Origin of the sequence: Rhodoligotrophos appendicifer (assembly GCF_007474605.1) — a bacterium.
GTDB classification, from domain to species: Bacteria; Pseudomonadota; Alphaproteobacteria; order Rhizobiales; family Im1; genus Rhodoligotrophos; species Rhodoligotrophos appendicifer.
This window is the reverse complement of sequence record NZ_VHKL01000007.1, coordinates 229,096-286,215: the sequence shown is the minus strand read 5'-3', so window position 1 is coordinate 286,215 and position 57,120 is coordinate 229,096. Positions and strand designations below refer to the sequence as shown.

The following is a 57,120-nucleotide window of genomic DNA, read 5'->3' as shown; positions in this document are numbered from 1 at the left end:
CTCCCACAGACCGCCTGGGACCTCATTGTCTCTTCGAGCGGGGAGCGAGCTTAACTGAACAGCTCTACCCAGTCAGTCCAAGAACGCTGGGCCCAGCGTTGGATCGGAGTTGGCGCCGCCGCAACAGTCGCAGTCTTATTGATGGGTATCCAGTTTCAGCATCTGCGAAGGTCGAAATAGCGGAATTCGATAAGCTAAATTTCTCCGCCCTAATCTGGCACTGTGCACTGCCTTCATCGTCTTTGAAAATCGCTAAATTTGGAACGAACAGTCAATGCCCGGGTTCACTTTCCAATAGCAGAGAGTTCTGCGAAGGAGAGTTGGTTGTGAGTATGAAGGTTAGACATATAGCCTTTGGGGCTTTGTTTTCATTGATGTCAATCGCGTCGCTGGGATCCACGGCGTCGGCCGGATCTCTCAATCGGAACACCGCGACGACGACGAACAGCCCTTCGGCACCAGCGGTTCAGGTCCGGGACGAGCGTCGCGGCGGAGACTGGAACGAGGGACGCAACGGGCGGGATCGCGACTATAGGCGTGGCGGCGGCAAGGAGCGGTGGGATCGCGGCGATCGGCGTCGCTATTCGTCCTACAACCGCGGCCATCACGGCCCTCGTTATCGCGACAGGCGTCCCGGCTACGGCTACGCATATGGCGGATACTACTACGCGACGCCCTGGTGGCTGACCGGTCCCGGCTATGCTCCCGGGTATTATGGCGGTGGCCCTGCCATCGTGATCCGACCCTAATTCGCGACAGGCCCTCCTCATCCTTATGTGAGGAGGGCCTGCTCGCTGTCTCTCATTAGAGCGGGATGTTGTCGTGTTTTTTCCAGGGGTTGGTTAGAGCCTTGTGGCGCAGCATATTGAGGGCCCGTGTTATCCGCTTGCGGGTTGAGTGGGGCATGATCACCTCGTCGATATAGCCGCGCTCGGCTGCGACGAAGGGGTTCGCGAAGCGCGTTTCATATTCCTTGATTCTAGCGGCGATCTTGTCGGGATCTCCCAATTCGGAACGATAGAGAATTTCAACGGCGCCTTTTGGGCCCATCACAGCGATTTCCGCAGACGGCCAAGCATAATTCACGTCCCCGCGGATATGTTTTGATGACATGACATCATAAGCGCCGCCATACGCCTTCCGCGTGATGATTGTGATCTTGGGCACTGTCGCTTCGGCGAAAGCAAAGAGCAGTTTGGCGCCATGCTTGATGAGCCCCCCATATTCCTGAGCGGTTCCAGGAAGAAAGCCGGGGACATCGACAAATGTGACGATCGGGATCGAAAAACAATCGCAGAAGCGAACGAAGCGGGCTGCTTTCCTGGAAGCATCGGAATCGAGCACGCCCGCCAGAACCATGGGTTGATTGGCCACAATGCCTACAGTGCGGCCCTCCATGCGGCCGAAGCCGACCAGCATATTCTTGGCGTAAGCCTCTTGGATTTCAAAGAAATCCGCTTCATCCACAACCTTCGATATGAGCTCCCTCATGTCATAGGGCTGATTGGGATTGTCCGGGATCAGAGTGTCGAGAGACTGCTCCATACGATCGGGGTTGTCGAAGGTCGGAATTTCCGGAACCGCCTCCGTGTTCGACGATGGAAGAAAATCGATCAAACGCCGCATCTGTAGCAGAGCTTCGACATCATCGTCATAGGCACCGTCGGCGACCGACGACTTCGTGGTGTGAATCGAGGCCCCGCCCAGCTGCTCCGCGGTAACCGTCTCATTGGTGACCGTCTTCACGACGTCGGGACCTGTCACGAACATGTAGGATGTGTCGCGCACCATGAAGATGAAGTCGGTCATGGCGGGGGAATACACATCGCCGCCGGCGCAGGGGCCCATGATCACCGAGATCTGCGGAATGACACCGGAAGACAGCACGTTGCGAAGAAACACTTCGCCATAACCTCCCAATGCGGCCACGCCCTCCTGGATCCGTGCTCCGCCTGCGTCGAACAGACCGATGCAGGGAGCCCTGTTGGTCAACGCCATGTCCTGGATCTTGGTGATCTTGCGAGCATGGGTTTCGGACAGTGAGCCGCCGAAGACCGTGAAGTCCTTTGCGAAAACATAGACGGTCCGGCCGTTGATTGTCCCCCATCCTGTGACCACGCCGTCACCGGGAAACTTTTGTTCCCCCATGCCGAAATCCGTCGAGCGATGTTCGACGAACATGTCAAACTCCTCGAAGGAGCCGTCGTCCAAGAGAAGCTCGAGCCGCTCCCTTGCAGTGAGCTTGCCGCGCGCATGCTGAGCGGCAATGCGTTTTTCCCCACCACCTGCCCGCGCGACCTCTCTGCGCACCTGAAGTTCGCCCAAAACGTCGCCCATGCCTACTACTCCGGTGGAATTCACAGCGGTAGGCTACATAGCATCGAAGATCGTAAACGCAACGCCCTTGCGCATTTCACGACGCCATCGGGCTAAAACGCAGCAATAAAACGCAGCGCGAATCTCCGGGTGGATGCATCGCCGGCCATTGAAGAGGCTCGGTCGGCGGGTGTCTGGGTCTGCGAGCACGGATGCTGCTGACTCCCGGGGCTCTTCGCTGCAAAATGGCTCGAAGCTGCGGATCCGTCTTTTGCAGGTTCCTGGCGCTCTGATTGTCTTAGTTCCACTGGATCACCGTCAGAAAACCATAAGCAACTACTGCACAGGATGCATAAAGGATAATGTCGAAAATAACAGTCTTCTGGCGCCTTCCAAGCTCATAGATAGTTCGCGTCATTGAAGCACCTAGCTGAAATCATTCCCCGAAGTCGCATCTTTAAGTAAATTGGAATTGTGTCGCTATGGTGATCATGGGCTGGAAATCATAGGGATCGTAGTTAACAAATTGTAACCAAAAGTAACAGATTTTCAGACTGATATACTTCGTTACAATTGGTGATCGCCATCTTAGCTGAGCAGAGAAAGAATGACCCTTGCAGGCTGCTGGGGAAGGCTCGTCTGGCGCCTTGCCATTTTCCTCGTTCCCGGGAAAATGGATTCCATTGTGGCGAGGATCGGCGGGTATGGCAGCGAAGGCGGAATTCGCCAGGGAAGTTGCATGGATAGGCGCTTTTCTTTCCGCCCCGTTCACTCTCCAAAATTTGATTTTTTCCTTGAAGACATTTGCGGCTGCGATTTTGGCCCTGGTCTGCTCCTACTGGCTTGAGGTCAAGGAGCCACAATGGTCGATTATCACCGTCTATCTCCTTGCTCAGCCGCTCCTTGGTGCCGTTTGGGCCAAAGGTGCATACCGCCTCATCGGTACGGGATGTGGAGCAGCCTTTGCCATTTTGGCGCTCGGTCTATTTGCGCAGTCGGGTCCTTTATTTCTGGGCACAATGGCTGTGTGGCTCGCCGCTTGCGCGTATTTTGCCACTCTCGCCCGCAACTTCGCCTCGTACGGATTTGCTCTAGCGGCATATTCCGCGCTCTTGGTCGGCTTTGGCTCGGCGGCTCAGCCCGATCAGGCTTGGAATCTCGCCGTTGATCGCATCACCGAGGTGAGCCTGGGAATCGTTTGTGTAGGTCTTGTCAGCGCCTTGATATTTCCGCGCTATGCGAGTGATAGCCTGCGTGCCTCCATGCAAGTGCTGTTTTCCTCCCTCGCTCACTATGCCTCCATGACACTCAAGGCCGACACCCCCGCTGAGGCATTTGCCCAGACTCGACGGAAAATGGCTGCCGACGTCATCAAGTTTGATGCCTTGCGATCCTATGCCGTCTTTGAGACGCCAGAATTGCAAACATTGGAAGAGCCGCTCTCACGGATGATGAGGGCGTTTCTTGGTCTTCTGTCCGTCGCCCGCGGCCTGTTTGTCCGACTGGCCGATCTTCGTTGTCATGAAGATCGTAAAATGGCCTCTCACCTGGATCCAACGCTTGAGGAGATTTCCGCGCTTTTGGAGAGTATAGCCGGCGATCCAATGGGTCCGCACGGTGCAGGTGCTCAGGCAGCCCTCGATCGTTGTCGGTCGATAATCGCGGAGGCAAGATCGAACCTCGAATCTATGGCGGGTATTGCCCCACTTGATCCTTTGGCGGATGCGTTGCTTGTGATCGAACGTACGGGCGATATGGTTGAAAGCCTGGCGCGGGTGGTTGCTGCAGCGACGGGTGCGCCGACAGCGCAGGCATCGGTCCCCTTGATCGTGGCCGCCATAGAGCGCAACAAACGCGCCGCCCTTCTTCAGGCTGCCCGTGCGGCAGCCGCCCCAAGCCTAATCGGGGTGTTCTGGATTGCCACAGCTTGGACGGCTGGCGCTATGGCGATGACTGGCTTGGCAGTGATGATGGTCTTCTTTGTCACCGCAGAGAATCCAGGCAGACTTGCCTTGAGCTTTGTCGCTGCAGTCGCAGCCGCAGTAGTGCTTGCTTTTTTTGGCATGGCTTTCATTTTGCCAAGTCTTGATGACTTCGTGATGTTGGCCTCCCTTTTGGGGATTGTCCTGATCCCTGCCGGCCTGTTTATGTCAATTCCGCAATATGCGTTCGTCGCCGCAGTGTTCTCCGCTTTTTTTTCTTCGCAGCTGGGGCTCACCAATGTCCCAAGTTTCGATGTCTCCCAATACATCGACAATTCGACGGGTTTACTGCTCGGCATGAGCGGGGGTGTGCTCGCGATCAACCTCATTCTTCCCTACAATCCCCAAGTCAGCCGCAAGCGAGAATGGCAACGAGTAGTTGCCTCCCTGCCGGCTGCCGCCCGTGGCGAACGACCGGAGTATGGTGCTCGTTTGCCCATCTTCATCCCTTTGCTGGAGCTCATGCCGCGCCTTGACCTAACCAACCCAGCGGATGACGAAATCCTTGGGGCGAGTTTCGGGGCGGCGTCGATGAGTTTGGAGATGATCAGATTGAAGGCTAGGGCGGCGGACGTCACCCTGCCCTCTTCGGCCAGGGCAGCAGTGGAGAAATGTCTAGACAACCTCGCAGTCGGCTTCGAGGAACTGCTTCGAGCACAATCCACCGAAAGCCGAGAGTCGCTTGTCGATGACGCCTCGAGGTCAGTCACTTCCGCCTATGGCGAACTTGCGGCATCTCCCATGGACGTCGGGGCCCAGCAGACGATTTCACTCGCCCATGTGCTGGCGTCGATGCGTTTTATGTTGGATCGCCTGAACACCGATCGTCGTTTCCTGACGCAGACGCTTTCATGAGCAGCCTCAATGTCGAGAGTCTCCAGCCGCTCGATGTTTTCGGATTTTACCTGCCGACTTTGGCGTTGTGGATTCTGCTCACCTTCATCCCTTTCTTCGCCCTGCGCTGGGTCATGCGCCGATCGGGCCTGGACCGGTTTGTCTGGCACCGTCCATTGTTCGACGTCGCCCTGTTCATCGTCCTGCTGGGTGGCATGATTTTCTCAGGAGTCCCGCGGTGGCTGTAGGTAATCAGATGGTTCGCGTTGCCGTGACGCTCATCATGACCATGGGTGCCCTGGTGATTGCCTGGAAGTTGTGGGATTTCTATATGTATGAGCCTTGGACAAGGGACGCGCGTGTGCGCGCGACGATCCTCAATCTCGCCCCGGATGTCCCCGGCCTGATTTCCACTCTCAATGTCATCGATAATCAGCGGGTGCGGAAAGGTGACGTGGTCTTCGTCATCGAGCCCGATCGTTTCCAGGCGGCTCTCGCCGAAGCTCAGGCTCTGGTGGAGAACAAGAAGGCAAGCTTGCGTCTTGCCAGCGACAATGCGGCTCGCGACGAGCAGGTGGCAAAATCGGATGCCGGGGCGATCTCCCAGGTGCAGGTCGAAACCTCTCGTGCCACGGCTGCCGTTGCGGCGGCGGAGCTTGATCAAGCTCAGGCTGCCCTAAAAACCGCGCAGATCAATCTTGAGCGGAGTACGGTTCGATCTCCGGTGAACGGATTTATCACTAATCTGACGGCCAGTGTCGGCGATTACGCGACCACCGGCACACCGGTAATGGCGATTATCGATAGCGACAGCTACTATGTCTACGCCTATTTCATGGAAACCAAGCTCCCTGCTATCCGTGACGGTGCGGCAGCAGAAGTGCTCCTGATGGCAGGGGGTATCAAGCTTGCCGGCCGCGTGCAGGGCGTGAGTCGCGGCATCGCCGAGGCGGGCGTTGATCAGGTCGGTCTCCTTGCGAATGTCGATCCCAATTTCACATGGGTGCGCTTGGCCCAGAGAGTTCCGGTGCGCATTTCCCTGGAAAACCTCCCCCCTGATCTGCGCCTTGTGGCTGGTTTAACCGCGACGGTGACCGTGAAAAACGACTGATCATATTTTCACAGATTTGTGATCGCGCGGTTGGAACTCCGGAGATGGAGAGACGTTTTGACTGCATACGATCGTTCATCCCCTGCGATCGGAGAGGTCAGAACGGTTCCTCCCCCCGCGGAATCGACCTCACAAAAACCCCGGCGCATCCCCCGCCGGGGTTTTTCTCCATCCAGGCAGACAGTGCGCCTTGTCTAATGTGAGACACTCTGCAAGATGCACCGGATGTCGTGGGGATGGAGCTTCATATGAATATTACGTTAGAGCCACATTTGATTCAGCCGATCATCGCTCTGGTCGCCGGAGTGTTGATCCTGGTGATGCCCAGGCTGCTGAACTATGTGGTTGCGATTTATTTGATTGTGATCGGGATACTTGGCTTGGGTCTTTTTTGATCAGATGAGGGCGGGCCGGATGATTCCGGCCCGCCCTCATCATCTCTGATGCAGGATTAGCGGCAGAAGATCTTCCGACCCGAATAGGCTGTGAAATAGCCTGTACCCGGATTGAAGCTGCGGTAGCGCGAAGAACAGTAGCGGTACCACTCCGGGCTCCATGGCTCGAGTCCACCACCGCCACTGTAGGCCGGCGCATAACCATAATCATTATAACCATAGCCGCCGTAGTAGTATGGAGCTGCGAGAGCCGCCGCGCCTAGGCCAAGTCCGAAATAGGCGCCCGGGCCCCAATAGCCCCACCCACCACCTCCGCCGCCATACCATCCATGGCGGCGATTCCACCCGTTGCGTCTATTCCAACCGTGGCGCCGATTCCAGCCGTGTCGACCGTTCCAGCCGCCGCCATGGCGATACCGCTGGCCTCCACGGTAGCCGCCCCTGTTGTAGGCCCTCCGATTGTACCCTCGATGACCCCCCCGATAACCGCCGCCACCTCGATAGCGTCGGCTGGCCACCTCGTGGACCAGCGGATTAGATGCTGCGGCCCGCATCTGGTCGCTCAGGTTCAAGGCGCCAAGAGAGGCCGCGGAAGCTGGCGAATTCGTCATAAATCCGAGACCCAGGACCACAGCGCCTGCCGCACCCAAAAGCCAATTTCTCATGTTCAATCCTCCGGTGCCTCAGCACCTTACGAGCGATGGGACGGAAGCCCCTGTCCGCTGTCACAATTCTAACGCCACTGACGCGAAATGGCTCCGAGCTTCGCCATCACAATTCACTAACATTCAACGTCTGACTGCCCTGCCGCCTCTGGCGGCCATTCTCAGGCCGGCACAAACACGGCTGCGCAGTTTGTTTGACAGGACCTCGATGCACGCTGGCCCGAGGAGGATTTCATTCCTTTGTAAGAGTCTAGAAATTAGAACGGTTCTGTGAAATCAACTTGTTCACAGGCGTTCTAGGCACGATGCTGACGGCAGAGAGCGACAATGCGGGGCGAAACGATGACAGCGGTACGTGCAGGTTTACTGACCCTTCTCTTGTCCACCGCTTGTGTAGTGCCAGCTGTTGCGCAGGACACGGCGGATGCGACTCTCGTGGAACGAGGACGCTACATCGCTACGGCCGGGGACTGCATGCCGTGTCATACGGCCGTCGGTGGCCAGCCCTTCGCTGGCGGCTTACCTCTGAACACCCCCTTCGGGACCTTGTATTCAGTCAATATTACTTCAGATCGCGACAGCGGAATCGGTGACTGGACCTTTGAACAGTTCGAGAATGCGGTGCGGAACGGGATCCGCGCGGACGGCAAATATCTCTATCCCGGCATGCCATTTGATAGCTATACCAAGATCACCGACGACGACATGAAGGCCTTGTGGGCTTACGTGAAGACCATTCCGGCGGTGAGCCGGCCCGACATGCCCAATGGGCTCGAATTTCCGTTCAATGTTCGCATGGGCATGATGGTCTGGCGCGAGTTGAACTTTCGACCTGGTCGCTTTGAGCCCGATCCCTCTGAGGGTGCGGACTGGAATCGTGGCGCTTACCTCGTTGATGCCTTGGGTCACTGCGGCGACTGCCATACACCCCGCAATTTGATGGGAGCGACCGAATCGAGCAAGGCTCTCCAGGGAGCGAAGATCGATACGTGGTTTGCACCGAATATCTCGCCGCAGGGCCTGGGACGCGAGGGATGGACGAAACCCCAGCTCGTGCAATTTCTTAAAGACGGCGCATCAAAGGACTCGACGGTTTTGGGGCCGATGTATGAAGTCGTTCACGATAGTCTCGCTAAGCTGGAAGACGCCGACGTCGAAGCGGTGGCCACCTATCTCCTGGGCAAGACCGGGGCCCCCAAGAACGCGGACACTGTCCTTGTTGCCGAAGCGCCAGGAGCGGCCGAGCTCTACGTCGATAATTGCATGAGCTGTCACCAGGAGGGCGGCGTTGGCATGCCTGGCGCGGTGCCTCCCTTGAAGGATAACCCGGCGGTCACCGCGGCGGAGCCTTACAATGTGATTAGCGTCATCCTCCAAGGGATTGCAGCACATGATGGCTTAGTCGACATGCCGTCTTTCGCTGGGGAGTTCTCCGATCGGCAGATCGCTGATCTGACCAATTACGTCCGCACCATGTGGGGCAATGAGGGCCTGACAAATGCAAATCCGCGGATGGTGGCGACCTGGCGTACCACCATGTCGCTCCCAGTCTACGATGATCAGCAGGCGTCGAACTTTGATTGTCCTCAGGTAGGCGGTCAGTCCAACAGCGATGTCGATGCAGCCTTTGACGAGGTCGCCAGCGGCACTTTGCTGACGTCCAGCGTAGACATTCCACGACTGGTCGGCACCTATCGCTCGGACGAGCCTAATGCGAGCAACGCCCAGGTCGTCAATAACCTTGTAGCCGCCTACTGCCCTCGCGTGGCTGCGTCTGACGCGACGGATGCGGCCAAGGCCGCCGAGTTGAAGCGTTTCGCCGTCAACGTCTCGTCATATCTCTTCAATGATGAAGTTTCGCCCAGCACTGAAATGGGGATCGTTTGGGCCATCCCTCTCGGCCGATCACTAACCATCCGCCTACCCGCTCAGGAAGCCGTCAGCTTCTCATGTCCATCGGCGGCCGTGCAGGCTGTGCCGGCCGATCTGGTTGCGGCCGCAAAGACCGCTTTAGGCACTCCGACCAACCTGGAGCTCAGCGCAGCAAAAGTGATAACCTTGACGGACGATCTCTATGCTCAGCTCGGGCAGAAAAACGTAAAACCAGCAGACGTCGCAAATGCGCTCATCATTGGCTATTGCGAGGCAATTGCTGGCGAAGCGGCGGATGACGCGGTGAAGCAGGGATCGCTTTCACGCTTTGGCGAGCAGGTCATCTCGGCACTGCAAGTGAAGACGATGAACTATCCCGTCGCGCCAACAGCCGGACAAGCGGCGGCCAGATGAACGGCTTACCTGCAACGGGGGGACCTCGCGTTCGTTACGAGATCCCCACCGTTACGGCCGGCCGCTAACTTTTCGGAGTGTTCCCGTCAGAATTTTCTGGTTCGCGGGGCAAACAGCCGCACGCATGGTCTCTGTTCACGGAAGTCTTATCCTAACTCAGCTTACCGGAGCGAGGTGCGTTAGTGTTTGACAGCGTAAACATGCCCCTACCATTGCTTCTGGCAAATTCCGATCTTCGCATATTCTTGTCGTCACCGCAGGCCTGCTCCTGATGACCCCCGATGACCATGACAGTGGCACCGCGACTGATCGGTCGTAAACGCGCGATGCTTCGGGTTGGATATCTGTCGCTAAGCTGGGCGGAGTTTTGCTTCTTATCTGCCATCAAGATATCCCATCCTTCGTTACGGATCGACGGCCGTCCGCTCCCATTGTGCCGACTGCCAGCCTGCCATCACGAATATTCATGACGGAACGCGCAGCCTCGGACGTTTCGTCGGTGACAATCGTCACATTCCGAGCCTGGCACAGCGTCAGGGCCAGGTCTCTCAGCTGAGCAAACAGCCTCCGATTGTGGGACGCCATGATGACAAACCGATCAAGGATAGCCTCCCTGCCGCAGACTCGGAGTCGCAGACTGGCGACGGCCCTGGGGCCGACGAAGCCTACAAGATGCGTGGCCCCGAAATCGGACTCATCGATTTCAGTATCTTTCGTCGGTGGCGGATCTCCTGCAAGAGCAGCCGCGTTCCGCAGCGCGAAGACGCGCTCCAGATCTTCGAACGTCTCAACCACCCTCACAAGTGGTGTGAGTTCCGATTCCACCTTGTCTTTGCTACGGGTCCAGCAACCCGACGCACCAATCCCCCACTCGCCTTCCCGCCGCAGGGCAAGGCGAGACAACCGGCTGCTCTCCATTTGGCCTCCTCGAGCACAGCTGGCCTTAACGACGCCTTAACCTTACCCAATCGTTAAGAGAGTCGATAATGTTTGTTTATTATTTGGTTAATCTCGTCGGCTTTCGACTGAGCCGCTGTTCGGTGAGCAGTTGTCGACGCATGGGCGGCGGCTCGCCCTCGGTGAAGGGAAAGGAGACGCAACCATCTGTCGAACACCGGGCGGATATTTCTCCCTGACCATCGCGGCTCCAACTCAGCTTTTCCCCACATACGGGACAAGGAAGACTTCCGGAACTCCCGGGTCGGGGGTCAGCCTGGCTGAGGGTTCGGCGCACCGTCGCCGCCCGTTCGAGCGCCTCATGGAAGAACCGAGCTTGTTCTTCGAGCTCTTGGGTGCTCGGTTCCTGATAGAGGGTGCAGGTGAAGCAACCTCTCCCATGCGATTTGCAGGGGAGCGTATCGATCCCACCTCCAGCTGCTTGGCAGTGCTCAAGAACGGCCACCCCCTTCTGGCATGCCATGCCCAGCAAGACGGAATCGCGATAGTGGCGGCAGCTTCCCTTCTGGACGAACACCGAACTCACCTCTTCGTCGCGGACACGGAAGCTAGAGCCCCCGCCCGGCTGCGGCAACTGCGCCTCAGTGCCAACGTTAACGAAGGGCTGCTTTGGTTAAATTTCTCTTATCAGCTGACTGGCCCCTGCCCCGGAACCACCCGCGCGTTCAGGCATTGTTCAGGCGCGCTGCCAAAAATGACAGCCATGCAGCGGTGCGCTTCATGGGCGGATCAGGCGTACCGGAAATTAAGACCCCAATGGGAGATTTGAATGAGAAAGCGAAACGTAATGGCGGCCTTTGCGGCGGCGCTGATTCTGAGCGCAAGCCCGACCGCCTTCGTCAGCGCCCAATCCAACGGCGAACAAGATCAGGATTCGCAACAGCAGCGTAAGCAGCAGAAACAACAGGAGCGTCAACAAGAGAAGCAGCAGAAACAGCAGGAGCGGCAAAACAACCGCCAGCAGGAACAGCAGGAGCGGCAGAACAATCGCCAGCAGCAAAAGCAGCAGCAGCAGCAAGAGCGCCAGCAGCAAAAGCAGCAGCGGCAGAACTCTGATGATGATCAAAATACCCGCCAGAACCAGAACCAGAAGCAGCGCCAGCAGCAAGAGCGTCAGAACAATCGTCAGCAGGAGCAGCGCGAGCAGCGTCAGAAGGAACAACAGGAGCAGCGCCAGCAGCGCCAGAAGGAACAGCAGGAGCAACGCCAGCAACGCCAGAAGCAGCAGGGCGACGAACAGAATACGCGCCAGAAGCAGCGCCAGCAGGAGCAGCAGAACAATCGTCAGCAAGAGCAGCGCGAGCAGCGTCAAAAGGAACAGCAAGAGCAGCGCCAGCAGCGCCAAAAGGAGCAGCAGGAGCGCCAGAACAATCGTCAGCAGGAGCGTCAGGAGAACAACCAGACCCCCAGCCGTGACCAGCAGCAGAACAATCGTTCGAACGATAATCGCCAGCAGAACGGCGGTCGCGACCAGACAAGAGGCGGTCAAGGTGGTTCGTCTGCCTCAGATCAGGATTTGAACGATCGTGTGCGGCGCAACCGTGACGCGGTCAACGACAGCAAGCTTGATAAAAAGGCCCGAGACGCCGCCCGCGAGCAATTGCAGAAGGATCGTCAGGAGTTGATGCAGCGCCGCATCGGCGGCGGCGGTGGCAACCCAAATGGAACCGAAGAGGTCAGAGGACGCCAGAGGGACAATGATCCAGACGTGCGCAAGCGCCGCGAGGAAAGAGCCCGTGACGTGCTGCGGGATGATCGTAAGGCCGATCAACTCGACGAGAAGGCGCTTCGTCGCCGTCTGGACGAGAACCGAGACGCCCTTCAGCGTCGCGATCTAAGTGACCGGGAGCGCGATCAGCTACTGGAGAGACTGGATCGGGATCGCCAGACCCTTCGGGGCCGCGTCACCCGTGATGGGAACAATCGTGAGCCGGGCTGGAATCGGTATGACGAGTGGCAGGGTGAGCGCGATTTCTCCAATGTCAATCGACGCTACGTCGATGATCGCCGGAATCCGAAGGACCTGAATGAGCGTGACCTTCGTAGGCGCGCCAACGACATTGAATGGCTCATCGCCAACGGCAAGCTGTCACGCGACGAAGAGCGCCGTTACAGACGGATCTTGGATGACGATCGCGATTATCTCCGGCGCCGCCTTCGCGATGATCGGGACGATCGTTGGCGTCGTCGCGATGAATGGCGCTATAGAGATCGGGAAACCGTCATCTATATAGAGCCCGGCGTTGTTTTTGTGCCGCAACCCTATATCTCGATTGCCGAATATCCAGAGGATGTGGTTTACGGCCAGCTATCGGCACCGCCGCTGCAGCCCCTGCCGCCACAGCAGACATATACCCCGCAGCAGGTGATGGAACAGCCTGAGATCCGGGAACTGATGCCAGCGATCGATCTCGATATCATCAACTTCGGGTTCAACGAGGCATTTGTGAGACCTGAGGAGATCGAGAAGCTCGACACCCTTGGCCAGTCTATCGAGGAGATGCTGGCTAAAAATCCGCAGGAGACGTTCCTGATCGAGGGCCATACCGATGCAGTTGGGTCCGATGCGGCAAACCTCGAACTGTCGCGGAAAAGGGCTGAGGCTGTAAAACAGGCCCTGGTGGAATACTATGTCATCGAGCCCGACAGCCTACAGACGGTGGGGTATGGCAAACGTTACCTTAAGATCCCGACCCCGGAGCCCGAGCAGGAGAACCGTCGCGTGTCCGTGCGACGCATCACCCCGCTCATAGCCGGGAACTAAACCTAAGCGACAAGGTCCGCCCTTCTCACGTGAAGGGCGGACCTCCTGGGCTGGACCTCAACGCTCTCTCGTGTCGGTGAAGCGAATCTTTGGCCAGTCCTGGATGCAGCGATTGAGGTCCCATATGGATCTCGCCATGAAGACGGGAGCCCCGTCACGATCCTCCGCCAAAGCAGACCGATGATACTCCTCGAAACGCTTCAGTTCGCCCGCCTCGTCCGACGCGATCCATCGGGCCGTCTCGAACGGGGAAGCTTCGAAGCCCATCGCGACCTTGTATTCTTGCTCGACCCGCGATTTGAGGACGTCGAGCTGCAACTGCCCGACCACCCCAACGATCCAGTTCGATCCCAGCACGGGTCTGAAGATCTGGGTGACCCCCTCCTCAGCCAAATCCTCCAAGGCGCGCCGCAGTTGCTTTGATTTCATGGGATCATCCAAGCGGATTCGGCGGAGGATTTCCGGGGCGAAATTCGGAATGCCGGTGAAACGGACGTCATCACCTTCGACCAACCCATCGCCCACCCGCAACACTCCATGATTGGGGATGCCGATGATGTCGCCGGGCAGAGCCTCCTCGGCAAGCTCTCGCTCCTGCGCGAAGAAAAAAATCGGACTGTGCACGGCGATGCTCTTTCCCGAGCTCACCTGTCGTAATTTCATGCCGCGTTTGAACGTTCCCGAACACAGCCGCATGAAGGCGATGCGGTCGCGATGATTGGGGTCCATGTTGGCCTGAACCTTGAAGATGAACCCGGTCACCCTGTCTTCATCCGGCGTGATGGCATGGGGCTCCCCCGGTTGGGAACGGGGCGGCGGTGCGAGCGTCGCGAGGGCATCCAGAAGCTGGGCAACACCATAGTCCCGCAATGCGGACCCGAAGAATACGGGCGTCTGATGTCCTTCCCGGTAGCTCTCCAGGGAAAGCGCTCCATAGGCTTCTGTGGCGAGTCCGACGGTCTCGCGAAACGGACCGGTGACGTAATCCGGCACCATGTGGTCGAGCACCGTATCGTCGGGGCCGCTCAGATCCAGGACTTTATCATGCACCTGTCCTCGTCCTTGAGACGAGGTGAGAAACTTGTGCCCGTGGATATCGTAGAGACCGTGAAAGGCCGAGCCCATCCCCACGGGCCACGTCATCGGGGTGACATCGAGGGCCAAAATTGATTCGATCTCGTCCAGCAATTCGAACGGATCGCGACCTTCTTGGTCCACCTTATTGATGAAGGTGATGATCGGTATGTCGCGTAACCGGCAGACTTCGAACAGTTTGCGCGTCTGCGCCTCGATCCCCTTGGCCGCATCGATGACCATCACGGCCGAGTCCACAGCGGTCAGGGTTCGATAAGTGTCCTCAGAGAAATCCTCGTGCCCCGGCGTGTCGAGCAGATTGAAGGTCAGTCCGCCCCGTTCAAAGGTCATGACCGAGCTTGAGACGGAAATACCGCGCTGTTGCTCGATCGAAAGCCAATCGGATCGCGTTCGCCGACGCTCGCCCCGCGCCCTCACGGCTCCCGCTGCGCGAATGGCACCGCCGGAAAGGAGAAGCTTCTCCGTCAGCGTCGTCTTGCCCGCATCAGGATGCGAAATGATCGCGAAGGTCCGACGGGACTCGTAAGGCGCTGGCTGCGAAAAAATCTGGATGTCAGGATCAGTGCTGGACAAGCTCAATAGAGTCTCTCAAATCTGCGGGTTCGATATCCGCACATATCGTCATCTCCTGGAAAAAAGCAACGGCATGGCCCTGCACGCCAAGTGGCAAAATGATGCCGCAATGCCTGGGTATCCATAGAAATCTTATGCAGGAATTTTAGTTTATTAAGATCACTATATGTTATTTGAAAAATAGTACATATTAAGACAATTTATTTTATTCACCATCGTCAGTTATATTTTTGATATTAACCATGATTAATTCAAATATTGTCAAAAATTACTTTGCCGCAGCACGGGGTTCCGCTGAGCGCTCGATCGTCCTTTTTCAGGACTTCACAGACGGCCTCCCGGATCCAAGCGTGGATACCCTAGGGTTCTCACGGCAGATGATCGGTCGTCGTCTCGCGCTGTACCATCATCTCAGCGAACTCTCCGTCGCGACGGAGAGCATGAAGGACGCGTTCCGCGCCGAGCCACTTTTGCGATCGAGAGTGAACGCCCCGTTTGACATTCTCGAAAATCACCAGAAAACAACATTCGAGCGGGTTGCTACTCAGCTTGATAACGCATTTTCGAAGGAACCGACGCAGGCCGTAGCCTATTTCGAAGGGGTGAAATCTTTCGGTGTCCAAAACCTTCAGGAGATGATCAACACCTTGAATGGAGCCGAGAAGAACATCGTCTCCTACCTTCCGGAAGATCCCATTTATCATCCACGGGATCTCTTTTCATTTTGATCGCCGCTCCTTTGTGGCCCATTGGCTTTTGATATCCAAGTTTGCAGAGACCTCGCAGGCGATTCGTCCGTGGCCGATTCCTTTGGTCAGTCAGCCATCGATCCGCGCATTGGTCATCCTACAGCCCCTGCCTTACCGCGGGCCGTCGTCTGGTATTCTTTATGAACGCAACCTACGCCGCGGCGAGGAAAATGAACTTCGCACCGACCTCTGGCATGCGCATCGCCGCCATGCCATAAACCTCCCCCATGAAGATCGTCACCTACAACATCAACGGCGTGAAGGCTCGGCTCGACAATCTCTTGCAGTGGCTCAAGGAGGAGCAGCCTGACGTGGTCTGCCTTCAGGAGATCAAGTGCGAGGATGCGGCCTTCCCTTCAAGTCCGATCGAGGATCTGGGTTACAACGTGGCCGTCCATGGTATGAAGGGCTTCCATGGCGTGGCGATCCTTTCGAAATCGCCCATGGATGAGGTTATGCCGCGCCTGATTGGTGACGATGCCGATGCGCAGTCGCGATATTTGGAAACAGTGATTTCTACCGGCTGGGGCGCCGTGCGAGTGGTCTCGTTGTATTTGCCCAACGGCAATCCGGTGGGGACGGATAAATTCAGCTACAAGCTGGCCTGGATGCGGCGCCTGATCGCGCGGGCTCGGGAATTGTTGATGCTGGAGGAAGCCTTCATTTTAGCCGGCGATTACAACATTATCCCCATGCCCATCGACGCGCGCCATCCCGAGCGCTGGGTTGACGACGCCCTGTTCCGTCCAGAATCGCGCGCATGTTATCGAGAGCTGGTCAATCTGGGTCTCACCGACGGCTTTCGCGCCTGCGCTCCAGACGCCGGTCACTATACCTTTTGGGACTATCAGGCCGGCGCATTCCAGAAGAACAATGGCATCCGCATCGACCACCTCCTGCTTTCGCCCCAGGCGCTTGACCGGTTGACGGGCGCTGGAATTGACAAGCACGTCCGCGCTTGGGAACGGCCCTCGGACCATGTACCCACGTGGATCACGCTGCGCGACTGACGATGGCGCCAATGCTGGTATCGTTACGGGGATGCGCTTTGAACTTGTGAGGGAAACTTGGCCGCCCAATCGAGTGCTCGGCCCTGGGCATCTGCCTGCTCAGTGGCACTTGCCTCCCCCATGAGATGGTCATAGCGATCAAAAATTTCCGGGTTCTCTTCCGGTTGAGCGCTTTGCCGGGCGAGAATGTACCACATGAGGCCTCTGACTTTGTCTTGATGGACATAGTCACCCTTCCAGTACATTTCGCCCAGCAATGCCTCTGCCGGTGCAAAGCGCTTCCGCGCTGCTAGCATCAGCCATCGCACCGCCTGATCCCTGTTTCGCTTGATCCCGATCCCTTCGAAATACATCAGGCCGAGAGCATACTGGGCAGCAGGATGCCCGTAGGTCGACGCTACTTTGTAGAGGTTGAATGCTTGTTGGGGATCCGCGGCGATCTCGGCCCGCGTTTGGCCTGTCCGCAGATAATCCCCTACCCGCACCAAGGCATCAATGGTCACCCTGAGGAGTTGGCGATCTGCCCCGTCCGGATCGAAAGCACTGGCCACCTGTTGATAATAGGCGAACGCCTTGGCGTCGTTGGCCTTCACGCCCTGTCCCAACCGGTACATGTGGCCGAGATACCAAGTCGCGATCAGATCACCATCGTCTGCGGCATCTTCCAGAAAGGTCAAGGCCTTGGAGAAGTCACCAGATTGATAGGCCGTACGGGCTTTCTCGCGGTCGTCGGCCCAGACCGGCGGCACAAGGCTCGGCGTGCCGAGCCGCGGGGCGGCAGGAACGAAGGAATAGAAGTTTGTCGTGACATCGCTGGCATCGCTGGCCTTTGCGGAGCTGGGCAGCAGCGCACCCACTCCGATCAGCAGCGCGAACACTGTTTTTAGGTCCACCCAACGGCGGCCGGTGGTCCTATATGTCGGCCTGCAGCAACACAATTTACCCACTCCCAGCGCAGTATCCGGTGACAGGCCGCGCACGATCGACGCATGCCCAAGCGAAACCACGAATGACTTCGCAAACGACATCTTCCGCGCCCGATCCTTGAGCTTGCCGGTGGACTGTCGCTTGTGAGCTGCCACCTTCGGTATGTGACGGCGAAGCTATTCCTGTTTTTGGGCGGAAAAAAGGAGGGTGCGTGCACCAGGGGCCTGCTGCAGCTTAAATCAAATCTACGTGCCATTTTTGCCACCACATTACGAACCCTGCGAGACAGGCCTGCTCTCCAGATGAGTCCGTGGACGTCGGCAGCCTTGCGCAATCAACACCAGGTTGCGCCTCACCTTTTCTCCAGCACGAAGAAACCAATCCAGCGATCGGTAACTTGTATCGCTTAGACTTCAGATTGCAGTCGTCACATCGAAACGCAGAAAAAGCATGCTGATACGCACCATTGCCTTGGCCGTAGGTCTCATGAGTGGGATTGCTGCGTCTCAACTGCCTGAATTTGCTCAGCAATATCGGCAGCGCTTGGGCGGAGCGATCGATGAGCTTCGAAATGTTATGCAACGCTTTGATGCCGACGCTGCGGGATCAGGTTTGGACCGTGTCCAGGCACTCTATCGGCTCAAGGCAAATGCCGACCCCTTCATGCAGCGGCGTGGGGTCAGCATGTCCGAAACCGCCGACCGCCTCCAAAATTTGGAAACCCAACGCAGCGACATGGATCGCGCTGGTTCCTTTGGGCGGTTATACGCCCTGTTCAAGACAAGTGATACTGACCTCCTGCACCACACCGCTGAGGATTTCGAACCCGCTGTTCCCGTCACCTCTGAGGGATTGATAACTGCTGCTGGCGGCTTGTTCCTGGGCTGGGCGGCGGTCCTCGCTCTCGGCCTGCCCTTCAGGAACCGGAGAGCGCGGATGGCCCGGCGGTCCTAGCCCAGAACTGAGAAGGAGCTCTCTTGGTTTATCGATCGGCTCCGGGAATAGAAGCCGACATTGATCGTCCGATTGATGTGTTCAAGGTGAAACTGCAGAGGAGTCTGGTCGTGATCCAGACCGGACTGGCACCGTGTGATGAGTTCGGCCATCATCTTTCCTGCGACCGGCGCGTTCTTGAACTGATTGCCGCTGGTGCCGATGGCCATGTAGAAGCCTGGCACACAGGATTTGTCGTAAATCGGAATCCAATCTTCGGTCACGTCGTAGAGATCGACGATGCCTCGCATGGCGCTCGGAATTCCAAGATCGGGAAAACGCTGAGCCGCACGCAGAGCCTGTATGGTCCACTGCTCAGTAAAATTGCGATCGTAATTGTCTGGATCCACGAATTCCCGCGGATCACAGTCTGGATCCTCTGATCCAACCAGCAAAAAGTTGCCTTTTTCCGGCCGGGTATAGCAGGCGATGTCGCTGTCTGAGGTCACAAAACCAACCTCGTCCCATCGGGGGACGCTCATGGGCAGATGCACCACCTCCTGCTTTAGAGCGCGCGTCGAGATTGTCATGTCTGACAGCGCTCCTGCCATCTCGTTGACCTTCGAAGAATGGGGCCCTGCCACATTGACCACAACCGAGCTGGGCAGAATTTCACCGCTCTCCAGTTCAACTCCGCAGACAGCTCCACTTTCATCTTTGAGGATCTTGACGACCCTGGAATTGAATCGAAAAGCTCCGCCCGCCGCCTCTGCAGCCCGCTGCAAATTATGCGCAGAAAGCTGCGGGTCGCTGATATATCCGCCGGCAGGAAAGAAAACGCCGCCCGTCAGTTCATCGCCCTGAGCTTCACCGAACCCGAGATTCTCCGGTCGCCGAGGCGGCGAAAAAGAGTGGATGTCGGCTGTAGGAAGCCTGGACTTGATCATCGCAGGCGTCCATTCCTCGTAGGGAATCCCAAGCAGGTCCATATTGGCCATGATTTTGCCGAGGTATCCGTTGTTGGCCGTCTTCATCACCATGGCACCGGTATCTCGGAATTCCGCCAGACCGCGCTCGTCCTTAACCCCCAGGTACTCAGCCCATTTCTTCCAATAGAAATAGCCTTCATAGGCCAGCGCAGCGCCATCCACCGTGGAGTAGTAAGTCCTGATTATGGCGCAGGATCCCGACGTCGAGCCGTACCCGGACGCGGGCAGCCGGTCGATGTTGAGAGTTTTCCATCCCTTGCGTGCGAGTTCGAGTCCTAGGGCAGCGCCGATGACGCCCGCCCCGATGATTACTGCGTCATAAGAACCGGACATAATGGTTTTCCTCCCTTGCCGGGACTTTCGCGAAGCCTATGCGATAGTCAATCCCGCAATTGGAGGGCACACCACAAGGTGGCCTATTCTAATGTGGACGTCACATGGCCTTTATGGCTGCTGCCTTGGACTTCAGGGGACCACAAAACGGGCATGACGATTTCCACCGGCCCTGATTTGGCGAATTGGAACCTCACGAGAATGTCGTCACCCGCTTTAAAACTCTCCCGAAGCCCCATGAACATCAGGTGATTTCCCCCCGGTTTCAGGTCGATGATCTCGGCGGGTTCGATTCTGATCTCGTCCAACGCCCGCATCTTCATAACGTCCCCGTCCATGACCATCTCATGGAGCTCCACATTATCTGCGGCCGGGCTGCTGATTGCCAAAAGACGATCTTCAACGTTCCCGGCGTTTTGGATCGTGAGATAACCCGCGGCAACCTTAGCACCGGCTGGCAAGGGCCTAATCCAGGGATGGGAGAGCTTTAAGTTCCCGACCCCGCTATCAAGCGCGAAGGCCGCAAGACTTCCCAAGGTCAGACCCACGGCGAGAAGGACTTTGGCACTGGATCGCATTTGACTGATGCCCCGTGGAAAGACGGGTTGCGATCGGATCGTTGCGAAATCCATCACAATCCCCTCCAGCCTGTTGCGGAACGCTCCGTTGCGGGGGAATATCGCGTCGGGCCGCTGTCGCGATCAATGCGACCCGTCACCACCGTGACAGGCTGCCTCAGTCGTCAAGCCGAAGAAGATGTGGACGGGTCGATCAGTACTCGGTTGTGCCCTGCTGGCCATCCGAACGCGATCCAAGGATCGGATCAATCAACGTCCTTCGCGCTATCGGCTTGCAGCTGGCCGTAATTCTGCACGCCAACCTTTTCGAGGAGGTCGAGTTGAGTTTCAAGGAAATCGATGTGCCCTTCCTCATCGTGCATCAACTCCTCGAAGAGCTTCATCGAGACATAATCCTGAACGTCGTGACAGACGTTGCGCGCCTCGCGATACAGCTCTCGAGCGCCGTATTCCGCTTTGAGGTCGCATTCCAGCACTTCTTGAATGTTCTGACCGATCATCAGTGGATCGAGCTGCTGCATGTTTGGGAGGCCTTCGAGGAAGATGATGCGGGTGGTCAACTTGTCCGCATGCTGCATTTCCTCGATGGATTCTTCGCGTGCCCGTTTGGCAAGTTTGGTAAAACCCCAGTCATCGAGAAGCCGGTAATGCAACCAGTACTGGTTTATGGCGGTCAGCTCAGACCGCAGGGCCCTGTTGAGATACTCGATGACTGTGCGGTCGCCCTTCATGATCTGCTCCGTGAGTAAGGTCTTGCGTTAGAGCGCACCTTACGCGCGAAGCGACATCCGTCAAGTCTTTTAGAATTATTCTAAGTCGAAATCGGAGCCGTAAGCGCTAGAAGGCTCAGGCCCTGCGTGCGATACAAGTACGGCCGAACCGGCTTTGGCTGTGCTCGATGATCAAGCGCTCTTTGCGAGGCAGATCTCGTCTAGAGTGAAATACGCTCCCTCTTCCTGAGCAGCCTCGATCATCCAGCTTACATGCGGCAGGCAGGAGCCGCATTTCGGCCGGTGCCCCAATGTCCTATAAATAAGCCCGGGTGTCAGAACTCGCATGGAATCGGTGGCCAAGAGCTCGGCCATCGCACACTTGATCTCGGCCGCGGTGATTACGTTGCATGAGCAGACGAACATAGGAACTCAATTCCGACCGAATAATCGCGAAAGCGGAACACGGACCCGCCGCACTCGAGGACTGCAAGCTTGGAACGAGAAAGGAAAGTACAGATTGACTGACAAAGAGAAAATTCCTTCCTGCCCAAGTAAACTGAAAATGGAATTTCCGAGGCTCACTATCAAGGTCGGGGATCGTCCACAAGTGCGGTTTCAGTTTAGAATTGTTATAAGTTCAAGTCGTTGATTTGATTGACCAAGTTGGTGAATTCTGGCAGATCAAATGCCACTGTCAATAGCTACTCAGCGGGACACTGCGTCGCAATACCTGACTGAGGGACTCAGAAACACCGGCATTCCATGGCATCTAAGACATTTGGGCCATTTCGCCATTCCTTGCAGGAGGCTCCGCGAGTTTCCTGTCCGATCGCGAACGACTACCTCATGCGCCGTCCCGAGAGACTGGTGGTTTGCGGGTTTCGATCCTGGATGGCAGGCTACGAATTTGGCGACATCGAATGCTGGGAAACGGCTTGGCGTCTGTTCCAGGAGGTCCTGGGACCGAAGCAGGGGCGTTATGCCTTGGCCGAGCTGCAATTTTTCGTGCGCAGCGTTCGGGAATCGACTCAGCGGCAGATCCGCTGTTTCCCCGCCTGCTGCCGATATGTATGCCGCGACGAGTGCATGGCTCTGGCGGCTATAGCTGCCCTTCAGTGCAATGACGAGGCAACGGCTGTCGCTGCCCTGCATTACCTCACTGGAGTTGGTGAAAAGCCGGCTCTGGAGCGTCTTAACGAGGCTGCCCACTCGTTTGCTGGTGTCTTGACAGCGACGGGGCAGACCCTTTTGCCGATTCCAGGATGCATCGTCGAGGACATCGCATCGCAATCATGCGCTCGGCGTCAGATCAGCCATTGAGCACAGGGTCACATAAGAGGATGAAAATCATGAAAACCGCCATAGCGGCAGCAGTGCTGGGCATCGGTTCGATGCTCGCAAGCATTGGGATGGCGCAAGCGACCGAAGTAAAGGAAGTCCTTGCCAATTACGCCGACATTGCCAAAGCCAGCTATGATGACAGCCTTTCCACGGCGCAGGCTCTCAATGAAGCGGTCAAACAAATGATCGCCTCCCCCACCCAATCGAACATGGACAAGGCTCGCGAAGCCTGGATTGCTGCCCGGGTACCCTACCAGCAGACGGAAGCATTTCGCTTTGGCAATCCCATGGTCGACGAGTGGGAGGGTAAGGTGAATGCCTGGCCGTTGGACGAGGGTTTGATTGATTACGTCGATGCGGGTTCTTACGGCAGCGAATCCGATGAAAACCCCCTCTACACCGCCAACATTATTGCGAACGAGAAGATTAATGTGGGCGGCAAGGAGATCGATGCCAGCACGATAACGCCCGAGTTGCTGGAAGGTCTGCAGGAGGCCGGCGATATCGAGACAAACGTGACGACAGGATATCACGCCATCGAATTTCTGCTGTGGGGGCAGGATCTGAACGGAACTGGTCCTGGCGCGGGCAAGCGGCCGGTCACCGACTACGATACAGCGAATTGCACCAACGGTCATTGTGACCGTCGCGCAGCCTATCTCCAGGCAGCGACTGATCTTTTGATCTCCGACCTCAAATTCATGTCGGATGCCTGGGGCCTCTCCGGTGCGGCACGAACGTCGGTTGTCGAGGGGGAGCCGCAAGCCGGCTTGAGGACCATCCTGATGGGGATGGGAAGTCTATCCTACGGCGAACTGGCTGGTGAACGTATGAAGCTTGGCCTCATGCTACACGACCCCGAAGAAGAGCATGACTGCTTCTCGGACAACACGCATGCGTCGCATTTCTACGACGCTCTGGGCATCCAGAACGTCTATATCGGGGAATATAAGCGGGTTGACGGCAGTACCTTGAAGGGTCCGAGCCTATCGCAACTGGTTGCCGCCAAGGATGCGGCCGTGGATGAGCAGCTGAAAAACAGCATGAATGTCACCCTTGCTGCCATGAAGGCGATTTCTGATCGCGCAATGACCAAAGAGCGATATGACCAGATGATTGCTGCCGACAACACCGAAGGCAATGCCGTCGTCGAGGCAGCAATTACGGCCCTCCTCAATCAGACACAAGAGATCGAAAAAGCGGTCAACGCTCTTGGCCTCGAGGATGTGGGTTTCGAGGGATCCGACAGTCTCGACAATCCGGGCTCAGTCGTGCAGTGACATTTGGCCGTCATCGACCGAGCAGGCGGCAGCAGGTGCTGCTTCTCGGTCTTTCGTCCCTTCTTGCAGGGGGACTTGCCGCCACCCTGACCGCACTGGCGGCTGGTGCCGCCGCCCCTGCCCTCTCCGTCCCTCCTGTCGCCGCCGAGGAAACCCTCGGTGGCGGGGCTGCCACATCCCACGCTCCGGCAGACCGAAACGCATTCTCCCATTCATCCGCGAATCTTCCTTTTGCCAGGGAGTTCGATTTCAAGATCGGCAATGGAGTCTTTCGCAAACAGTGGGTATCCGCCCCTTCGTCCACCAAGGCCTCCGACGGCCTAGGTCCCCTGTTCAATGCGCGCGCCTGCCAGAATTGCCACTTGAAAGACGGCCGGGGTCATCCTCCCGCTCTGAACAGTCCGGAGGACCGATCGGTATCCATGCTGCTGCGTCTCGCGGTTCCGGCCAAGTCGACCGGAGACCAAGAGAGACTCTCCGCCGCTTTGGCCAATGTGATCCCCGATCCGATCTATGGCGCGCAGCTGCAGGATTTTGCCGTTCAAGGTCACCGGCCCGAAGCCCGGATCAATGTCACCTACGACGAGACTGAGGTCATTCTAGCGGATGGAGAAACCGTGTCTCTGCGCAAGCCTGTAATTCAAATTACAGATCTGACCTATGGCCCCCTCTCGCCCGACATCATGACCTCGCCCAGGATTGCCAATCCGATGATCGGTCTCGGCTTACTTGAAGCGATTTCAGAGGCAGATATCCTGTCCAACGAAAGGAATGCTGATAGATCGAGCGGCATCTCCGGTCAGGCAAACAGAGTTTGGAGCGCAGCCAATGGCAGGGTGATGCTGGGCCGGTTCGGCTGGAAGGCAGGTCAGCCGACGATCGCCGACCAGGCAGCAGCTGCCTTTGCAGGCGACATGGGGATTTCGAGCAAAGTGGTGCCTTTGCCGTCGGGGGACTGCACGGAGCGACAGCGCGCCTGTCTTGATGCCCCAAACGGCAACACCCAGAGACTCGGCGGCAATGAGGCATCCGACGCCATGTTTGATCTGGTCGTCTTCTATTCCAAACATCTCGCTGTGCCGGTGCGTCGGCAGGCTGACCGACTGGAAGTGATCGCCGGCCGTGCGCTCTTCTATCAAGCCGGTTGCGCGGCCTGCCACCGTCCGAGCTACATCACGGACACGGGGCCCGGCATTCAACCCGAACTCGCGGGACAAAAGATCTGGCCTTACACGGATCTTTTGCTTCACGACATGGGCACGGGTCTCTCCGATGGCTTCACGGAAGGACGCGCGACGGGCGCGCAATGGCGCACGGCACCCCTGTGGGGCATTGGTTTGACTGAGGCGGTGAGCGGTCATACGACATTTCTGCACGATGGACGCGCAAGCAATCTCCTCGAAGCCATCCTCTGGCACGGGGGCGAAGCCGAAGCAGCGAAGCAGCGGGTTGTCGACATGTCGCGTGCGGAACGCCAAGAGCTTCTGGCGTTTCTGAACTCCCTTTAGGAGAGGATTTCATGTACAGGCCGGCCAGACGCTCTCTTGCTCTCTTGCTGGCGGCGCTCGGCTTGCTTGTCCCGATGACGCTTGTCTCGCCGAGTTGGTCCAAGGCTCCTGCCGAGACGATGCGCCATATCGCGACCAGTCTAGTAGTAGAACATGCCGCTCCCCGCTACCGAGACTTTGCCGCCGAGACCGCAAAGCTGTCAGCGCTAACCGGAGAACTGTGCGCAGCACCCACTGACCGCCGGTTACAAGCCGTCCGAGACGCCTTCGTGGCAGCCCTCCTGGCATGGCAGCGGGTCCAGCATATCCGTTTCGGCCCCGTGATGGCTGCGGATCGATTCTATCGGATAGAGTACTGGCCCGACAAGCACGGACAGGGCGAGCGGCAACTGCGTCGCCTCGTGGCCGATATCGACAACAGGTCTGTTGACGTGCCGGATTTTTCTCGGGTCAGCGTCGCCATACAGGGCTTCCCCGCTCTGGAGCGTCTCCTCTACGGGACGCCGGCGACCAAGCTCATTGATGCCAACAGTGAAGGGGTACCCATTTGCCGGGCCGTCCTCGCAATATCTCGCAATCTGGCAAAGATGGCCAAAGAGACGGCTGAGGGTTGGCAGCGCGACTACGTTGCAACCGCCAAGCAATTCTCCGAGATCGATACGCTCGGGATGGTGACTGCCTTCTATAAGGCCATCTCTGAGCAGACTGAGTTCATCAAGGACGTCAAGATCGGTGACCCCTTGGGAAAATCTCCATCCGCCGCCAATCCTCGCGCCGCCGAGCTGTGGCGCAGCGACATGGCTGAGCGCAGTATCGCAGACAATCTCCGAGCTTTGAATGAGGTTTTCCGTGGCTCTGGACCCGACTCGTGGGGCCTGTCTGCTGCTTTGGAGGACACTCCGTCCGCAATTGAGGAGCGGAAGTCTGTTGAGGACGGTTTTTCAAGAGTGATCAATCAAATAGACGAGCATCCTGAACTTCTGGGAGAGACACTGAGGACAAATGATGGCTGGCGGACGGCTCGCTTGCTGCAATTGCGGCTTGGGAACCTCCGAGACCGGTTGACCACGTCTCTGGCAGCAGCTCTCGGTGTCTCGCTCGGCTTTAACTCTCTTGACGGGGACTGAAATTCGGGAGGACGGCGTTTTGGATCGACGGTCACTTCTGAAGGCTCTTTCTGTGACGTCCATGGGCGTGCTGATGTCACCCGTGGAAGCCTTGTCACGAGCTCCTGCGTCGCCGCTCTATCTGTCGGCCTTGACCGATGACCGGGGTAATCACGCGGCTGTCTTCGATGAACAGGGTGTGATGAAGACGGTCATAGATCTTCCAGACCGGGGCCATGGCGGAGCCTTCGCACCGAGATCCGAGGAGGCTGTGATCTTTGCACGCCGACCAGGTACCTTTGGCGTCGTTTTCAACCGGCATACTGGCCGCATTATAGCCAGCCTCTCCTCTCCGGAGGGACGCCATTTCTATGGCCATGGCATTTATTCGCCGGATGGCCGGCTTCTCTACACGACGGAAAATGATTATGAGGCAGGCGCCGGCGTCATCGGCATTTGGGACGTAGCGGGCGGGTACAATAGGCTCGGCGAGTGTCCGTCCTTCGGCATTGATCCTCACGACATCCGCCTTATGTCGGACGGCAAGACCTTAGCGATCGCCAATGGTGGCATTCTCACTCATCCCGCCCTGGACCGCCAGAAGCTGAATATACCAGAAATGGCGCCTTCACTGGTGCTCGTGGATCCGGCCGCCGCAGCCTTGATGGCAGAAGTGAAGCTCCCGCCGGATCTGCATAAGTTGTCGATCCGCCACATGGGGGTGAATGCCCTGGGTCATATCGGCATTGCGATGCAATATGAGGGACCGGACCAGGACCTGCCGCCCCTCGCCTTTATCTGGCGCGGCGGTGAGCCTCAGCTGCTCGAGGCCCCTCAGTCGATCTTGCGGCGTATGACCAATTACTGCGGCTCGGCGGCCTTGGACGCAACGGGCACAGTGCTCGCGATTTCCTCCCCCCGCGGCAATATCATGACGTTCTGGTCTATGAATGATGGGGCCCTCATCGAAACAGCGGACATTGAGGACGGATGCGGCGTCGCCGCTGCGGGTGACCGCCGGTTCCTCCTGTCCAGCGGTGCCGGCGAGCGCAGGATTCATAACCTTCACCGTCCCGGAGAGGAAACCCGGCTCGCGAGCGTCGACGGCCATTGGGATAATCATATCATTCCGGGGTCGACGACCTTCTGACCTGCTCTACCTATCTGCGAGGCTGCAAAAAATCTCCTTCTGCCGCCACCTTGATTGGGACGGCGGCACTGACATCGTGATCAGAGAATCGAGTGGCTGTCCAAAGGTGCCGCATGATGTTCGACATCTTTGTCGGCACTGTCGTCGACCGCCGCAGCGCCCACCAGGAGAACGCCAGCGCCTATGCCACCGACTGCGGCGGCGACCTTCGCCGAAGTTGACCACCCCGCCTCGGTTTGTACGGCTGTGTCTACTTTGCCGGGCAATGCGTTTGTTTGTGTAGCCACATCAAGATGAGTTTGTGTTGCCGCATCATGAAGAACGGGCGCAACTACAGTTTCCACAGGCGTCGGCGAGCTTCTGGGGATCTCGATTTGTTCTGTGACGTTAACGAACACGTTCCTGTCTTGGCTCGTAGCGCCGGTAAAACCAGCCGGGATCCCGACACCGTGGCCACCGTCTGCATTGACGAAGGGGTTCGTCGAAACCCCCGTGTCCTGGGTGTGAAAGTTCGTGAACCGCGGTGCTCCACCGTCGCCAAGTTCTGGACTGATGATGCGTGTATAGGAGAGGTTCTCTGAACCTGCTCCTCGGCCGCTCAAATTGTGATCAAAAAAGATTCCGGGGCTGTTTCTACTGACCTGTCCGACATCGGTGGACTGGAAAGCGTGCGCCACAGAGGAGGACTCTGCAGAATTGTGCATGACTGCGGGGCTGTTAACGTGAGGTGCGCCAGCCGCAGGTGGTGGGGGAAAGGTGTAGGGCACTGGCTTGGGAGCTTTTCCGAATGACATGTGAAACCTCAATGAGACTAAAAGAATTTCTTTGTGCGAATAACTCACACTGCCTAACACAACCCTAGATTGCGGTCAACCGGATGATTTCCTATGTGAAGGATCGCCAGGGCGTCACCGGCTGATCGGTGGTTCTGGCATTGTCGCCCGCGGGACCGGCCGGGGCAGCCGGGGGGGAACAGGGGCGACCTCTGGCATTTGAGTCGACCGTCGTCGCAAGCTTACGCTCATCACTTCGTAGCTGGTCATCCCCTGCTCGTCGGGGCGGCGAATCACGGTGCCGATCCTGTGTCCGCCCCTGTTGAGCACCGTAATCCACAATGCACGACCTCCGGCCACCGTGAGCAAGCGGTCGCTATTGCCGCGACCGCGCTCCACGAGGGTAAGGGTGAGCGCCCGGCCACTGACGGACCCATGCGCAAACATGCCCGCCTCTCCCTCGGACATTGATGCGAAGCCGGATAATGCATCAAAGTTATCGAGGGCATCGAGTTCTCCCGACGCGCGGAATTCGATCGAAAGGCCACGACAGGTCAATGATTGCTTCAGGCGGCCGGGCGCTGCAGTCCAATGCAGTTCGAAGATGCAGTCAACGCGGCGCCGCGGTCCCCTGGGCCCAAGCCGCGCTTGTCCCTGCCCACTCCAGATTCCCTCCATCTGCGCCAGCATGCCCAAGCGGGGTCCTTCGGTCTGCGCGGCCGACCTCCCCGGCACAAAACCCACTAGAACGATGCTCGCACACATGAGCATCGCCCTGTAACATCGTGAGAAGCGAGGATTTTTCTTGGCCATACAGGACCTTGTCGCCTTTAGTGTCGGCCTGTGGCACTAAAGCCCGTCCGATACCATAGAGCAAGACCGGAATGCCAAGCGACATCGCCTTCATCGCCAGTGACGCGCCGGAAGCTCAAAGGGCCAAACGCAAGCTGGAGCGTCGCTACGGTTCAACCGAGCCGGATAGGGCAAGCGTCGTTGTGGCATTGGGCGGCGATGGACTGATGCTGCAGACGCTGCACCGTTTTCTTTCCGAGGATAAGGCGATTTACGGGATGAACCGCGGATCGGTGGGCTTCCTGATGAATGCCTATAGAGAGGAAGATCTGCTGGAGCGGCTTGAGGCGGCGGAACGCACCGAAATTCATCCTCTGCGCATGCGGGCGATTTCCCATGCAGGCGAGGCGCATGAAGCACTCGCATTCAATGATGTCTATCTGCTGAGGCGCACATTCCAGGCTGCGAAGCTCAGAATTTCCATCGATGGTGTGGTCCGACTGAATGAACTCATCTGTGATGGGATCCTGGTCGCCACTCCGGCCGGGAGCACCGCCTATAACCTCTCCGCCCACGGTCCGATCCTGCCGATAAATTCTCAGCTTCTGGCGCTCACCCCGATCAGCGCGTTTCGTCCCAGGCGTTGGCGCGGTGCGATTCTCCCGCATAATGCCAAGGTCAAGATCGATATTCTGGAGCCAGGCAAGCGGCCCGTGAACACCGTCGCCGACCATAGCGAGTTCCGCGATATCTCTATTGTGGAGGTCGAGCAGGACATGAGCCTGCGGGTCACCATGCTGTTTGACCGAGGGCACAGCCTGGCGGAGCGCGTGCTCGCCGAGCAATTCCTCTATTGAACCATTGACCAACAAAGCCGACTGTTATTTAGCGAATTTTTAAGCAGCCGACGCTACTCTCGATCCTGTGAGTTGCGTAACGAGGCCGGCCGCTTCGGCCACTGCGTAGGGCGCGCCGAGGGAAACTTTGGCGCGCCTTTTCTATTGATTAATTCATCCACCAGATCGTCAAGTTGAGCACACCCGCATAACAGATCCAGGCAAGATAGGGGACCAGCAGCAGAGAAGCCAAGGCTCGGATCCGATAGAAGCTGAAGATCGTAGCGGCAATCGAGATAATCAAAAGAAGGATCACCAACAGGGCGAGTCCAGGGCTCTGAGCACCAAAGAATGCCAGTGGCCACGCTGCATTCAGGAGCAGTTGAACACCAAAGATGAACAATGCGGGGAATTTCAGGCTCCGCGCCGCAGGTGAGGTCCAGGCGAGCCACAGCGAGACGGCCATCAGAGCATAGAGAACGGCCCAGACCGGACCGAAGACCCAGTTTGCCGGCGTAAATCCAGGCTTTGCAAGACTTTCATACCAAGGCGCCAGATTGGGAATAGTGACGGCACTCGCCGCCGCCGCGACGGCAAAGCACAGCACGAAGCAGGCGATGAGCGAGGTGTAATTGCCGTCTTTCTTGGGCTCATGCAGGCTCGGCCGCCGGTGGAGATTCGGCTGTTCAGCCTGTGATACAGGAGGATAGGGGGCGGGATCGCTCATGAAGACTCCTTTGCCGTGAAGCTATACGACCGCGGCAATATAGTCCTCCGGAATTACGACGTCTGCACCGGCAGGATTGCGGCGATGCGGGATGTGATCCCTGGCAGCGGGTCGGGAAGCGGCGCGAAGGCCACCGGGTCATCTTCGCCCAATAGGATCGCATGACGACCCGCAACGAGGGTGGCGACGAATTTGTCCACATTCCTGGGAGGGGTGAAAAACCCTTCTGCCGTCAAGAAGGATTTGAGCCTCTCATAGGGCAGATGATCGAAGTTCCATTTCTGATCCAACTCCTTGGGCAACTGGTAGATTTCAGTTGGCCTGCCTCGCCGGCATGCTTCGGTCATCATCGAGACGCTGTCGCCAGTGACAATGAATCGGTCGGCGAACTGGAGGAAGGCGAGATAGGGATTGCCTGCACCTTGCTGCCAGAGATGAATCAAGGCCGGCCCTCTAATGGAGGCCTGCAAGGCATGCGACGCCGCCTCACCGGTGCGCGGAGAAGTGGTGACCAGCAGCGACCCGCCCAACTCGGCTGCACGGGTACTGGCGGCCCTGGCAAGGGCTTGGCTCTCAGTGGCATCCAGGCGAAAGGGCCATCGGGAGCCACCCACCGAGAGCATTATCCACGGTCTCGGCAGCCTGACGAGCTGTTCCTTCCAAAAACTGAGGTAAGGCTCGTCGATCTGCCCAACATCTTCAGTTACAGGAAGCAAATTGTGCAAGACATTGGACCGTTTGGGCAAACCATACTGCGGCGTAGTCACGACCAAGTCGAACCAGCGCAGGGGCGCGCGTGGGCGGCCGAGATGTACAAGCCTAGTCTTGCCGTGAGACTGCCTTCTGATCCAGCGCACAACGGGTACTGATCGGCGGCCGACGGCGATGACGAGGTCAGGCCAGGGCGGCGTCAATGCGGCCTGCACATCGGGTTCAAGGCTCCGTAGGCTTGCGCCAAGGAGGAGATTGGGAAGGCTATAGAGGTGATTGAACGAGAGCTTTTTAGAAACTCTGCGGGAACTCAATGCACGCGCTAGGATGCGCACCTGAGCATTGTCGCCGGCATGCACCCCCTCCATGACCCAGATCAGCGGTTGCGGAGAAGATATCAACGGTCCTGCGCTCATCATCGGAGTTTCGGGTATCAAGCTTCATGAACTCAAATTCGATATGGATTTCAAATAATGCACGGCCGCAACGCTGCCATCACGGTTTCACAACAATCGTACGGATCTGCCGACGGGGCACACGACCGGTGAAGAACGAGTCACCGGAATGCGTGGCAAATGTGTGGTTCCACTATGACCTAGGCGACGCCAAGCTTCTTCTGCAGATTCGTGCTGGACGTTGTGTACTGAAAAACCAGGCGCTTGTCTGGATACACGTAGTGATAGGCCTGTTGCGCCGCCAACGCGACCTCGTGAAAACCTGAAAGGATGAGTTTGAGCTTTCCGGGGTACCAGTTGATGTCCCCGACCGCGAAAATTCGCGGCTCAGAGGTTTCGAATTTCTCCGTGTCGACCTTGATCAAATTCTCCGTGAGATTGAGCCCCCAGTCCGCAATGGGTCCCAATTTCATGGTCAGTCCAAAGAATGGCAGTAAGGCATTGGCCTTAATCTCGATTTCGCCTTCCGCACCTTTTGCGATGGCGGCGTCAAGCATGCCCTTGTCGCCGCGCAGCGCCGTGACTTGACCGATCCTCAGGTCCAGTCTTCCTTCCGATACGAGATCGCGCATTTTCTTTACAGAATCGGGTGCCGCCCGGAACTCATCTCGGCGATGCAGCAAGGTGACGTGATTGGCGATGGGGAAAAGGTTCAGCGTCCAGTCGAGGGCACTGTCGCCGCCCCCGACGATGAGAACATCGCGCCCCCGGAAGCTCTCCATCTTCTTGACGGAATAGAAAACTGAGCTGCCTTCATAGGCTTCAATGCCTGGAATCGGCGGCTTTTTCGGCTGGAAGGAACCGCCGCCGGCGGCGATGACGATGACCTTCGCGCGGAACTCGATGTCCCCATCAGTACTCACGCGAAATATTCCATCCTCCTGCCGCTCGAGCGCCGTCACCATATGATTGAAGTGAAATTCGGCGCCGAAAGGGCGTGCTTGCTCAAGCAGGGCGTCGGTAAGCTGCTGGCCGGTGACCACCGGTAAACCGGGAATGTCGTAAATCGGCTTTTCAGGATAGAGTTCGGCGCATTGCCCGCCGGGCTTATCGAGTATATCGACGACGTGACATTTCATGTCGAGCAAGCCGAACTCGAAGATGGTGAAAAGACCCACAGGTCCGGCACCGATGATGAGGGCATCGGTCTCAATGATGGTGGTGCTCATCTGCTTGCCCTTCTATGTGGCGGCGGCCGGCGGCAGGATCAGAACTGTTTTTCCGGAACGCGGACGACCAGACCATCGAGCCGGTCGGTGATTTTTACTTGGCAGGAAAGCCGACTATTCTCGCGGACATCGAACGCGAAGTCGAGCATGTCTTCTTCCATTTCGTTGCGGTTGCCGACTGTTTCCCACCAGCCGGGCTCGACATAGACATGGCATGTTGCGCAAGCGCAGGCTCCACCACAATCCGCATCGATCCCGGGAACCATGTTTCGCACGGCGGTTTCCATGAGGGTCATGCCGGCCTCGGCCTCAACGACGTGCTCCGCGCCACTATGCTCGATGAAGGTGATCTTGGGCATTGCTCTGATTTTTCCTGGGACCTTCACAAGGGGTAGATGTTTGCCAAAGGTCTTCATGCCTTTTGCGGCGGGCAGGACGATATAAGGGATGGCGGCATTTGAGGCAACGCGATTCCCTGGGCGACGCCTGCGTCTAGTCTTTGGAAAGTTTGGCCAGAATTCTCTGAATCGTCTCTTGCGCGGTCGATGCGCAGGTCTCGATCTCGGTCAGATATCGCCGAGCCTGCTCATCGAGCGGGGCCAGGCCCTCCATGCTCGACGCCAGATCAGCGATGCTCCATGCTCCTACCGCCAGGGCGGAGCCCTTCAGCCGATGGGCAGTTCTCCGCCATTGGTCCGCATCTCGGGTCGTTCCAAGGAACGTAAGGCTGTCGCGGAGCGCTGCGGAGAAAAGCATCAGCACTTCTGCCTCCAGCGATCGATCACCCAGCGTATATTGCTGCAGATGATCAAGATCGATGCCCGGTGTCGGAGCCCCCGCTGATGGGTCGCTTATTTCAGCCACTCCTGAGCCCTCGCGAGTAGCAAAAGGAAACTCTAGTCAACCAAAGATTACTAATTTATTAATGGACGAAGGCCAACACCGGGGGACCTGCCCGTGTCTAGGGAGCTCAGAACGCGCCATTTTACCGCTAAGATCCTGATTATTTTGAATTTTAACCAAAAACACATTTAGATAAGATGACGCTCCACGCCCGGGTTTATGAGCGAAGCGTCTTAAGATATGTTGAGTGCACTGCACCTGAGGGAACAGGGGGAGGCCTCAACGAAACGTCTGACCCTCTGTGTGCGGCAGTTAGGGAGATTTATCCTGCAAAGGAGGCTCCTTTCGGTAGCGACTCCGAGCGGCGGGGTGGTCGCCGGGTGACGGCTGCACGCAGACAGGCGATCCTGAATGGATCGCCGACATCAGACGCTTTCGTGGCTTTGTTTTCTGTTCATCACCCCTCTTGTGGTGCGATGATGTTCGTAGCGGTTGAGTCTCATGTCATGGCTCGACGGCTGGATGACGTGCGTTGCGGAGGCGGAGTATGACCAGCAGCCCTATCGACCCGCGGAGACGTCCCCAGAGGCGTCTTATTAGGCGGACTGCAAACGAGGCCGAACGGTCGCGCTCGCTGGCTTCTGGGGAAGAGACAAACCACGCGGAGACCGAGCGTCGCCGCGGCGCTGCTCCTCTCTCGGGACGTCCTGCTAACGAGAATGAGCCAACCACGGCCGCGTTGATCGGCAGCTTGAAGCGAAAGCCCTCGAATCTTCCCTTCTGGGGCGCTGCAGTTATTTCGGTTCTTTGGGTCGTCATCGCGGTGACGTCTTTGGTTGGCTATTTTGGCTCTGACCCTGGTCGGGCCTTAGCGGCCTCCGCCCCTACCCTGCCTGCGGCGACTCTCGCCATTGTTGCCGGTCTACCGATCCTGTTGATCTGGAGCATCGCCTATTTGGTGCGGCGAGCCCAGCACATGCGCCAAGTGTCTGAGACTTTGGTCCAGACCGCGATCCGGCTGGTTCGTCCGCAGGATGTGGCTAGCGAAGAATTGTCGACAGTGACGGAAACCGTGCGCCGTGAGGTCTCGAACCTGCTCGGCAGCGTGGAACAGGCTATCCAGCGGGCCAGCGAGCTGGAAACCCTGGTGCACAAAGAAATATCTGCCCTTGAACGTGCTTTTGGTGGCAATGAGGATCGTATTCGCAGTCTGTTGGGCGGCCTCGAGAATCAGCGCACGGCTCTCGAAGAGGCTGTCTACGTGCTTGGAAGCGAGACAAATCCTCTCCTCACTCGCTTTGAGGACAATACCAGTGCTCTCCGCTCGATTATTGATGGCGCCACGTCTACGCTGCAGCTTTTGGAGCACGGCCTAAAGGCCTCCACTGACGAGCTTTCGGGAACAATCGAGACGATCGCCTCGAAGGCGGGATCGACAGGCGAGCAGATTACAGCTCAGACAGCCCGCCTCGAGCACCTTGCGGGCAAGGTCATGGAGGACATCAAGAGCTTCTCGGGCGACCTTGAGCAGCAAGTCAATGCCCTCTCCGACAGCGCCAAGGTTCTGAATGACACCAATCTGCAGATTTCCACGGAGGTCGAGCGGATGACCGGTCATTTCTCCGGGCATCTGGAGAGCACCGCAAAGGACGTCATCCAGTCGATACGCTTAGCATCGTCCGGGTTGGACGAGGCACAGGAGGGACTCTCGGGCCACCTCACCAGTGTCACCGATTCGATCAACACGCGCTTGAAGGATTCGAGCGTCGAGTTTGTCAATCTGATCCGCGCTACGAGTGGCGAGATCACTCAGGCGCATGCCGAAGTGACGACCAATCTCGATAAGGTGAGCTCCAAACTGGGCGAGGAGCTTCGTGCTTCGGGCAGTGAGGTTGCTGAGCTTCTGTCGTCGACCAGCTCGAATATCTCTTATCAGATGCGCGAGTCCTCGAGCGAGGTTGCCCAACAGATCCAGCGCTCAGGCAATGAGCTCGCTCAGCAGATCGGCGTATCTGGGGGCGCGATTACCGATAAGCTGCTGTCCGCCAGCAGCGAGTTCATTGAGAATCTCTCGCGCTCTCGCGCTGAGATGTTCGACTATCTGGAACAATCCAGCACGCAGATGACGGAGCGGCTGGATTCAACCACACTGCGCTTTATCGAGCGGTTTGATAGCGCCAACTCTCAGATGACCGACCGGTTGGCGATGACCTCCCACGAGATCACTTCCACCATGGAGCAAACGGGCAACGAGATCGTTTCTCGCTTCGATACCGCCGCCGGTGAGGTTGCCCGAAATCTCGACAGGGCAGGACAACAGGTCTTTGTCCGTCTCGACGATACTGTGAAGGGTCTCGGCAATCGTCTGGACGAGGCGAGCTCGCTGTTCGAGAGGGTGACAGGCGACGTCACAACTCGCATCAACGAGACGGGCTCCCGCTTTGCTCAGGATGTTGAAGGTGTGAGCGAAAAGGCACTCGGTCGCATCGAAGACGCGTCCTCCGGAATCACCTATGTCCTGGACAGCACGGCGACTCGCCTGCTCGATCACATCGAGGACTCGGCCTCGCGAGCGACAACGGCAGTCGGGGAGCTCGGTGAGCGCGTTATCAGTCACTTCGAAGCGGCGACGGGAGACTTCAGCAACACGTTTGCCCGCACCAGCACGCAGTTCTCTGCTCAGATCGATACCGCAGCAGATGGTGTGAGCCGCATCGCTGAAGTGGCAGGCGACAAACTCGCCGATCGGATTGGTCAGTTGAGCCAGCTCATCGGGACAAACCTTGAGAGCGCGACGGATCGCGTCACGATTGAGCTGGAACGTTCGACCCGTGCCGCGGCGGAGAACTTGGAATCGACCAGCGTTCGTGTTGTTTCCCAGGTCGGCGATATCATCGGCTCCATCAATGATGGTCTGGACGATACCAGCAGCCGCGTGATCCACGAGATCTCCACGATGGTTGGAGCGATCAATGACAGCCTTGGGAGCACGAGCAGCCGTGCGGTCCATGAGATCTCGTCCATGGTGGACGGCATTAGCGGCAATCTCGACCAGACAAGTGATCGGGTCGTCAGTCAGATCGGCACGCTGACGGGATCGGTGAATGAATTGCTCCATTCGACGGGTGAGCGTCTGATCGCCGAAGTGGGCGACATGGTGGCATCCGTGAACCTCGCTGTCGAGAGCACCGGCGGCCGGGTCGTCGAGCGTTTGAGCACTGTGGCGGGTACGGTGAACCAGAATCTCGAAGAGACGCGGGACCAGACTCTAAGCCGTGTGGAACTCGCCGTCGCCACCATCAGCAGTGGCCTCGAAACGTCCAATGACCGCATGATCGGCCAGCTCGGCAGTGTCGTCGGCACGCTTAACGTCAGCTTGAACTCCGTAACAGAAAAGGTGGTCGGGGAAATCAATGAGGCGATTGCCGCTGTCAACGACAACCTCGAAGGCACGAGCGGCAGGGTAACCACCCAGATCGCCGACGTGGTGGATTCGGTCAATGCACGGATCGACATGACCCGGGAGCAGACGGTCGCGGAGATCAGCAGCATCGCTACCACCGTCAATCAGGATTTGTCATTGACCAGCGATCAGGTCATTACGGCAGTGAACGATCTGGTGCGCTCGGTTCAGCATGGGCTGGATACAACCGGCAATCGCGTCAGTAACGAGATCAATGACGGTCTAACGCTGGTTCACGACAAGATCTTGTCCACGAGCGATCAGATGATTGGCCGGGTCGGCAGCCTAGTTGGCTCCGTCCAGCAGGATTTGGAGAGCACTGGCGATCGACTGATCGTACAATTGGGTGAGGTCGTCAGCACCATCGGCCGCGATGTCGATGCGACAGGCACGCAGATGATCAGTCAGATTGGGGACGTGGTGACCTCTCTCACCCTGACGCTCACCTCAACGCGACAGGAGGTCGAGGGCGAGTTCGAAAGGCTCGTGGGGAACATCACCTCGTCTATGGATGATGCTAGCACCCGTGTCGTGGCTGGGATCGATGGCTTGGCCACATCCTTCAGCAGCAGGTTGGACGGCGCCACTTCCAGCCTGCTTGTCGAACTTGGCGAAGCGTCCCAAACGGTTACCCAGGACCTGGATAAAGCCAGTGGACGGCTTGTCAGCCAAGTGCATTTGGCGACGTCCAACTTCAGTCGAACGATCGTCACGACCAACGAAGAGGTCTTCTCCCACATGGATCAGGCCGCTGGCTCGATCCGCGAGAGCATTGCGAAAGTGGGGACCGAGGTCATCGAGCGCTTCGACGCCACCAGTGACGACGTTGCACTTCGCCTGCAGCAATCGACCGAACGCTTCGAGGATCTGACTGGCAAGGCAACCGAAAAACTTCAGTCCACCAGTCTGATCTTCAATGACGTAATCGAGAAAACCAGTGGAAACCTCTTCGAAGGGGTTGAGCGGGTCATCGATCAGGTTGCCGATCGGGTCGGGATCGTCGGTGGGGGGATCGCTGAGCGGTTCGAACGCGCCACGAGTGACGTGTCGCATCACCTTGATCGTGCGACCGCCGCGCTGGAGACGACGGGCTCGGAGACAGCGTTGCGATTAGAAGATGCGGGCCAGAAGTTTGCACAGCATCTTGAGACGGCAAACGTTTACTTCACCAGCCAATTGTCGGACAGCGCTACTAGACTCGATGAGAAGCTGGAACGGATCAGTGGCACTGTCACCACCGATCTGCATCAAGCTGTCGAGGGGATCCTCGAGACACTCAATGTTCAGGGCAATGACTTGAACGAGCGAATTGAAGGGACCAGCACCAAGATCACTGTGAACTTGCAGCGGCTGACGGGTGCGCTTCATGATCAACTGGAGACTGCAAGCTCGACGGTCATGGAAGAATTCGAAACCGTCGGAGCGCGCCTGTCCGGCGAGATGGAAGCGTTGACCACGAAGCTCTCCTCCGAGGTGAGCAGCCTCACCGTGAAGCTGTCGGACGAGGTGGGTACCCTCACCACGTCTGCTACCGATACCTTCGTTCGCACGGGTGATCAGGTCGCCCGTCAGATCGAGGAGATGGGCCTCGCCGTAAGCCGGCAGCTCAGCGACAGCAGCAGAGTCGTGAGCGAGCAGATTGAGCGAACAGGCTCTGTGGTAACGACGCATGTCGCCGATAACAGTGAGAGTATCGCGAACCGTCTCGGCGAAATTACGTCTCTGGTCGGCGAGTCGATGCAGAACTTCCACTCCGAGGTAGAGCGGATAGCCGTCGGACGCGAGCAGACCTTCGATCAGGTTGTGGAGAAGCTTGGCCAGAAGGCCGAGGAGCTCGAGAACCTCATGCGCAACTTCACGAGCCTTATCGAAGATTCACTCCTCCTCGTAGAGCGTAGAGCTCGGGAGGTTGGGTCGCATCTGGAAAGCCAGACCAGCAGCACCGCTCAGAGCTTCGAGCAAGAGCTTAAGCGTCTTGAGATTGAGGCTGATGAGCAGATCGGTCGTGCGGCAAAGAAGCTTCAATCCCAGTACGATCGAGCTCTTGCTGCCATGAGTGAAATCCTCTCCAACACCAGCGGTCACTTCAATCAGACTGCCCAGGAGATGCGCTCGGCCGCCCAACTGGTGGTGCAGGAGATCGATACCACCCGTGGGGAGCTCCGAAGAGCGATCTTTGACCTTCCAGAAGAGACCCGAAGTAATGCGGATGCCATGCGACAGGTGGTGGCCGATCAGATCGCTGCGTTGAGTGCTTTGGCGGAAGTCGTTAAGCGCCATGGCAAGGCGGTCGATCTGTCTGGCCCGGGCATCTATGTGCATGACCGAAGTGAAGGAGCGACACGCCTGGGAAAATCTGAGGGCGTCACGGCGAGAACCCCGCAGAATGGCTCGTCTGGCGCCCAAAAAACCCGCAATTCTGAAAGAAAGGCCGCTGCGGCACAGGAGGCTGCAGTGAACTACTCGACTATGGAAGACGTAGATGCCGATGAGAATGTCGAGGCTGAGGCGCCTTCCGCCACTCGCAGCGACCCTGAATCGGACCTGGAGCCAACACCAACCCGAGAGCAATCTGCAAGCAACATCAATGAATTGCCTAAGCGTGCACAGCAGATTTTCGGTAAGCTCTACGATATCTCCGTGGACCTTGCTCGAGCTCTGGATGAAGACCATCCCTCCGATTTGTGGCGTCGCTACAAGGGGGGAGAGCGCGATGTCTTCATGCGCCGACTGTGGTCAATCCAGAGCGACCGGCTGCGTGAAGATGTGGCAGGGCGCTATGAATCGGAGCCAGCGTTCCAGGCGGACGTTCGCAGCTATATGACAGAATTCGAAAGCCTGCTCGACGCCGTCTCCAATGCGCGGAATGGTGACGATCTGATCGACGCCTGTCTGGGAACGGAGGCCGGCAAAATCTATCTGATGCTGGGCAAGTCGTCAGGACGCATAAAAGCCTGATAATAAAAAAAGGGGAGGTCTCGGCCTCCCCTTTCTCATTCACCAAGCCTAACAGGACATCTCAGACTTCCGCTGGCAGTCGGGAAAGCCCGAAGATGATCAATCGAAAAGATACTCCCGGCCAACCTTGACCCGTCGGATCCCGCCATAGGCGATGATGTCGGCGGTGGCATAGGTCTCCGACAACTGATCGGGGAGGAAGCTACCCGTCCCCACCAAATTGACCGGTGCGCGCGCTCCACCCATGACCAAGCACTTTTGATTATCGAAGCCGGAAGAGGCCACAATCGCGGCCTGAGCATAACCTGCAGCGTCCAGCGCGCGCCGCACATGGATGATATTCGCCACTGATACGCCCTTTCCGAAGAGGATACGGCGCACTTGGTCGACGAGGATGTTTGCAGCGTCGAGCTGAAACGCCCTCACCCCGAGAACCTTTTCGACAATGTTGTATTCGCCCTCTATGCCCAGCCAGCGTCCAACGATCTCGACGGATTTCTCATAATCGAGTCCTTGGGCGAATCGGCCCCCATGAGTATCGAGTCGCACGCCGAAGGTACGGCCTTCCGTATCCAACCTTCCCTCGTCGTAGAACCATCTGGCGCAGCGCACCGCGTCATCGACCTCGAGACCTTGGAAATCGACCAGGGCGGTGATCGCTGCGGTTTCAGGAACGGCATCGGCAAACAGCTTCATCGCTTCCAGAACGTCTCCGCCGGTGTAGCCGATCAGCGCATGCGGCATTGTTCCTGAACCGGCCAGAGCCCCATAGAGTGGCGCCGTGAGGTCCTGCGAGGAGCCGATGAACCCCTTCACCTGCGGATCTTCGGCGCGCGCCGCTTCGCTTCCCACGGACGCTCCATAGGCCGCGAGGAGGTTCATCTCCGGACCGGTGGCATGACGGGCATGCATGTCGAGGAAGCCCGCATAGGGTAGCGCGCGGCACATGTCATAGGCGTTATTGGCACAGACGCTCGGAAGCCCGATCTTCTGCAGCATCAGGGTTTCGATCTCGGCAAGTTTGGAAAACGGCCCTGTGATCTCGATCAGCTTCTTATGCGCCGGGACGATCTCGCCTTCCTCGAAGAACCGTCTCACCCGCGCTTCGGGGCAATGCCACTGGAGGATACGAAGGGCGGGTTCGATGGCCGCGACTATGCGGCGTCTCAGGAAGAATGCATAGGTGACTTCCTGATCGCCATTCAGTTCCGCAATACGCCGCGTATGGCTGAAATATTTATCGGTCTGGTGCGCCAGCGGACCGGCCGCGACGGACAACTCCACGATCCGGCTGAGCATTCCCTCCAAAAGCAGACTGCGGGGCGTGCTTTGGTCCATTGACCGATCCTTAAGCTCGGCCGAGTGCGTTGAGCGCAGCGGCACTTCCGGCATTCAAAAACCCAATATCGCTGTTCACGGTCACGAAACGGAAGCCTTGCGCAATTCGGGTTTTTGCCTGAGCTGCACTGGGGGTGAAGATACCGGGTGAAAGTCCGTGCTTTCGTGCGACCGCAACAATATGTTCGAGAGCCTCCACCGCCTCCGCTTCACCGTCAGGCTCGAATGAGCGACCATTCGTCAGGGAGATCGTCAAGTCGCTCGGGCCGACGAATAGACCCCCCAATCCGCGAATTGCCGCAATGGCCTCTACATTGTCGAGCGCTTCGCGGGTTTCAATCATCGCGAACAGGGCGATCCTTGCTCCTGCTTCGGCCAGATAAGCCTCCTTGGTCATTCGGCCGGTAGCGACGGCGCGATAGGCTCCCCAGCTTCGGCCGCCATGGGGCGGGAAGTGGAAGGCCTGCACGAACTGTTCTGCCTCGGCGGCAGAGTTGATCATCGGCGCGATCAAGGCCGATACACCGATGTCCAGCATTCGAGCGCCGATACTCAGCCCGTTGAGGGGTAGTCGGACGACACTCGGTTTGCCCGCCCCTGCAATGGCCATAACCATGCTGCGTGCCTCGGCATACCCCATCATGCCGTGCTGCATATCGATCGTGCACGCATCCCATTTGTCCAGAGCCAGAGCCTCGGCAATGATCGAATCGGGGACAGTCGACCAGGAGGAAAGCAGGAGCTCGTCGGTCTTCAATCTGTCGCAAAGCATTGTCGCCCCCTTCTCCAGCCTGCCTTCATTCAGCCGAGCGGTTAGCCTCAGGCTTGGCTGCGTACTTGCTCTACTGCAACCTGCATGAGTTCGTCCATGGTGCGGCGGATCTGGTGATCCGATTGTTCTACGCCTTTGGCGTCAAAATCGGTCCGGATCTTCCGAAACACGTCATTATCTCCGGCTTCCTCGAAATCTGCCCGGACGGTAGCCTTGGCGTAGTCTTCAGCAGCTTCACCGGTGAGGCCGAGCTTTTCTGCCGCCCACAAACCCAGGAGCTTGTTCCGGCGAGCATTGGCCTTGAATGTGAGCTCCTCATCGAGAGCGTATTTGCGCTCGAAGCCGTCTTCGCGTTTGTCAAAAGTTGTCATTCGATTACCCGCCATAATGCGTGCTAGAAACCGCTTCAGTAGGCATAGCTTTGCGGAAGCGCCAAATCAACACTGCGCCAGGGCTTGCTTTCTTCGGGCTTGGCGCCTTATTCGTTTCGACGGATGTTGAAATCGCCCTGTACCGGGCCCAGCTTCGTTGTGCTTGTAGGCGCACTGGAGTAGTTTTCACTATGTGCGCTGCACTCTTTGGATACCCGCCCGTCGCAGCTCCGAAATGATGTCATGACCCGGCATCAGGAAGCCAAATCGAGGAATTGCTGTCATGAATAAGAACCGTCGCCGTGTCTATGAGGGCAAGGCGAAGATTCTCTATGAGGGGCCGGAGCCGGGAACGCTCATTCAGCACTTCAAGGATGACACGACGGCCTTCAACAAACAGAAGCACGAAATTGTTGAGGGCAAGGGCGTTCTGAACAACCGCATCTCCGAATATGTTTTTACCAAGCTGAATGAGATCGGCGTTCCCACGCACTTTATCAAACGACTCAACATGCGCGAGCAACTGATCCGCGAGGTTGAGATCATCCCTCTGGAAGTGGTTGTCCGCAACGTAGCCGCGGGCTCCTTGTCCAAGAAGCTAGGTTTGGAGGAGGGCTCCGCCCTGCCCCGTTCGATCGTCGAGTTCTACTACAAGTCCGACGAGCTCCAAGATCCCATGGTTTCCGAGGAGCATATCACGGCATTCAACTGGGCAAGCCCCCAGGAGCTCGATGACATTATGGCGCTGGCCCTTCGGGTCAACGACTTCTTGTCCGGCCTCTTTCTTGGCATCGGCATCAGGCTCGTCGATTTCAAGATCGAGTTCGGCCGCCTCTACGAAGGCGAGATGGTGCGCATCGTGGTCGCAGACGAAATCAGCCCTGATTCCTGTCGGCTGTGGGATACGCAGACGAATGACAAACTGGATAAGGATCGATTTCGTCGAGATCTCGGCGGCCTTATTGAGGCTTATCAAGAAGTCGCGCGGCGCCTCGGGATTCTGTCGGAACAGGATCAAGGTGAGCGAAAGCGTCCAGTTTTAGTCAAGACTGACCGGGGAACGGCTCCATGAAGGCGAGAATAACCGTCACGCTCAAACGTGGCGTTCTTGACCCGCAGGGAAAGGCAATCGAGCGGGCTTTGCATACTTTAGGCTTTGGCGAGGTCGATCATGTACGCCAAGGCAAGTTTATCGAGCTGGAGCTACCCGGTGCCGATGCGGCGGCAGCGCGTGCTGAGGTTGAGGCCATGTGCGAACGTCTGCTGGCGAATACGGTGATCGAGGACTACCAAATAGAGTTAGGACAATGAAATCCGCCGTCATCCTCTTTCCCGGATCTAACCGGGAGCGTGACATGATGACCGCTTTGGAGAAGGTCCACGGCGCGCGGCCGCACCTCGTCTGGCACGGCGAGACAACCCTTCCCGACGTCGATCTCGTCGTGTTGCCAGGCGGCTTCTCCTATGGCGACTATCTTCGTTGCGGCGCGATCGCAGCCCGATCCCCGATCATGGCGGATGTGATCGCCAAAGCAGCCCGAGGCCTTCGCGTGCTTGGCGTGTGCAACGGATTCCAGATCCTTACTGAGGCGGGCCTTCTGCCAGGGGCGCTGATGCGGAATGGTTCGCTGAAATTCACCTGCAAATTTGTGCATCTGAAGGTCGAAAACACAGCGACGGATTTCACGCGGCTTTTTCCTCGCCAAGCAATCATCAGATGTCCGGTGGCTCATGGCGATGGTAATTACTTCGCAGATTCCGAGACACTCGCCCGGCTCGAAGGGGAAGGTCGTGTGGTTTTCCGCTATTGCAATGTAGCCGGCGAGGTCACTCCCGAAGCCAATCCGAACACGTCCTTGAACAATATCGCGGGTCTGATGAATGAAACCGGCAATGTGGTGGGTTTGATGCCGCATCCGGAGAATTTCATCGAGCCGCTCCACGGAGGCAGCGATTGCCGCCCCCTTTTCGAAAGCCTTCTGCAAGCTGCTTAGGCAGTCGCAACGAGATTTTGAAACCTCATGATTCCGAATGACGTGACGATGACGCCGGAGCTTGTGGCTGAGCACGGCCTCAAGCCTGATGAATATGCGCGTATAATACGCTTGATTGGCCGCGAGCCAAGCTTGACGGAGCTCGGCATCTTTTCGGCCATGTGGAACGAGCACTGCTCCTATAAATCCTCGAAGAAGTGGCTGCGCACTTTGCCCACCAAGGGCCCGCGGGTGATCCAGGGACCCGGCGAGAATGCGGGTGTCGTCGATATCGGAGATGGATTGGCGTGCATCTTCAAGATGGAAAGCCACAATCATCCCTCCTTTATCGAACCCTATCAGGGTGCGGGCACCGGCGTGGGAGGGATTCTCCGCGATGTCTTCACTATGGGCGCGCGTCCCATCGCAGCCTTGAATGCCCTGCGCTTTGGAGATCCTGAGCATCCGAAAACACGCCATCTGGTGTCGGGTGTGGTGGCCGGCATTGGCGGCTATGGGAACTCCTTCGGAGTGCCGACAGTTGGCGGTGAGGTCAACTTCCACCCCCGCTACAACGGCAATATTCTTGTCAATGCCATGGCTGTCGGCATCGCGAGGACGGATCGGATCTTTTATTCCAAAGCCTCCGGTGTTGGCATGCCGATCGTTTATCTCGGCTCCAAGACGGGTCGCGACGGTATTCATGGCGCCTCTATGGCATCAGCTGAATTCGGCGAGGATGCCGAGGCCAAGCGCCCCACCGTCCAGGTCGGTGATCCTTTTTCTGAAAAACTCCTCCTTGAGGCTTGCCTGGAACTGATGGAGGCGGACGCCATCATCGCGATCCAGGACATGGGCGCTGCCGGCCTCACCTGCTCTGCCGTTGAGATGGGCGCCAAGGGCGATTTGGGTGTCGAGCTCGATCTTGATCGCGTGCCTTGTCGTGAAACCGGCATGACGGCCTATGAAATGATGCTCTCCGAAAGTCAGGAACGTATGCTGATGGTCCTGAAACCGGAGAAGGAGGCGGAGGCCGAAGCCATATTCCAAAAATGGGGTCTCGATTTCGCAGTTATCGGGCGCACCACCGATGATCTGCGCTTCAGGATCCTGCACAAGGGTCTATTAATGGCTGATTTGCCCATCAAGGAGTTGGGCGACGAAGCCCCAGAATATGACCGCCCGTGGAACGAGCCCGATCCCCTACCCACTCTGTCGCCCGACGCCGTGCCTGCCCCCAATGATCTCGCCCAAGCCATCCTCAAACTCATGGGATCGCCCGATATGGCCTCCCGGCGGTGGGTCTGGGAACAATATGATCATCTCATCCTCGGCAACACCGCTCAGAAGCCGGGTGGCGATGCGGCGGTGGTGCGCTTGGACGGCACTAATCGAGGCTTGGCGATCTCAGTTGACGTCACCCCGCGGTACTGTGAAGCCAATCCCTATGAAGGTGGCAAGCAGGCGGTGGCTGAATGTTGGCGCAATCTGTCCGCAGTTGGTGCCGAGCCCATCGCCGTAACTGACAACCTTAACTTTGGCAATCCTGAGCGGCCGGAAATCATGGGACAGTTCGTTCGCGCAGTGAACGGCATCGGCGATGCGTGCCGCGCCCTGGATTTCCCCGTGGTCTCGGGGAATGTCTCGCTCTACAATGAGACAAATGGACGTGCAATTTTGCCGACCCCGGCCATCGGGGGTATTGGCTTGGTTGACGACCTTGCGCAGACGGCCACGATCGCCTTCAAGGCCGAGGGCGAGGACATCCTGCTTATAGGCGGACACGGAACCCATCTCGGGCAGTCCATGTATCTGAGGGAAATACTCGGGCGCGAGGAAGGTTCTCCGCCCCACGTTGATCTAGCTGTCGAACGCCGTCATGGAATTTTCGTCCGCTCTTTGATTCGCCAGGGAAAGGTGACCGCCTGTCACGATATCTCTGACGGTGGACTTGCTGCGGCTGTGGCGGAAATGGTGATGGCCTCCGGACTCGGAGCAGTGATAAATCTAGAAGGTGAGGCACATGTAGCGCTCTTCGCCGAAGATCAATCTCGCTACATCGTGACCTGCCGCTCTGAGGATCTACAGGCACTTCTTGTCTCCGCACATGATGCAGACGTTCCGATAGTGCATCTCGGGGCGGTTGCCGGTCGCGAGCTCGCAATCGACGGCTCGGTTCGTCTCTCTGTCGACGAGTTGCGGGTCGTCCATGAAGGCTGGTTTCCGCGCTACATGGACCTGGCGGCGGAAGCGTGACAGTATTGAGGCAGGTTGAGCTATGGGGCGGCGTTGAATGGCAATGGATGCAAAGCAGATCGAGCAGTTGATTAGGGACGCCCTTCCCGATGCTCGAATCGAAATCCGTGACTTGGCGGGCGATGGCGATCACTACGCTGCGACGGTCGTCTCCCAGCAGTTCAAGGGCAAGACGCGAGTCCAACAGCATCAAATCGTCTATCAGGCGCTGAAGGGCGCCATGGGCGGCCAGCTGCACGCGCTTGCTCTGCAGACCTCTGCCCCTCCGGAGGATTGAACTGTCCGACTAGAATAAGGGCCGGATGCTCCCATTTATGGATTGCTAATAGCGGTACATTGCGAGAAGAAAAGGTTCTGACGATGAGCGACGTTCTTCAGTGGATCGACGAGCAGGTGAAGTCCAACGACGTAGTCCTGTTTATGAAAGGTACGCCGCAGCAGCCCCAATGCGGTTTTTCGAGCCAGGTGGTTCAAATTCTGGATTATCTCGGGGCTCCCTATGCCGGTGTGAATGTTCTCGAGACTGACGCGCTACGCAACGGTATCAAGTCCTATTCGGATTGGCCGACAATTCCGCAGCTTTATGTAAAGGGCGAATTTATTGGCGGCTGCGACATCGTCCGGGAAATGTTCCAGAAAGGCGAACTGAAGTCGCTTTTCACCGAACAGGGCATCGCGGTCGAACAAGACGCCTGAGGCTTTTAGTGTCCTGACGTCAACATCGTGAATGTCAGACCTCAGCATTCTGCATTGGTCATGAGGTGCGGCGAGGCGTAGGAATGGACCGCGTCCCCTGGGTCGAGGTAATCCATGTCCGTTTCTGCGCTGCAGCCGTTGCCCCTTTGGCGCCGCCCCGAGGTCATCATAGCCGCAGGCTGCGTGATCGCTGCCATGGGGTTCGGCCTGCGGTCGAGCTTTGGCCTGTTCACGCTCCCCATCACCGAGACCTATGGTTGGGACAGAGCGACCTTCGGCTTTGCCATCGCCATTCAGAACCTGGTTTGGGGGGCCACCCAACCTGTGGCGGGGGCGATGGCCGATCGGTATGGAACCGCCCGGGTTCTCATCGTGGGTTCCATCATCTATGCGCTCGGCGTCATCTTGATGCCGTTTTCGCCGACGCCGACCCTGTTCTGCCTCACTGCTGGCGTAATGGTCGGCATCGGCATAGCAACGGCATCATTTGCGATTGTGATGGCGGCCTTCTCACGATCAGTGGGACCGGAGCGGCGCTCCTGGGCCTTTGGCATTGCAACTGCAGCCGGGTCCATGGGGCAATTTCTCTTTGCCCCCTTGGGACAGGCGTTCATCCAAGCCTATGGCTGGGAGACAGCGCTCGTCCTTCTGGGACTCACCATGTTGATTTGCGTGCCGTTAGCGGGGCTTCTTCGCACGCGGACGGCAGATGCCAAACAGAGTTTGGAAAGTGAAACGACATTGCCGGCGATGCAGGCGCTGGCAAAGGCGGTGGCGCACCGCAGCTTCATCCTTCTCATCGCCGGCTTCTTTGTCTGCGGCTTCCAGCTGGCTTTTATCACGACCCACATGCCGCCTTTTCTGGTGGAGAGCGGTGTCAGCGCCGGGATTGCCAGCACCGCGATCGCTTTAGTGGGCCTCTTCAATGTTGTCGGCTCCTATACCTCAGGCATTCTCGGCAACCGTCATTCTAAGCCCTATCTCCTGGCTTCCATCTATGCAGCCCGTGGCGTTGCGGCTTTGATCTTTATCCTGTTGCCCATCACGACCGCCAGCACGCTGGTCTTTTCCGCCGTCATGGGGCTTCTCTGGCTCTCCACGGTCCCTCCGACTGCGGCACTCGTCGCAATCATGTTTGGGGTGCGCTATATGGGCATGCTGTATGGTGTCGTGTTCTTTAGCCACCAGGTCGGTTCCTTCATGGGCGTATGGCTCGGCGGCGTTCTCTACGACATTTACGGATCCTACAATCCTGTCTGGTGGATCAGCATTGGGCTCTGTGTCTTTGCCGCTCTCGTGCATTTGCCGATCCGGGAGCGGCCGGCCGCGGACTTCGGCCGTACGCCCGTAGCTGCGTGACGGGTCAGATGACAGCGCATTTGCGGAGCCCCCATCGGGTGGCGCTCCTCACGGGTGTGGCATTAGTCGCAGTTTGGCTGTTGGGAATGGGTTGGGCCGTCCGCGACGCGGCCCTGGATCCAACCGCCGGAGGCCCCCTCTTCGCTGTATTCAAACCAGGGCTCACCGAGACGGAAATGGTGCACCGGATCGTGACCGCCGGCGGCCGTCCGATGCGGCAAACCTGGATTTCCTCCGTGTGGGTGGTCGATGGGGAAGACGGTCTAGCGGGCGCGTTGAAGGCCCATGATGTCCTCGGAACCTATGGTGAGTTGCCCATTGGCTTCCAACTTGCTGGCTGCTTTGCCGGGGCCGATAGCCGCGCCTCCGCGATGCTGTCTCTGCGACCATGAAACTCGTCTGGTACCGCACGGCAGATGGGCGCAACTGGCCGAGCATCGCCGCTTTGACAGCCTAGTCTGCCATCCAGTTCTTAGCAGCATCCCTGACCTGCTGCCAACATATTGACAATAGGTCTAATTTTTCTCTCGCCGCATTGACGGGGACACAGCCTGTTCGCAGACTTGCGACTCGATGCGAGCCATCACTGGCGCGAGGGAGGCTGGAGGACATGATGAACTTGCTTGGCCATCATCGGCAGTTTGACAATTGTCTCACCACAGCGGAGATCCTTTATTATCTTCCGGACCATCCCACTCTTGTTCAGACATTCATATGGCAGCACTATGATGTGGCGCCACTCTTTCCGCGGCTTATCAAATTCCTTGATTTCTGGCGCCAAGGCATTGAGGCGACATTGGCCGAGGTGAGGGTTGCTCATCGCCAACTTGGAGGATCGGCACATATCCGGCTGGTCGACCAAGAATGGCGGCTTAGCTGATCAGCTCAACTTGATCTTACGTTGCTGACCGTCTCTCTGAACTTCATAGCATGCTGTTTCGGAAACCATCATTCCCTGGAACTGAGTCGGTTGTGGACGATTGACCAGCGTTCCGATCACCAGTTTGCACTGATCGAGCGACGGTGTCGCTGATCCCGAATCATTTGCTGTCCTTCCGGTGGCATCACGGAACTCCACCACCGGCACATACACGACGTCATAGGTCTGGTTGGCAACTGAGATTCGCGGCGGCCCCGCAGTTTCGGGCGAGGTGGTCTGACATCCCGCCAAGGCAATGCAGACCACTGGCGCGAGGATCGAAACAGCAATTCTCATCAGGCCAGCTACTCCTCGGGACCGCTGCCGACGGAGATCGGCCGCGCTTGAATCTACCCACCATCATCCCACCGGGAGGGGATACCACCAAACAAAATCCGGGCGAAAAAATGGCGCAGGCCCGAGTCCAGGTCTGCGCCCTCAATTAGCGCGAGTAAAACTCGACGACCAGGTTTGGCTCCATCTGGACCGGATAAGGTACGTCTGACAAAGCAGGAATTCGCGCCAGCTTGGCGGTCAGAGCCTTCTGATCGACCTCCACATAGTCCGGCACGTCCCGCTCGGCCAGCTGCTGCGATTCCAGCACCAGCGCTAGCTCTTTGGACTTGTCCTTGACTTCGATCACATCGCCGATCTTAACACGGAAGCTTGGAATGTTCACGCGGCGACCATTGACCTTCACATGCCCATGGTTGACGAACTGGCGTGCGGCAAACACAGTGGGAACGAACTTAGCGCGATAGACGATTGCATCCAGCCGACGCTCGAGCAGCCCGACGAGGTTCTCCGAGGTGTCGCCCTTCATCCGCGCGGCTTCCTGATAGATCGCGTTGAACTGGCGCTCGTTGATCGAGCCGTAATATCCCTTGAGCTTCTGCTTGGCGCGCAGCTGTTGACCAAAATCCGACAGCTTGCTCTTGCGGCGCTGGCCGTGCTGGCCAGGCCCATATTCTCTCTTGTTCACAGGGCTCTTTGGGCGGCCCCACATATTTTCGCCCATACGGCGGTTGATTTTATACTTCGCCTGAATCCGCTTGGTCATTCGAGTCTCCTAAACGCCGCCGGCTGTGCACCCTTGCACAAGCCGACCAATGGAACCCGCCCTCCTCCGCCGGTTTAACCGGCCGACAGACGATGCGCCCCAAGCAGAGCGCAACGTCACGGGCAAGCAAAACAGGCCGGTGCTTTTCGCACCGGCCAGTGCGCGGGTGATACAGCCAGACCAGGGTTTTGTCAAACCCGGCGAACTCGACGTCTCAACGCGGAACCGACATCACTTCGCATCGCGCAAAGCCAAATTTGGCGAAGGCCGCCGGTGCTGTCATCACTCCAGTGAACAGCGCGGTGCCGGGTGCTGGCAGGTTCGCCTCGGGGGGTCCGAGCACACGCTCTCTTCCAACGAACTCTACGCGTCTGGCGATGGCCATCGCAGGATCGATGAACCGAACCGGCCAAGGAGCTGCCACTGTGAGTTCATCGAGCAGCAAGGGGTAATGCGTGCATCCCAGCACAACCGTGTCCGTCCGCCTTCCGTCACGTCGCCTGAAGACTGGAGCGATCTCCTTGCTTATTGCCTTGGCATCGACGGTTTCCCCATTCAGCTTTGCCTCCGCTAGGCTTGCCAAACGTTCCGCGCCATGGAGAAGGACTATGCAATGGCTGGCATAAGTGTCGATCAGCGCCTTGGTGTATTCCCGCCGTACCGTTCCAGGCGTGGCCAGCACCCCAATCATCCCGCTGACGGTCAGGTTGGCCGCAGGCTTTATGGCCGGGACTGTGCCAACGAACGTCATTTCTGGATAGCGCTCACGCAAACGCCAGATCGCGAGCGTGCTTGCAGTGTTGCAGGCGATCACCGTCACATCCGGCCGCACTTTGTCGATCAGCACCCCAATGACTTCGACGATCCGCCGAATCAGCGGCGTCTCTTCCCAGGCCCCATAGGGAAACGCGGCTGTATCGGCGGCATAGACGAGTTCGGCCAATGGCATGGTCTCTGCGACCGCCTGCGCGACTGTCAGTCCGCCCATGCCAGAATCGAAAAGCAGAATGCGCGGCGGCCTTGTGATCTCGCTCACGAAAGGTCTCCCTTGCTTCCCCACCGGTAGCGAGTGAAAGCGGAGAGGACCCCATGGAGCGTTCGCACCTCCTGCTCGGTAAGCTGTGCTCTCCCAAAAAGATTGCGAAGGTTACGGATCATGTTCGGTGCCTTTTCCGGCGGCCGCAGGAACCCTGCGCGATCGAGCCCCTCTTCGAGCCGGGTAAAGAATCCAACAAGTTCCGCTTTTGTGGCCAGGCGTGTATCGCGAAGATAGAGACCTTCGCGTCCTGCGGGCTCGATCGCAGTCTCACGGCCGAGCGAGCCGCTTCCTGTGAGCTTGAACCACTCATAGCCGATGAGCAGGACTGCCTGCGCGAGGTTCAGTGAGGGGAAGCCTGGGTTCACTGGTGCCATGATCACTGCATCCGCCAACGCGATCTGGTCACCGTCTAGACCCGTCCTTTCCGGGCCGAACATGAGGCCCACCCTCTGGCCGTCCGCCATGTGTTCGACGCAGGCACGGGCGGCCGTCTCAGGAGTGAGCACCGGCTTGACCTGATCGCGACGCCGCGCAGTGGTGGCCATGACATAAGTGAGGTCGGCGATGGCCTCTTCGAGGGTCGTGAACACCTGCGCCCCGTCGATGATCCAGCTTGCACCCGATGCGCTTGCAACGGCTTGAAAACTGGGCCAACCATCCCTTGGCTGCACCAGCCTCAGCTCTGACAACGCGAAATTGGCCATGGCTCTGGCCGCCGCACCGATGTTTTCACCCAGTTGCGGATGGACGAGGATGACGACTGGCGCTGCGACTTCGCTCAATGGGGAAGAGTTCCTCTCTCGGCCTTTTCCGCGGGCCGGCTTGCATAAGCCATCCGGTGGGATTGATCAATCTGGTGAGGATGCTATGAAGTCGCCCCCATCCGAACAATTCCCAGACACCCTAAGCTGAGGTCCGAAAAAAGATGGCGAAGATCAAGGTCGATAACCCGGTCGTCGAACTAGACGGCGATGAAATGACCCGGATCATCTGGCACTTCATCAAAGACAAGCTGATCCTGCCCTATCTCGATATCGACCTCAAATACTACGATCTGGGTGTCGAATATCGCGATGAGACCAACGACAAGGTCACCATCGACGCTGCCGAGGCAATCAAGAAATACGGCGTCGGGGTAAAATGCGCGACGATCACGCCCGACGAGGCTCGCGTCGAAGAGTTCAAGCTGAAGAAAATGTGGAAGTCGCCCAACGGCACGATCCGCAACATCCTCGGCGGCGTCGTCTTTCGCGAGCCCATTATCTGCTCCAACATTCCCAAGCTCGTACCAGGCTGGACCCAGCCGATCATCATCGGCCGCCATGCCTTCGGTGATCAGTATCGTGCGACAGATTTTGTTGTGCCGGGGAAAGGCAAATTATCGATCAAGTTTGTTGGAGACGACGGCGAGACGATCGAGCATGAGGTGTTCGCCTATCCCGGCGGCGGCGTCGCCATGGCGATGTACAATCTCGACGACTCGATTCGCGAATTTGCTCGGGCTTCTTTCAATTATGGCCTGCAGCGCAAATATCCCGTCTACCTGTCGACCAAAAACACGATCCTGAAAGCCTATGACGGTCGGTTCAAGGACCTCTTCCAGGAGGTTTTCGATGCGGAATTTGCTTCCGAGTTCAAGAAATTCGGGCTCGTCTATGAGCATCGCTTGATCGACGACATGGTTGCATCCTGCATGAAGTGGTCGGGGGGCTATGTCTGGGCCTGCAAAAATTATGACGGGGACGTGCAATCCGACACCGTGGCTCAGGGCTTCGGTTCGCTTGGCCTCATGAGTTCCGTCTTGATGACCCCTGACGGACAGACGGTCGAGGCGGAAGCGGCTCACGGCACGGTCACTCGTCATTATCGTCTGCATCAGCAGGGCAAGGAGACCTCTACCAACTCGACCGCATCCATCTTTGCGTGGACCCGCGGCCTGAGCCACCGCGCCAAGCTCGATGGGAACGAAGCGCTGAAGAAGTTTGCTTCCCTCCTCGAAACGGTGACCGTCGACACGATTGAAGCCGGCGATATGACGAAGGATCTGGCCATTCTCGTGGGACCCGAGCAAAAATGGCTGTCCACTACCGGCTTCCTCGATAAGGTTCGCGCAAATCTTGAAGCGGCTATGAGCAACGTCTGAGGCAGCAAGAAATCCTTGTCGGCGCTATATTTTGTGGCGCCGACAAGGCCGGTTCTCTCAAGAGGCAATCTCAGCCCCCGCCCGACGATCCACGATGGCGGTAATCGCCTCGGCGATATGGGGATCGTTCTCTACCAAGCGTTCGAAGTCGGCCGATTCAAGCACCAGCAATTCGCTGGGCTCCAGAGCTCTGACCGTGGCCGTTCTTTCGCTTCGCGCCAGTAGCGCCATTTCGCCGAAGAATTCCCCAGCGATCAACTTCACCGGTTTACCGCGCACCGCCACCTCGACGGAGCCGCTGACGATGAAGAACATGGCATCTGCCGGCTCTCCTCTCCGCACGATGATGGCGCCCGCCGGCACGCGTCGCGCTGAGAGCATCCGCACCACCTGCACGATGCCGTCGGCATCGAGATGGCTAAACAGCGGAACGCGCGCCACGAGACCGTAACTTACCACGAAATCCCGCCGGTGAATTTCGTTCTGAAACCCTGTTGCGACGATGGCGACCGGCAGAGCGAAGAGGCCAAGACCAATGATGATTGTCACCCCCCCGATGACTTTTCCGATGAGAGTTATCGGCACCACATCTCCATACCCGACGGTCGCCAGGGTGACGATGGACCACCACATGGCGCTTGGCACATCGCCGAACTTGTCCGGTTGGGCAAACCGTTCCGCCAGATACATGGCAACGGATGACACGAGCATTGCGCTGATCATTAGCACTGCTGCGGCGAACAGCGATCGGCGCTCAGCGGCAAGGACCCTGCCGATGGTGCCCATGGCGGTGGAATAGCGCGTGAGCCTGAAGAAACGGATGAAGCGCAGCACGCGGAGAATTGCGAAATCGGCCGGAAGTAGGAACTCGAGAAAAAAGGGGATGATGGCAACGAGATCGATGATCATCAGGGGTGCTGCGGCGAACCGGCTCCGGGCCTTCCACGGATTCAATTGTCGGAAGATGGGGTTTTCCGGGGCAGTCCAGATCCGTGCCGCATACTCAATGATAAAGATCGTGACGCAGACCGTATCGAATGCGTTGAAGATCGCACCGTAATCCGCCTGAATCCAAGACACGGTCTCCACGATCGCCGCCCCGACATTGGCAATGATCAGGACGATTACGAAGTCGTTGAGAATTCTTGCCGTCACTTCCCCTCGACGGCCGCCTTCGAGGATGTCGAAGACGGCTCGCCGGATTGTTCTCAGACGTTTTTTGCGCGCCGGCATTGAGCGGGTCTTTGCAGTTGGCCTATTCGGCGTAGGCAATTCCCGACTCGACCTCGCCTATGGCTTGCTCTACCAGCGCAATGGCTCGTTCCCGATGGCCACCCTTGTTCGGCTCTGCCGCTTGCAGATTCCCCAAGGCCGAACGCAGGGCCCCCAGCGCAGACTGCATGTAAGGTTGGTTCGCCAGAGCTGAGGTGATCACCTGCTGCCCGGCGACGGTTGCCCCAATACCGAGCACGAAAGCTGCCGCCAAGCCGCCTTGCCGCAAATTCCACACGCGCATGAAACCTCTCCCGTTGAGTCTGTCGGATCATAAGATCATGAAAAGGTTACGCGCGTGATTACGAATCTGCCTAGGCGCTGGCCTCCACCCTCTCGCGGATCGCCTGCAGCGCTTCGTCGGCCCGAGACGCGTCGGGGCCTCCGGCCTGAGCCATGTCGGGGCGACCGCCGCCACCCTTGCCGCCGAGCACCTCCGAACCCGACCGCACGAGGTCGACGGCGTTGAAGCGATGGGTCAGGTCAGGCGTGACTCCCACGGCGATCCCGACCTTGCCCTCATTGCTGATCCCCACCAGCGCAATTATGCCGGAGCCCATCTGTTTCTTGCCGTCATCGATCAGGCTGCGCAGATCCTTTGGATCCAGCCCTTCGATCTTGCGGGCTCTGAGCCTGATGCCATTGACCTCGGGATCGGAAGCAATGCCTGCTCCCGAGGCTTCGCCGAGAGGAAGTTCGATGCTCTCTGCGCCAATAATGGCGAGCTTCCTGCGGGCATCGTTGAGCTCGCGCTCCAGTTTTCGGTTCTGTTCGACGAGCCCTCTGACGCGGTCTATCAGATCGGCGGGGCGGGTCTTCACCAAGGCAGCCAACTCCTCTAGCCGCCGGTCCTGCTCAGCGAGGTAATTGCGGGCAGCCGCTCCGGCCAGCGCTTCGATGCGGCGGACGCCGGCAGCGGATCCCTGTTCCGCGATGATCTTGATCAGTCCGATGTCGCCGGTGCGGTTGACATGGGTCCCGCCGCAGAGCTCCAGCGAGAAGACCGGAGTGCGGCCTCCTTCGTTTCGGCCCATGGCGACGACACGCACTTCATCGCCGTATTTTTCTCCAAACAATGCCCGGGCCCCTTCGGCGATCGCCTCCTCCACGCTCATCAGCCGCGTAGACACCGGATCATTCTGGTCAACAACCCGGTTCGCGATCGCCTCGGCGCGAAGAATCTCATCCGAGCTCATTGGCTTCTGGTGGGCGAAGTCGAAGCGCAGACGGTTTGGATCAACAAGGGAGCCCTTCTGGGCCACGTGGTCGCCGAGCACCTGGCGCAGTGCCTCATGCACCAGATGCGTCGCCGAGTGATGCACCCGTGTTGCGGCACGGACGGCGTGATCGACTTCCAATTCGACTGCGGTACCGGGTGTCAACGTTCCAGACTTGAGCCGGCCTCGATGGATGAAGAGATCGCCCAACCGCTTCTCGGTTTCGGTAACCTGGAAAAGGACGCCGCCCGGCCCGCGGATCACGCCGCTGTCGCCGACCTGGCCACCGGATTCCCCGTAGAACGGCGTCTGGTTCAGGACGAGACTCGCCTCCTCTCCAGCCTCTAGAGTTGCAAGTTCCACTCCGTCACGAATGATCGCCG

52 protein-coding genes (1 of these 52 only partly in view) are annotated in these 57,120 nt (G+C 58.0%); 27 read left to right on the top strand and 25 right to left on the bottom strand.

What is annotated here, in order from left to right; translation table 11 throughout:
• Positions 1–374: 374 nt before the first annotated feature.
• Positions 375–749, top strand: a complete 375-nt coding sequence (locus FKM97_RS17075; RefSeq protein ID WP_144293634.1) for a hypothetical protein — start codon at positions 375–377, stop codon at positions 747–749.
• Positions 750–804: 55 nt separating this feature from the next.
• Here the strand turns inward: FKM97_RS17075 and FKM97_RS17070 are convergent, their stop codons facing one another.
• Complete coding sequence (locus FKM97_RS17070; protein ID WP_144293633.1) at positions 805–2,337, bottom strand: acyl-CoA carboxylase subunit beta; 1,533 nt, start codon at positions 2,335–2,337, stop codon at positions 805–807.
• Positions 2,338–3,020: 683 nt separating this feature from the next.
• Between FKM97_RS17070 and FKM97_RS17065 the strand changes: the two genes are divergently transcribed.
• The 4 genes from FKM97_RS17065 to FKM97_RS17050 all read left to right on the top strand — a co-directional run bounded on the left by FKM97_RS17065 (position 3,021) and on the right by FKM97_RS17050 (position 6,638).
• Positions 3,021–5,153 carry an FUSC family protein gene (locus FKM97_RS17065; RefSeq protein WP_144293632.1) on the top strand — a complete coding sequence of 711 codons (2,133 nt, stop codon included), beginning with the start codon at positions 3,021–3,023 and terminating at the stop codon, positions 5,151–5,153.
• Positions 5,150–5,380 carry a DUF1656 domain-containing protein gene (locus tag FKM97_RS17060; protein WP_144293631.1) on the top strand — a complete coding sequence of 77 codons (231 nt, stop codon included), beginning with the start codon at positions 5,150–5,152 and terminating at the stop codon, positions 5,378–5,380. Before FKM97_RS17065 ends, FKM97_RS17060 begins: the two co-directional genes overlap by 4 nt.
• Positions 5,371–6,243: an efflux RND transporter periplasmic adaptor subunit gene (locus FKM97_RS17055; protein ID WP_144293630.1), complete on the top strand. Its 873-nt coding sequence runs from the start codon at positions 5,371–5,373 to the stop codon at positions 6,241–6,243. The genes FKM97_RS17060 and FKM97_RS17055 overlap by 10 nt, the downstream gene beginning before the upstream one ends.
• A 248-nt stretch (positions 6,244–6,491) precedes the next feature.
• Positions 6,492–6,638, top strand: a complete 147-nt coding sequence (locus FKM97_RS17050; RefSeq protein WP_144293629.1) for a DUF3096 domain-containing protein — start codon at positions 6,492–6,494, stop codon at positions 6,636–6,638.
• 56 nt (positions 6,639–6,694) lie between these two features.
• On the opposite strand, the gene FKM97_RS26560 is transcribed toward FKM97_RS17050, so the two are convergent.
• On the bottom strand, positions 6,695–7,303 hold the full coding sequence (locus FKM97_RS26560) for a BA14K family protein (protein WP_205015127.1): 609 nt from the start codon (positions 7,301–7,303) through the stop codon (positions 6,695–6,697).
• A gap of 342 nt (positions 7,304–7,645) precedes the next feature.
• Here FKM97_RS26560 and FKM97_RS17040 point away from each other — a divergent pair, with 342 nt between their 5' ends.
• Positions 7,646–9,589 carry a c-type cytochrome gene (locus FKM97_RS17040; RefSeq protein ID WP_170240966.1) on the top strand — a complete coding sequence of 648 codons (1,944 nt, stop codon included), beginning with the start codon at positions 7,646–7,648 and terminating at the stop codon, positions 9,587–9,589.
• Positions 9,590–9,973: 384 nt separating this feature from the next.
• Here the strand turns inward: FKM97_RS17040 and FKM97_RS17035 are convergent, their stop codons facing one another.
• The gene (locus FKM97_RS17035) at positions 9,974–10,507 is read right to left on the bottom strand and encodes a GNAT family N-acetyltransferase (protein ID WP_144293627.1); all 534 of its coding nucleotides are present in this window, start codon (positions 10,505–10,507) and stop codon (positions 9,974–9,976) included.
• A gap of 808 nt (positions 10,508–11,315) precedes the next feature.
• On the opposite strand from FKM97_RS17035, the gene FKM97_RS26360 reads away from it, so the two are divergent.
• The gene (locus tag FKM97_RS26360) at positions 11,316–13,310 is read left to right on the top strand and encodes an OmpA family protein (RefSeq protein WP_170240965.1); all 1,995 of its coding nucleotides are present in this window, start codon (positions 11,316–11,318) and stop codon (positions 13,308–13,310) included.
• A gap of 57 nt (positions 13,311–13,367) precedes the next feature.
• On the opposite strand, the gene FKM97_RS17015 is transcribed toward FKM97_RS26360, so the two are convergent.
• Positions 13,368–14,984 carry a peptide chain release factor 3 gene (locus FKM97_RS17015; protein WP_428977915.1) on the bottom strand — a complete coding sequence of 539 codons (1,617 nt, stop codon included), beginning with the start codon at positions 14,982–14,984 and terminating at the stop codon, positions 13,368–13,370.
• Positions 14,985–15,220: 236 nt separating this feature from the next.
• Here FKM97_RS17015 and FKM97_RS17010 point away from each other — a divergent pair, with 236 nt between their 5' ends.
• Both FKM97_RS17010 and xth read left to right on the top strand, forming a co-directional pair.
• A complete protein-coding gene (locus tag FKM97_RS17010) occupies positions 15,221–15,706 on the top strand; it encodes a hypothetical protein (protein WP_144293625.1) in 486 nt (161 codons plus the stop codon).
• Positions 15,707–15,954: 248 nt separating this feature from the next.
• On the top strand, positions 15,955–16,737 hold the full coding sequence (gene xth / locus FKM97_RS17005) for an exodeoxyribonuclease III (RefSeq protein WP_144293624.1): 783 nt from the start codon (positions 15,955–15,957) through the stop codon (positions 16,735–16,737).
• Positions 16,738–16,760: 23 nt separating this feature from the next.
• On the opposite strand, the gene FKM97_RS17000 is transcribed toward xth, so the two are convergent.
• On the bottom strand, positions 16,761–17,615 hold the full coding sequence (locus tag FKM97_RS17000) for a tetratricopeptide repeat protein (RefSeq protein ID WP_170240964.1): 855 nt from the start codon (positions 17,613–17,615) through the stop codon (positions 16,761–16,763).
• 499 nt (positions 17,616–18,114) lie between these two features.
• Between FKM97_RS17000 and FKM97_RS16995 the strand changes: the two genes are divergently transcribed.
• The gene (locus FKM97_RS16995; RefSeq protein ID WP_144293622.1) at positions 18,115–18,618 is read left to right on the top strand and encodes a DUF2937 family protein; all 504 of its coding nucleotides are present in this window, start codon (positions 18,115–18,117) and stop codon (positions 18,616–18,618) included.
• Here the strand turns inward: FKM97_RS16995 and FKM97_RS16990 are convergent.
• From FKM97_RS16990 to bfr, 3 genes are all read right to left on the bottom strand, one after another.
• Complete coding sequence (locus tag FKM97_RS16990; protein WP_144293621.1) at positions 18,615–19,919, bottom strand: NAD(P)/FAD-dependent oxidoreductase; 1,305 nt, start codon at positions 19,917–19,919, stop codon at positions 18,615–18,617. The two genes, FKM97_RS16995 and FKM97_RS16990, sit on opposite strands and share 4 nt — an antisense overlap.
• Positions 19,920–20,002: 83 nt before the next feature.
• The gene (locus FKM97_RS16985) at positions 20,003–20,497 is read right to left on the bottom strand and encodes a copper chaperone PCu(A)C (RefSeq protein ID WP_281290119.1); all 495 of its coding nucleotides are present in this window, start codon (positions 20,495–20,497) and stop codon (positions 20,003–20,005) included.
• A 245-nt stretch (positions 20,498–20,742) separates the two neighbouring features.
• The gene (bfr, locus tag FKM97_RS16980) at positions 20,743–21,228 is read right to left on the bottom strand and encodes a bacterioferritin (RefSeq protein ID WP_144293619.1); all 486 of its coding nucleotides are present in this window, start codon (positions 21,226–21,228) and stop codon (positions 20,743–20,745) included.
• A gap of 828 nt (positions 21,229–22,056) precedes the next feature.
• Between bfr and FKM97_RS16970 the strand changes: the two genes are divergently transcribed.
• The 5 genes from FKM97_RS16970 to FKM97_RS16950 are packed head-to-tail and all read left to right on the top strand — an operon-like array spanning position 22,057 to position 27,595.
• Complete coding sequence (locus FKM97_RS16970) at positions 22,057–22,530, top strand: hypothetical protein (RefSeq protein WP_144293617.1); 474 nt, start codon at positions 22,057–22,059, stop codon at positions 22,528–22,530.
• Positions 22,531–22,550: 20 nt separating this feature from the next.
• Entirely contained in the window at positions 22,551–23,831 is a 1,281-nt protein-coding gene (locus FKM97_RS16965) for an imelysin family protein (protein ID WP_144293616.1), read from the top strand.
• Between the two features lie 35 nt (positions 23,832–23,866).
• The gene (locus tag FKM97_RS16960) at positions 23,867–25,339 is read left to right on the top strand and encodes a di-heme oxidoreductase family protein (protein ID WP_246105125.1); all 1,473 of its coding nucleotides are present in this window, start codon (positions 23,867–23,869) and stop codon (positions 25,337–25,339) included.
• 11 nt (positions 25,340–25,350) lie between these two features.
• Positions 25,351–26,466: an imelysin family protein gene (locus tag FKM97_RS16955; RefSeq protein ID WP_144293614.1), complete on the top strand. Its 1,116-nt coding sequence runs from the start codon at positions 25,351–25,353 to the stop codon at positions 26,464–26,466.
• A gap of 19 nt (positions 26,467–26,485) precedes the next feature.
• Positions 26,486–27,595, top strand: a complete 1,110-nt coding sequence (locus FKM97_RS16950) for a DUF1513 domain-containing protein (RefSeq protein ID WP_144293613.1) — start codon at positions 26,486–26,488, stop codon at positions 27,593–27,595.
• A gap of 80 nt (positions 27,596–27,675) precedes the next feature.
• Here the strand turns inward: FKM97_RS16950 and FKM97_RS16945 are convergent, their stop codons facing one another.
• Both FKM97_RS16945 and FKM97_RS16940 read right to left on the bottom strand, forming a co-directional pair.
• Positions 27,676–28,272, bottom strand: a complete 597-nt coding sequence (locus FKM97_RS16945; RefSeq protein ID WP_144293612.1) for a hypothetical protein — start codon at positions 28,270–28,272, stop codon at positions 27,676–27,678.
• 231 nt (positions 28,273–28,503) lie between these two features.
• Entirely contained in the window at positions 28,504–28,815 is a 312-nt protein-coding gene (locus FKM97_RS16940) for a hypothetical protein (protein ID WP_144293611.1), read from the bottom strand.
• A 437-nt stretch (positions 28,816–29,252) separates the two neighbouring features.
• On the opposite strand from FKM97_RS16940, the gene FKM97_RS16935 reads away from it, so the two are divergent.
• Entirely contained in the window at positions 29,253–30,017 is a 765-nt protein-coding gene (locus tag FKM97_RS16935) for an NAD kinase (protein ID WP_144293610.1), read from the top strand.
• 148 nt (positions 30,018–30,165) lie between these two features.
• On the opposite strand, the gene FKM97_RS16930 is transcribed toward FKM97_RS16935, so the two are convergent.
• The 5 genes from FKM97_RS16930 to FKM97_RS16910 all read right to left on the bottom strand — a co-directional run bounded on the left by FKM97_RS16930 (position 30,166) and on the right by FKM97_RS16910 (position 33,922).
• Positions 30,166–30,723: a TspO/MBR family protein gene (locus FKM97_RS16930; protein WP_144293609.1), complete on the bottom strand. Its 558-nt coding sequence runs from the start codon at positions 30,721–30,723 to the stop codon at positions 30,166–30,168.
• Positions 30,724–30,776: 53 nt separating this feature from the next.
• The gene (locus FKM97_RS16925; RefSeq protein ID WP_144293608.1) at positions 30,777–31,853 is read right to left on the bottom strand and encodes a mitochondrial fission ELM1 family protein; all 1,077 of its coding nucleotides are present in this window, start codon (positions 31,851–31,853) and stop codon (positions 30,777–30,779) included.
• Positions 31,854–32,029: 176 nt separating this feature from the next.
• Entirely contained in the window at positions 32,030–33,058 is a 1,029-nt protein-coding gene (locus FKM97_RS16920; RefSeq protein ID WP_144293607.1) for an NAD(P)/FAD-dependent oxidoreductase, read from the bottom strand.
• A 38-nt stretch (positions 33,059–33,096) separates the two neighbouring features.
• On the bottom strand, positions 33,097–33,417 hold the full coding sequence (locus tag FKM97_RS16915) for a 2Fe-2S iron-sulfur cluster-binding protein (protein ID WP_144293606.1): 321 nt from the start codon (positions 33,415–33,417) through the stop codon (positions 33,097–33,099).
• Between the two features lie 133 nt (positions 33,418–33,550).
• A complete protein-coding gene (locus FKM97_RS16910; protein ID WP_144293605.1) occupies positions 33,551–33,922 on the bottom strand; it encodes an Hpt domain-containing protein in 372 nt (123 codons plus the stop codon).
• A gap of 526 nt (positions 33,923–34,448) precedes the next feature.
• Here FKM97_RS16910 and FKM97_RS16905 point away from each other — a divergent pair.
• Positions 34,449–40,322 carry an apolipoprotein A-IV repeat region-like domain-containing protein gene (locus FKM97_RS16905; RefSeq protein WP_144293604.1) on the top strand — a complete coding sequence of 1,958 codons (5,874 nt, stop codon included), beginning with the start codon at positions 34,449–34,451 and terminating at the stop codon, positions 40,320–40,322.
• A gap of 99 nt (positions 40,323–40,421) precedes the next feature.
• On the opposite strand, the gene FKM97_RS16900 is transcribed toward FKM97_RS16905, so the two are convergent.
• Genes FKM97_RS16900 through FKM97_RS16890 form a run of 3 tightly spaced genes read right to left on the bottom strand, consistent with a single transcriptional unit; the run spans position 40,422 to position 42,803 of the window.
• A complete protein-coding gene (locus tag FKM97_RS16900) occupies positions 40,422–41,660 on the bottom strand; it encodes a beta/alpha barrel domain-containing protein (RefSeq protein ID WP_205015125.1) in 1,239 nt (412 codons plus the stop codon).
• A 10-nt stretch (positions 41,661–41,670) separates the two neighbouring features.
• A complete protein-coding gene (locus FKM97_RS16895; protein ID WP_144293602.1) occupies positions 41,671–42,432 on the bottom strand; it encodes an HpcH/HpaI aldolase family protein in 762 nt (253 codons plus the stop codon).
• A gap of 47 nt (positions 42,433–42,479) precedes the next feature.
• The gene (locus FKM97_RS16890) at positions 42,480–42,803 is read right to left on the bottom strand and encodes a DUF1476 domain-containing protein (RefSeq protein WP_144293728.1); all 324 of its coding nucleotides are present in this window, start codon (positions 42,801–42,803) and stop codon (positions 42,480–42,482) included.
• 283 nt (positions 42,804–43,086) lie between these two features.
• Here FKM97_RS16890 and purC point away from each other — a divergent pair, with 283 nt between their 5' ends.
• From purC to FKM97_RS16845, 9 genes are all read left to right on the top strand, one after another.
• The gene (gene purC / locus FKM97_RS16885; protein ID WP_144293601.1) at positions 43,087–43,875 is read left to right on the top strand and encodes a phosphoribosylaminoimidazolesuccinocarboxamide synthase; all 789 of its coding nucleotides are present in this window, start codon (positions 43,087–43,089) and stop codon (positions 43,873–43,875) included.
• Complete coding sequence (gene purS, locus FKM97_RS16880; RefSeq protein WP_144293600.1) at positions 43,872–44,114, top strand: phosphoribosylformylglycinamidine synthase subunit PurS; 243 nt, start codon at positions 43,872–43,874, stop codon at positions 44,112–44,114. Before purC ends, purS begins: the two co-directional genes overlap by 4 nt.
• Positions 44,111–44,797, top strand: a complete 687-nt coding sequence (gene purQ / locus FKM97_RS16875) for a phosphoribosylformylglycinamidine synthase subunit PurQ (RefSeq protein ID WP_144293599.1) — start codon at positions 44,111–44,113, stop codon at positions 44,795–44,797. The genes purS and purQ overlap by 4 nt, the downstream gene beginning before the upstream one ends.
• Before the next feature lie 27 nt (positions 44,798–44,824).
• Positions 44,825–47,032, top strand: a complete 2,208-nt coding sequence (purL, locus tag FKM97_RS16870) for a phosphoribosylformylglycinamidine synthase subunit PurL (protein WP_144293598.1) — start codon at positions 44,825–44,827, stop codon at positions 47,030–47,032.
• A gap of 37 nt (positions 47,033–47,069) precedes the next feature.
• On the top strand, positions 47,070–47,309 hold the full coding sequence (locus FKM97_RS16865) for a BolA family protein (RefSeq protein ID WP_144293597.1): 240 nt from the start codon (positions 47,070–47,072) through the stop codon (positions 47,307–47,309).
• An 83-nt stretch (positions 47,310–47,392) separates the two neighbouring features.
• A complete protein-coding gene (grxD, locus tag FKM97_RS16860) occupies positions 47,393–47,728 on the top strand; it encodes a Grx4 family monothiol glutaredoxin (RefSeq protein ID WP_144293596.1) in 336 nt (111 codons plus the stop codon).
• 114 nt (positions 47,729–47,842) lie between these two features.
• Positions 47,843–49,087, top strand: coding sequence for an MFS transporter (locus FKM97_RS16855; protein ID WP_144293595.1), 1,245 nt, complete (start codon positions 47,843–47,845; stop codon positions 49,085–49,087).
• Between the two features lie 8 nt (positions 49,088–49,095).
• Complete coding sequence (locus tag FKM97_RS16850; RefSeq protein ID WP_144293594.1) at positions 49,096–49,479, top strand: hypothetical protein; 384 nt, start codon at positions 49,096–49,098, stop codon at positions 49,477–49,479.
• A 218-nt stretch (positions 49,480–49,697) separates the two neighbouring features.
• On the top strand, positions 49,698–49,967 hold the full coding sequence (locus FKM97_RS16845; protein WP_144293593.1) for a hypothetical protein: 270 nt from the start codon (positions 49,698–49,700) through the stop codon (positions 49,965–49,967).
• Here FKM97_RS16845 and FKM97_RS16840 read toward each other — a convergent pair whose 3' ends face one another.
• From FKM97_RS16840 to FKM97_RS16825, 4 genes are all read right to left on the bottom strand, one after another.
• Positions 49,968–50,303 (bottom strand): hypothetical protein, encoded by a 336-nt coding sequence (locus tag FKM97_RS16840; RefSeq protein WP_144293592.1) that lies wholly within the window; start codon positions 50,301–50,303, stop codon positions 49,968–49,970.
• 145 nt (positions 50,304–50,448) lie between these two features.
• Positions 50,449–51,066: a 30S ribosomal protein S4 gene (rpsD, locus tag FKM97_RS16835; protein ID WP_144293591.1), complete on the bottom strand. Its 618-nt coding sequence runs from the start codon at positions 51,064–51,066 to the stop codon at positions 50,449–50,451.
• A gap of 214 nt (positions 51,067–51,280) precedes the next feature.
• Positions 51,281–52,102 carry a glutamate racemase gene (murI, locus tag FKM97_RS16830; RefSeq protein WP_246105124.1) on the bottom strand — a complete coding sequence of 274 codons (822 nt, stop codon included), beginning with the start codon at positions 52,100–52,102 and terminating at the stop codon, positions 51,281–51,283.
• Positions 52,099–52,887, bottom strand: a complete 789-nt coding sequence (locus tag FKM97_RS16825) for an RNA methyltransferase (RefSeq protein ID WP_144293590.1) — start codon at positions 52,885–52,887, stop codon at positions 52,099–52,101. Before FKM97_RS16825 ends, murI begins: the two co-directional genes overlap by 4 nt.
• Positions 52,888–53,030: 143 nt before the next feature.
• Here FKM97_RS16825 and FKM97_RS16820 point away from each other — a divergent pair, with 143 nt between their 5' ends.
• Positions 53,031–54,248, top strand: coding sequence for an NADP-dependent isocitrate dehydrogenase (locus FKM97_RS16820; RefSeq protein WP_144293589.1), 1,218 nt, complete (start codon positions 53,031–53,033; stop codon positions 54,246–54,248).
• Between the two features lie 57 nt (positions 54,249–54,305).
• Here the strand turns inward: FKM97_RS16820 and FKM97_RS16815 are convergent, their stop codons facing one another.
• From FKM97_RS16815 to alaS, 3 genes are all read right to left on the bottom strand, one after another.
• Entirely contained in the window at positions 54,306–55,481 is a 1,176-nt protein-coding gene (locus FKM97_RS16815; protein ID WP_144293588.1) for a cyclic nucleotide-gated ion channel, read from the bottom strand.
• A 22-nt stretch (positions 55,482–55,503) separates the two neighbouring features.
• Positions 55,504–55,764: a hypothetical protein gene (locus FKM97_RS16810; RefSeq protein ID WP_144293587.1), complete on the bottom strand. Its 261-nt coding sequence runs from the start codon at positions 55,762–55,764 to the stop codon at positions 55,504–55,506.
• A gap of 70 nt (positions 55,765–55,834) precedes the next feature.
• Positions 55,835–57,120 carry the 3' end of an alanine--tRNA ligase gene (gene alaS / locus FKM97_RS16805; RefSeq protein WP_144293586.1) on the bottom strand. The gene runs 1,408 nt beyond the window's last position, so the window shows 1,286 of its 2,694 coding nt (coding positions 1,409–2,694); its start codon lies beyond the right edge, outside the window; its stop codon occupies positions 55,835–55,837.

What these genes read in the sequence shown, in the direction of transcription:
- FKM97_RS17075 (WP_144293634.1), top strand. Translation starts at nt 375, where the DNA reads ATGTCAATCGCGTCGCTGGGATCCACGGCGTCGGCCGGATCTCTCAAT.
- FKM97_RS17070 (WP_144293633.1), bottom strand. Translation starts at nt 2,337, where the DNA reads ATGGGCGACGTTTTGGGCGAACTTCAGGTGCGCAGAGAGGTCGCGCGG.
- FKM97_RS17065 (WP_144293632.1), top strand. Translation starts at nt 3,021, where the DNA reads ATGGCAGCGAAGGCGGAATTCGCCAGGGAAGTTGCATGGATAGGCGCT.
- FKM97_RS17060 (WP_144293631.1), top strand. Translation starts at nt 5,150, where the DNA reads ATGAGCAGCCTCAATGTCGAGAGTCTCCAGCCGCTCGATGTTTTCGGA.
- FKM97_RS17050 (WP_144293629.1), top strand. Translation starts at nt 6,492, where the DNA reads ATGAATATTACGTTAGAGCCACATTTGATTCAGCCGATCATCGCTCTG.
- FKM97_RS26560 (WP_205015127.1), bottom strand. Translation starts at nt 7,303, where the DNA reads ATGAGAAATTGGCTTTTGGGTGCGGCAGGCGCTGTGGTCCTGGGTCTC.
- FKM97_RS17040 (WP_170240966.1), top strand. Translation starts at nt 7,646, where the DNA reads ATGACAGCGGTACGTGCAGGTTTACTGACCCTTCTCTTGTCCACCGCT.
- FKM97_RS17035 (WP_144293627.1), bottom strand. Translation starts at nt 10,507, where the DNA reads ATGGAGAGCAGCCGGTTGTCTCGCCTTGCCCTGCGGCGGGAAGGCGAG.
- FKM97_RS26360 (WP_170240965.1), top strand. Translation starts at nt 11,316, where the DNA reads ATGAGAAAGCGAAACGTAATGGCGGCCTTTGCGGCGGCGCTGATTCTG.
- FKM97_RS17010 (WP_144293625.1), top strand. Translation starts at nt 15,221, where the DNA reads ATGATTAATTCAAATATTGTCAAAAATTACTTTGCCGCAGCACGGGGT.
- xth (WP_144293624.1), top strand. Translation starts at nt 15,955, where the DNA reads ATGAAGATCGTCACCTACAACATCAACGGCGTGAAGGCTCGGCTCGAC.
- FKM97_RS16995 (WP_144293622.1), top strand. Translation starts at nt 18,115, where the DNA reads ATGCTGATACGCACCATTGCCTTGGCCGTAGGTCTCATGAGTGGGATT.
- FKM97_RS16990 (WP_144293621.1), bottom strand. Translation starts at nt 19,919, where the DNA reads ATGTCCGGTTCTTATGACGCAGTAATCATCGGGGCGGGCGTCATCGGC.
- FKM97_RS16985 (WP_281290119.1), bottom strand. Translation starts at nt 20,497, where the DNA reads ATGCGATCCAGTGCCAAAGTCCTTCTCGCCGTGGGTCTGACCTTGGGA.
- bfr (WP_144293619.1), bottom strand. Translation starts at nt 21,228, where the DNA reads ATGAAGGGCGACCGCACAGTCATCGAGTATCTCAACAGGGCCCTGCGG.
- FKM97_RS16970 (WP_144293617.1), top strand. Translation starts at nt 22,057, where the DNA reads ATGCGCCGTCCCGAGAGACTGGTGGTTTGCGGGTTTCGATCCTGGATG.
- FKM97_RS16965 (WP_144293616.1), top strand. Translation starts at nt 22,551, where the DNA reads ATGAAAATCATGAAAACCGCCATAGCGGCAGCAGTGCTGGGCATCGGT.
- FKM97_RS16955 (WP_144293614.1), top strand. Translation starts at nt 25,351, where the DNA reads ATGTACAGGCCGGCCAGACGCTCTCTTGCTCTCTTGCTGGCGGCGCTC.
- FKM97_RS16940 (WP_144293611.1), bottom strand. Translation starts at nt 28,815, where the DNA reads ATGTTTGCGCATGGGTCCGTCAGTGGCCGGGCGCTCACCCTTACCCTC.
- FKM97_RS16935 (WP_144293610.1), top strand. Translation starts at nt 29,253, where the DNA reads ATGCCAAGCGACATCGCCTTCATCGCCAGTGACGCGCCGGAAGCTCAA.
- FKM97_RS16930 (WP_144293609.1), bottom strand. Translation starts at nt 30,723, where the DNA reads ATGAGCGATCCCGCCCCCTATCCTCCTGTATCACAGGCTGAACAGCCG.
- FKM97_RS16925 (WP_144293608.1), bottom strand. Translation starts at nt 31,853, where the DNA reads ATGATGAGCGCAGGACCGTTGATATCTTCTCCGCAACCGCTGATCTGG.
- FKM97_RS16920 (WP_144293607.1), bottom strand. Translation starts at nt 33,058, where the DNA reads ATGAGCACCACCATCATTGAGACCGATGCCCTCATCATCGGTGCCGGA.
- FKM97_RS16915 (WP_144293606.1), bottom strand. Translation starts at nt 33,417, where the DNA reads ATGCCCAAGATCACCTTCATCGAGCATAGTGGCGCGGAGCACGTCGTT.
- FKM97_RS16905 (WP_144293604.1), top strand. Translation starts at nt 34,449, where the DNA reads ATGACCAGCAGCCCTATCGACCCGCGGAGACGTCCCCAGAGGCGTCTT.
- FKM97_RS16900 (WP_205015125.1), bottom strand. Translation starts at nt 41,660, where the DNA reads ATGGACCAAAGCACGCCCCGCAGTCTGCTTTTGGAGGGAATGCTCAGC.
- FKM97_RS16895 (WP_144293602.1), bottom strand. Translation starts at nt 42,432, where the DNA reads ATGCTTTGCGACAGATTGAAGACCGACGAGCTCCTGCTTTCCTCCTGG.
- FKM97_RS16890 (WP_144293728.1), bottom strand. Translation starts at nt 42,803, where the DNA reads ATGACAACTTTTGACAAACGCGAAGACGGCTTCGAGCGCAAATACGCT.
- purC (WP_144293601.1), top strand. Translation starts at nt 43,087, where the DNA reads ATGAATAAGAACCGTCGCCGTGTCTATGAGGGCAAGGCGAAGATTCTC.
- purS (WP_144293600.1), top strand. Translation starts at nt 43,872, where the DNA reads ATGAAGGCGAGAATAACCGTCACGCTCAAACGTGGCGTTCTTGACCCG.
- purQ (WP_144293599.1), top strand. Translation starts at nt 44,111, where the DNA reads ATGAAATCCGCCGTCATCCTCTTTCCCGGATCTAACCGGGAGCGTGAC.
- purL (WP_144293598.1), top strand. Translation starts at nt 44,825, where the DNA reads ATGATTCCGAATGACGTGACGATGACGCCGGAGCTTGTGGCTGAGCAC.
- FKM97_RS16865 (WP_144293597.1), top strand. Translation starts at nt 47,070, where the DNA reads ATGGCAATGGATGCAAAGCAGATCGAGCAGTTGATTAGGGACGCCCTT.
- grxD (WP_144293596.1), top strand. Translation starts at nt 47,393, where the DNA reads ATGAGCGACGTTCTTCAGTGGATCGACGAGCAGGTGAAGTCCAACGAC.
- FKM97_RS16855 (WP_144293595.1), top strand. Translation starts at nt 47,843, where the DNA reads ATGTCCGTTTCTGCGCTGCAGCCGTTGCCCCTTTGGCGCCGCCCCGAG.
- FKM97_RS16850 (WP_144293594.1), top strand. Translation starts at nt 49,096, where the DNA reads ATGACAGCGCATTTGCGGAGCCCCCATCGGGTGGCGCTCCTCACGGGT.
- FKM97_RS16845 (WP_144293593.1), top strand. Translation starts at nt 49,698, where the DNA reads ATGATGAACTTGCTTGGCCATCATCGGCAGTTTGACAATTGTCTCACC.
- FKM97_RS16840 (WP_144293592.1), bottom strand. Translation starts at nt 50,303, where the DNA reads ATGAGAATTGCTGTTTCGATCCTCGCGCCAGTGGTCTGCATTGCCTTG.
- rpsD (WP_144293591.1), bottom strand. Translation starts at nt 51,066, where the DNA reads ATGACCAAGCGGATTCAGGCGAAGTATAAAATCAACCGCCGTATGGGC.
- FKM97_RS16820 (WP_144293589.1), top strand. Translation starts at nt 53,031, where the DNA reads ATGGCGAAGATCAAGGTCGATAACCCGGTCGTCGAACTAGACGGCGAT.
- FKM97_RS16815 (WP_144293588.1), bottom strand. Translation starts at nt 55,481, where the DNA reads ATGCCGGCGCGCAAAAAACGTCTGAGAACAATCCGGCGAGCCGTCTTC.
- FKM97_RS16810 (WP_144293587.1), bottom strand. Translation starts at nt 55,764, where the DNA reads ATGCGCGTGTGGAATTTGCGGCAAGGCGGCTTGGCGGCAGCTTTCGTG.